Raw genomic sequence first — 57,671 nt, 5'->3', positions numbered from 1 at the left:
CACCGGCGAGGTCGAGTCCTACACCGCGCAGAACGTTGCCCGGACCACCACCGACGACGCCACGCTGGTAGCCCAGTTCCCAAGGGTTGCAGAGGTCAAGACGATTGTGGACGCCGCGCTGGCCGAGGCGGATGTCATCGGCAGCCAGCCGGTGGGATCGGTGACGGCCGACATCACCACCGCATTTGTGAACGGCAACCGTGATGACCGGACCTCCGAGTCGACGCTCGGCAACCTGGTGGCCGACTCGATGAGAGCCTCGCTCTCCGCAGCGGAGCGCGGTGGTGCGGAGATCGGCGTCGTCAATCCGGGCGGTCTGCGTAACGAGCTCTACTACGGCGAGGACGGCGTGATTACCTTTGCCGAGGCCAATGCGGTTCTGCCGTTCGTCAACAACCTCTGGACAATTACCCTCACCGGTGAGCAGTTCAAGACGATGCTCGAGCAGCAGTGGCAACCGGAAGGCAGCTCCAGGTCATTCCTGGCGCTCGGGCTCTCGGACAACGTGACCTACACCTACAACCCGGACCTCGCAGCAGGCTCCCGCATCACGTCGGTCACCATCGACGGCGCACCGCTGGACCCGGCCCGCGACTACCGGATCGGCACGGTCAGCTTCCTTGCCCAGGGCGGCGACAACTTCACCGTCTTCCGGGAGGGCACGGACGTTCGCGACTCAGGTCTTGTGGACCGCGACGCTTGGATCAACTACCTCGAGGAGAACAGCCCACTGTCGCCGAGCTTCGACCGCCGGGGAGTGATCGTCCGGAACGCACCCACAGAGGTAGAGGCGGGCGCCGAGGTTTCGTTCAGCGTTGCCAAGCTTGATCTCACCTCTCTTGGCAGCCCGGCGAACAGCAGCCTGACCGCCACCTACATCAACGACGGCGGGGTCAGCACCGAACTGGGCACCACCCCGGTTTCAGGTGGTGCGGCCGAGGTAACGGTCACAGTGCCGGAGACCGCGGTGGGCGACGGACGGATTGTCCTGGTTGCGGAGGAATCCGGAACCACGGTCACCCTGTACGTCACTGCTGGATCGGCACCCGAACCGCCGAACTGCGTTCCGCCGACCAAGCCCACCCGGTGGTGGGACTTCTTCGGCTGGATCCGCTACGGGTACGAGCTGATCGAGTACCTCAAGTGCCTCATCGGCCGGCCATAGCGGGGTAGCCCGACCAACGGCTGAGCGCGAAAGCGCCGGAAGGCGCTCTTCCCCGATTCGCTGGGGAGGGGCGCCTTTCGCGTTGCGCCTCCCGCATCGACTCTCCAATAGGTGACCGTTTGGGGCTTCTAAGAGTCACCTATTGGAGAGTCAATGCACCAGGAGGGGACTAAGTACAAGCGAGGATTGCGCGGGCGATGTCGTCGGCGTCGCGCAGGGTCCGGCCCCCGGCGTCGAGCGATGCCCCCGCTTCGGCGGCGATCGCCGTTCCCCACTGCACGGATGTGAGTTGCAGCCCAAGCACATACAGTCCCTCCTGAACGAGCCCGTTCGCACCAAGGGCCCGGTAGGGCGGCTTGGTCACGTCCAGCCCCGCCGAGAGCTCCGGCACACCGTCCTCCGACATCATCGCGCGGGCACGCACCAGCCCGTCCTCCAACAGCCGCCGCAGCAACACCGACCGGTTGTGCACCACCCGGTTGGCCGGCATCATCGCTTCCACCAGCACACCGGCGTCGTACGTACCGCCCTCCACCCACGGGGAGGTAACCGTGAACCGGCTTCGTCCGCTGTCGAGTTCGAAGCGCGGCGCCGGCCCGGCGAAACGCACGACGCCGGCCCTCGCCAATGCCGCCAACTGTTCAATGCGCAGCGCCGGCGGCCCACTGGCCAGTCCCTCAACGAGAGGTTCAAACCACCCACGCAACTCCGCGGTCCAGGAGGCCTCCGTGAGCCCGCCATCGGAAACCACCTGCTTGATCACGGACCGCCCGGCGTTCATCGCTCCGATGGCCATTTTCAGCGGATCATCCTCACCACGGTCTGATCCGGCTGCGTCTTCCTCCAGATACCCCAGAACCGTCCGGTTGTACTCCTGCGCAGACGCGAACCGGCGACGCCCGAACGGCCGGGCAAGCGCCTCCAGATCCAGCCGGTCCAAACCGGACACGTGAGCATCAAGGGTCTCTTCAAGCTTGGCTGCCCAGTCGCTGTCCGGTGCATCGAGTGCATCCTGGAGCTTCTCCAGAAAGCCCTCACCCAGTCCGGCAGTCCGGGCCAAAGTGCAGTAGTACGCCCAGACCGCGTCACGGTGAAGCAACGGCCACAGGTCGTGGTCGAACCCGGGTTGGACCCCGTCCGCAGCGAAACTTCCCGCCCGCTCAAGCGTGCAGTATCGAAGGCTGACGTTCCGCGGCACATAACTGTCCAACTTCGCCTTCGCCCGGTACGGGGTACCCCGGCGCGACGCCGCGATGATGAGCGGTTCCCGACCCGACGGTTCATACGTCAGCGCGCAACCCGCAGGCTGTCCGCCCGGCACGAACCGGCCTCCGCGCCCCTCGGTGAGGTGTGTCATGATGTCGAAGAAGTTCAGGCCAAGACCGCGAACCAGCACCGGCTTACGCGGAGGAAGACGGTTCCAGTCCACGTCTGCAGGCACAGCAGGTGGCCAGTACTGCAGCCCAAGCCGCGCGGCGCCATCGCGCAGTGCCTCCTGCTCGCGGTTCAGCTGCGCCGGAAGATGACCCATCGCAAGAACGACGGCGTCCGCCTCCAACGCCTCGTCCTCGCCCAGTTCTACCCGGAATGCCGTTCCCACACGTTGTACGTGGCGCGCCTCGACCTGGTGGACGACGACGTCGAAACCGTCGCCGAGGCAGGACAGGACGGAGACGTAGACCCAGCGCAGGTAGCGACCGTACAGTGCCCTGCTTGGGAAGCCGCTGGAGGTCAGCGCTGCCAACTCGGCGCGATCCTCGTCGCTCAGACTCTCATCGGGCGAGACGAGCATTCGTTGCCGCCAGCCGTCGAAGCACACCGGAACCAGCGATGGCGCGCGCCCGGAAGCAGCCTCGCCAACCGGAACCACCGTGGGAAAAAGCGCCGGCGTATTCATAAGGAAGTGCCTGGACTGATCCGGACGCCAAACGTGTCCCGGCCCCGGCTCGTACGGTTCCACAACATGGACCGTCAGCCTTGGCCGTCCGCCCTCAGGAATGGCAGACCAATTCGCGGCCAACCGCTCAATCACGGAAGTGCCCCGCGGGCCGGCGCCGATGATGGCTACCTGCAGGTCCCGCGAATTGTCCATCCGTCTAGGTTATCGGCCTTCAAACGCGGCCGAAGTCCGTCCGACGTGAAGTCAGCCTCCCACGTATGCGGCCAGATGCTCGCCTGTGAGCGTCGACTTGCCGGCAACCAACTCAGCGGGCGTTCCCTCGAAGACAACCTTGCCGCCGTCGTGACCTGCTCCCGGCCCGAGGTCAATGATCCAGTCCGCGTGCGCCATCACGGCCTGGTGATGCTCGATCACGATTACCGATTTGCCCGAGTCCACAAGCCGGTCGAGCAGGCCCAAGAGCTGCGCAACGTCTGCCAGGTGGAGGCCGGTGGTCGGCTCGTCGAGGATGTAGACATCGCCCTTCTCTCCCATCTGCGTCGCTAGCTTCAGCCGCTGGCGTTCACCACCGGAGAGGGTGGTGAGCGGCTGGCCGAGGCTGAGATAACCAAGCCCGACGTCGGCCAGCCGGTCCAGGACCTTGTGCGCCGCCGGCGTGCGTGCGTCCCCGTCGCTGAAGAAACCTTCCGCTTCAGTCACGGACATCGCGAGCACCTCGGCGATGTTCTTCCCGCCCAACCGGTACTCCAACACGGAGGCCTGGAATCGCTTGCCCTCGCAATCCTCGCAGGGAGACTCCACCGTAGCCATGACGCCGAGCTCGGTGTAGATGACGCCCGCGCCGTTGCAGGTGGGGCAGGCTCCCTCCGAGTTGGAACTGAAGAGGGCAGGCTTCACGCCGTTAGCTTTGGCGAATGCCTTGCGGATCGGCTCAAGCAGTCCCGTGTAGGTGGCAGGATTGCTTCGGCGTGAGCCACGAATAGCACCCTGGTCGATGACCACTACGCCCTCCCTGCCCGCAACCGATCCGTGGATCAGTGAACTCTTACCCGATCCGGCCACGCCCGTGACTACGCAGAGCACACCCAATGGGATATCGACGTCAACATTCCGCAGGTTATGCGTGGACGCATCACGGACCTCAAGCGCACCGGACGACGACCGCACCGTCTCCTTCAAACCCGCCCTGTCATCGAGGTGCCTGCCCGTGATCGTGTCGCTGCTGCGCAGCGCGTCCACCGTTCCCTCGAAGCAGAGCGTTCCACCCGCGGTGCCTGCACCCGGACCCAGGTCAATCACGTGATCGGCAATGGCGATCGTTTCGGGCTTGTGCTCGACCACGAGCACGGTGTTGCCCTTGTCCCGCAGCTGCAGCAGCAGGTTGTTCATCCGCTCGATGTCATGCGGGTGAAGGCCGATTGTGGGCTCGTCGAACACGTACGTGACATCCGTCAGCGAGGATCCGAGATGCCGGATCATCTTGGTGCGCTGCGCTTCGCCGCCGGAGAGCGTGCCTGCCGGCCGATCCAGTGAGAGGTAACCCAGCCCGATTTCCGTGAAGGAATCAAGGAGGTGCTGCAGCCCCTTGAGCAAGGGTGCAACGGAGGGCTCCTGAAGGTCCCGGATCCACCCGGTGAGGTCGCTGATCTGCATCTGGCAGAGCTCGGCGATGTTCTTGCCGTTGATCTTCGATGCGAGGGCTTCCCGGGTGAGCCGCGTCCCCTCGCATTCCGGGCACCTCTGGAAGGTCACCGCCCGCTCGACAAACCGGCGCACGTGCGGCTGCATCGCCTCCGGGTCCTTGGACAGCACCGATTTCTGGATCTTGGGGATGATGCCCTCGAAGGTCAGGTTGATGCCCTCGACCTTGATCTTGGTTGGCTCGGAGTAGAGCATGGTGTCGAGCTGCTTCTTGGTGAACTTGGCGATCGGCTTGTCCATCGGCAGGCCAACACCCTCGAACAACCGGCCAAACCATCCGTCCATCGAGTACCCGGGGACCGTCAGCGCGCCGTCCTCGAGTGTCTTGGTCTCGTCATACAGGGCGGTGAGGTCAATGTCACTGACATTGCCCATGCCCTCGCACCGCGGGCACATGCCGCCCAGATAAACAGCCTGACTGACCACATTCTTCTCGACACGGCCGCCCTTGTCCGTGGACATCACACCGCTGGCCTTACGGGTTGGCACATTGAAGGAGAACGCGGTGGGCGGGCCAATCTGTGGAGAGCCCAGACGGCTGAAGAGGATCCGAAGCATCGCGTTCGCATCCGTGGCGGTGCCCACCGTGGACCGCGGGTTGGAACCCATCCGCTCCTGGTCGACGATGATGGCCGTGGTCAGCCCCTCAAGGCGGTCCACCTCCGGCCGCGCAAGGGAGGGCATGAAGCCCTGCACAAAAGCACTGTAGGTTTCATTGATCATCCGCTGGGACTCTGCGGCGATGGTCGCGAACACCAGCGAACTCTTTCCGGAGCCCGAAACACCGGTGAACACGGTCAACCGACGCTTCGGAATTTCGACGCTGAAGTCCTTGAGGTTGTTCTCCCGTGCGCCCTCCACGCGGATCAGGTCATGGGTGTCCGCAGCGTGCAGCGAAGTTGGTTCTGTACCTGTGGCCGTACTCATCATTTCCCCATCTCCTGGGCGGTTCGGGCGCACCCGGGCCGGCCGTCGTCGTCGTTTGGCTCTATCTAATCAGTTGGCGCCGACATTCGGCAGGCACTATTTGTGGAGCGAACCACCCCAAGTTGCCTAAGATAACGGTATGACGTCCACCACACAGCATGACCCCGCAACCGACGACGAGTTCCTCTGGCTCGAGGACATCTACGGCGAGAAGCCACTGGATTGGGTGCGCGATGAGAACGCGGTCACCGAGTCGAAGCTGATCAATGACGGCTTCCTGGCAACGGAGCAGCGCCTGCTTGAGGTGCTTGATTCCACCGACCGCATTCCCATGGTCGGCAAGCGCGGCGAGCACTACTACAACTTCTGGCGGGACAAGGAGCACCCCAAGGGCCTCTGGCGCCGCACCACCTGGGACAGCTACCTCACGGATGCACCTGATTGGGAGCTCCTCCTCGACGTTGACGCCCTGAGTGCGGCCGAGGGCCAGGACTGGGTGTGGGGCGGCGCAATGTTCCTCCGTCCCGCCGAGGGCGAGCCCTACCGTCTGGCGCTCCTTGCGCTCTCCCCTGACGGCGGTGACGCGCAGCGCTACCGGGAGTACGACGTCGTCGACCGCGTTTTCGTGCCGGGCGGGTTCGACATTCCGGTTGCCAAGAGCCGGATCAGCTGGGCGGGGCCGGATGCCCTGCACGTCGGGACTGACTTCGGGCCGGGTTCCATGACCACGAGCTCCTACCCGCGGACCGTCCGTACACTGCGCCGCGGCGAGTCGCTGGAGTCCTCGGAACTGTACTTCGAGATTCCTGAGAACTCGATGATGGCTGCCGTGGTGCGCGACCAGACGCCGGGGTTCGAGCGCGACATCGCCGCCCACATCGTCGACTTCTACTCCAGCCGCACCTACCTCCGCCGGAACGACGAGTGGGTGCACATCGACGTGCCCGACGACGTCAACGTCTCACTCCACCGCGAATGGCTGCTGCTGCGTCCACGGACGGATTTCGACCTCGACGGCGTCACCTACCCGGCCGGTTCCCTCCAGGTCGCGCGGCTTGAGGACTTCCTCGGCGGCAACCGTGCGCTTACCGCCGTCTTCGAGCCCGATCCGCAGACCGCCCTGCAGTCCTGGAGCTGGACGCGCGACTACCTTCTGCTGAACCTGCTGAAGGACGTTTCCTCCGAGATTCACGTACTGAACCCGGCTGCCCATTGGTCTGCCGATGTGCTGGATGCCTGCCCGCCGCTGCACTCGGTGGACGCCTATGCGGTTGATGACGAGGACGACGACGCTGGCAACGACTACTGGCTTGTCGCCACCGGCTTCCTTACCCCCACCACAGTGGTGCGGGGCACGATCGGTGGGACGCATGACGAAGTGAAGGCATCGCCGTCGTACTTTGACGAAAGCTCCTTCACGGTTGAGCAGCACTTCACCATTTCGAAGGACGGCACCCGGGTTCCCTACTTCCAGGTTGCGTCGAAGGAGTTAAAGCTCGACGGCGGCAACCCAACGCTGCTGTCCGGTTACGGCGGCTTCGAGAACGCAATGACACCGGCGTACAGCGGTGTGATCGGCCGCGGTTGGCTGGAGCGCCGGACGTCCGACGGGCGACACGGTGTGTATGTACTGGCCAACATTCGAGGCGGCGGTGAGTACGGTCCGGGCTGGCATCAGGCGGCACTGCACGCGAACCGGCACCGTGCGTACGAGGACTTCGCGGCGATCGCGCAGGACCTGGCGGATCGCGGTGTGACCAGGCCGGAGCTGCTGGGCTGCACGGGTCGCAGCAACGGCGGGCTGCTCGTGGGAAACATGCTGACCCAGTACCCTGAACTGTTTGGCGCGATCTCGTGCGGTGTACCGCTGCTGGATATGAAGCGGTACACCAAGCTCTCAGCCGGGTACTCGTGGATCGCTGAATACGGAGACCCGGACAAGCCGGAAGAGTGGGAGTACGTGCAGACCTTCTCGCCCTACCACCGGCTCCGCGAGGGTACGCAGTATCCGAAGACGCTGATCTGGACGGCGACGAGCGATGACCGGGTGGGCCCGGTCCAGGCCCGGAAGATGGCTGCCCGCATGAAGGCGCTTGGTGTGGAAAACGTGTGGTTCCACGAGGCGTTGGAAGGCGGCCATGCGGGCGCTTCCGACAACCGCCAGGCCGCCCGGATGCATGCCATGTCGCAGGAGTTCGTGTGGAAGGCGCTCACCGGACAGCTGTAGGGCGCGTATTTTGCTCTTGCCCTTTGGTTCTGGGTAGTCTTGGGTGGCTAGTAATAGCTGCTGGAGACGTGCCAGAGCGGCCGAATGGGCTTCACTGCTAATGAAGTGTGGGTCTAAAGCCTACCGGGGGTTCAAATCCCCCCGTCTCCGCTGAAAATGTGAGGAACCCCGGGCCATCTGGTCCGGGGTTCCTCTGTGTTATCCACCTGTTTCGGCGTTTGCCGGCTGCGGGGCTACGCCTTGAGTGCAAGCGTGAACGGAAGGACCGCCTGCGCTCCCGCATCCCGGAGGGCCTTTCCTGCCACGGTCACACTCCATCGGCTGTCTGCGAGATCGTCGACCAGGAGCACGGGGCCCGGATTGGCAGCAAACCAGGCGCGGCCGTCTGTCGGGACGGCGAATTTGTCCCACACCGCCGCCAACCTGAACGCGCTGTTGCCACCCGACGCGCCGCTCGGCCACCCATTCGGCATTTGTAGCGCGCCGAGGTACGGGATTTTTCCGACCCTCGCGAGCCCTTCGGCAAGGGACTGGATCAGGAGGGGGCGGCGTCGTGATGGCATGCTGACAACGGCAACTGGCCTGGTTTCCCAGCCCCATTCGGACAATACCTTCACGCATGCCTGGGCAGCCAGTGCATCAAGTGGCCGGTCTTCTGATCCCTCGGCCAGGAGTTCCCGTACCCGGTTTCCCCAGCCGAGGTCCGTCAGACGGGCGAGTGCTCGTCCGGGAGACAGGAACTGATCGGCTGGAATCCGACCCTTCACGGGGACACCCAGCTTGTCCATGCCGGAGGGCCACTGACCTCGTGGCTCGAGTTCCACCCCCACTCTGCCGAGGGCGCTTCCTGCACTCTCAGAGGCGTCGTGTGAGACCTCGTCGGAGTACCAGGGGCCGGCACAGTTGTCGCACCGGCCGCAGGGCGCAGCTCCCGGATCATCCAGAGCTGCGGCGAGGAACTCCATCCGGCAGCTTCGGGTGTTCTCGTAGTCCAGCATGGACTTCTGCTCGTGCACGCGGGCTTTGGCGATACGGGCGTAGCGTTCGCTGTCGTACTGCCAGGGCTTGCCGGTGGCCTGCCATCCGCCGGTTACCTTACGCACGGCGCCGTCCACATCCAGCACTTTCAACAGGAGCTCCAACGGCGAGCGCCGCACGTCCACGCGGGTTTCCAAAGCCGGTGTAGACAGTACGCTACCGTCTGCCAGGGCGTCGAGGATGCGCTGCGCTTTGTCTTCGGCGGGCATTGAAGCAGTAGCAAAGTACTCCCAGATGTCCCTGTCCTCCGCCCCGGGAAGAAGCAGCACATCAGCATTGGGAGTCCCGCGGCCGGCCCTGCCCACCTGCTGGTAGTACGCAACAGGCGAGGACGGGGCGCCGAGGTGTAAAACGAACCCTAGATCCGGTTTGTCGAAGCCCATTCCCAGGGCGCTGGTGGCAACCAGGGCCTTCACCTCATTCTTCTTTAGCGCCTGTTCCGCTGACTCGCGATCCGCCGGATCGGTTCGCCCGGTATAGGCCTGCACCCGGTGTCCGCTCTCCCGCAGCAAGCGGGCGGTGTCTTCAGCTGCGGAAACTGTCAGGGCGTAGATGATGCCGCTTCCAGGAAGGTCTTCAAGGTGGGTAAGGAGCCACGCGAGACGCGACCGTGGACTGGGCAGGCGGAGCACGCCGAGCCGAAGCGATTTCCTCGCCAGGTTCCCGCGCAGGGTGTACACAGGCGTGCCGTCTGTACCCAGTTGCTCCTCTACGTCCTTGACCACTCTTGAGTTTGCGGTTGCTGTGGTGGCGAGCACCGGCACACCCTGCGGAAGCGTGGTGATGAGGTCCCGGAGCCGCCGATAATCAGGACGGAAATCATGGCCCCAGTCGGAGATGCAGTGGGCCTCATCAATCACCAACAGTCCTGTTCGGCGGATAAGTTCCGGCAGGTGGTTCTCCCGGAAGGATGGGTTATTCAGCCGCTCAGGGGAGACCAGGAGCACGTCAACCTGATTTGCCTCGAGCTGCGCGGAGATCCCCTGCCACTCCGTCTGATTGGCTGAGTTGATCGCAGCCGCCCGCACTCCGGCCCGCTCAGCCGCAGCTACCTGGTCCCGCATGAGTGCGAGCAGCGGAGAAACGATCAGGGTTGGCCCGGCACCAGCCGTTCGCAGGAGCAGGCTCGCGACGAAGTACACGGCGGATTTCCCCCAGCCGGTGCGCTGTACCACCAGTGCGCGGCGGCCTCCATTGACCAGTGCCTCGATAGCCTCGAACTGGCCCTCGTGGAACGCAGCGTCCTCGCGCCCCACGAGGGTGCGCAGGATCGAGAGTGCCTGGTGGTGCAGCGTGGTGGTTTCAGCCATGCGCCCCAGTATTGCAGCCGGCACCGACGAAAACCCGCGGGTTGGTCCGCTATGTTGACAACCGCCGTCAACCATTCCTCCCCAGCCCACTGGCCCGCCAATCGAACCGGCTAGACTTTCGAGCGTGAACACAACCATCGACCTCTCAGCTTCCTTCAAGGCCTACGACGTACGTGGAATTGTGGGTGAAACCATCACCGCTGAAACAGTGCGGGCGGTAGGTGCCGCCTTCGTTGACGTACTCGGCCTTGCAGGCGAGACGGTGCTGGTGGGCGGGGATATGCGGCCCTCGTCGCCGGAGTTCAGCCACGCTTTCGCTGAGGGAGCTACAGCCCGCGGCGCCGATGTGATCTTCCTGGGTGAGATTTCCACCGATGAGCTGTACTACGCGAGCGGAAAACTGGATGCTGCCGGGGTCACGTTCACCGCCAGCCACAATCCGGCGCAGTACAACGGTATGAAGATGTCACGCCCGGGCGCCGTTCCCGTCTCATCTGAGACTGGCCTGACCGAGATCAGGGAGCGGGCCGAACAGTACCTTTCCGACGGCGCGATCCCCGCCGTCGACGTTCAGGGCGCCACCTCCTCGAGGGACATCCTTGAGGACTACGCGCAGTACTTGCGCTCCCTGGTCGATCTTTCGCGCATCCGCTCACTCAAGGTTGTTGTGGACGCGGGAAACGGTATGGCCGGGCTAACCACTCCCGCTGTTTTGGGTAACCAGTACCTTGACGCTCTACCGCTTGAGATCATTCCCCTCTACTTCGAACTGGATGGCACCTTCCCCAACCACCCCGCAAACCCGCTGGAACCGGAAAACCTCAGGGATCTGCAGCGGGCTGTGCTGAGTAACCATGCCGATATCGGCCTTGCCTTCGACGGGGACGCCGATCGCTGCTTCGTAATCGACGAGCGAGGCGAGCCCGTGTCACCGAGCGCGGTCACGGCCATGGTTGCCCGCCGCGAGATCCGCCGCGCACAGGCCAACGGGGAGCAGGAACCGGTGATCATCCACAATCTGATCACCTCGCGTGCGGTCCCGGAACTGGTACGGGCAGAGGGCGGACGCCCGGTCAGGACGCGCGTGGGCCATTCCTTCATCAAAGCCGTCATGGCAGAGGAAGGCGCGGTGTTCGGCGGCGAACATTCGGCGCACTATTACTTCCGCGAGTTCTGGAACGCAGACACCGGCATGCTTGCGGCGATGCACGTTCTGGCAGCGCTCGGAGAACAGGAGCGGCCGCTCTCCGACCTTGGCCGGGAGTACGAGCCTTACTTCTCCTCCGGAGAGATCAACTCGAAAATCGACGACGCCGCTGCGGCCACCGCGCGTGTGCGACAGGAATTCGAGAATGACGGCGTCACTGTGGATGAGGTGGACGGCCTCACCTTTACGGCGGAGGACGGCTCGTGGTGGTTCAACCTGCGGGCATCGAACACAGAACCCTTCCTCCGCCTCAACGCCGAAGCGGAAGACCCTGCGACTTTGGAGACCCTAACCGCGGCCGTGCTGGAACAGATCCGCCGGTAACGTGGCGGGCGCCGGTAACCTGACGGGACGAGCGGGTCCTCAACGCCAGCACTGGCGCGGAGACCGTATAGCTGCTGCGCACCGTGGAGAGAACCCCATGGTCATGAAGCGGTTGCCGGGCGGCTTCGCCGTCTTCGGCGACGTGCAGTGGCTTCCGGGGTATTGCGTCCTGCTGACCGACGATCCAACCGTCACCAGACTCTCTGACCTAACCCCACCGAAGGCGACCTCGTTCCTGGCGAGCATGACGATTCTGGCCAGTGCGGTGGAGCGGGCCTGCGAGGATGTTGATTCGGCATTCCTCCGCGTGAACATCGAAATCCTCGGCAACACCGACCCTTATCTCCACGCACACCTCTGGCCGCGTTATGCCTGGGAAGAGCCAAATCTCAGACGGAAGCCCGTTTGGCTTTATCCGGAATCGAACTGGTCAGACCCCGGAAATGCGGCTGGCCCGCAGCACGATGTGCTGCGGGCCAGAATCACGGCCTATCTTGAAGAGTTGAGCTAGGCGGCAAACCGCTTCTTCAGGTTCTCAAGTTCGTTGACGAGTTCCTTCGGCAGAGAGTCACCGAATTGCTGGTACCACTGCTCGATTCCCTCAAGCTCGGCGTCCCACTCCTCCGCGTCTACCCGAACCGCCTCTGCAACATCCGCGGGCGTGAGGTCCAGACCAGTCAGGTCAAGGGAATCCGGAGCCGGGACGTAACCGATGGGCGTCTCAACCGCAGCGGCCTTTCCTTCGAGGCGCTCAATGATCCACTTCATCACCCTCGAGTTGTCGCCGAAGCCGGGCCAGGCGAAGCCGCCATCGGCGGTACGGCGGAACCAGTTCACCAGGAAGATCTCCGGCAGGCGCGACTGATCGGCCTGGCCGCTGACCTTCAGCCAGTGGCTGAGGTAATCGCCGGCGTCGTACCCCATGAAGGGAAGCATCGCCATTGGGTCCCGGCGCACCCGACCGACAGCGCCGGCCGCGGCCGCAGTCGTCTCCGAAGAGAGGGTGGATCCCATGAAGATACCGTTGGTCCAATCGCGGGACTGCGTGACCAGAGGCACGGTTGTTTTTCGGCGCCCACCGAACAGGATCGCGGACAGCTCAACGCCCTCGGGATCATTGAACTCATCGGCGAGCATGTCGATCTGGTCGATCGGTGTGCAGAACCGAGCGTTCGGGTGGGCGGCTGGAGCGTCCGACGACGGCGTCCAGTCGTTGCCCTGCCAATCCGTAAGGTGAGCGGGCACTTCCTCGGTCATGCCCTCCCACCAGACTCCGCCGTCGTCGGTCAATGCAACATTGGTGAAAATCGAATTGCCCTTGGCGATAGCGCGCATCGCGTTGGGGTTGGTCTTCCAGCCTGTACCCGGGGCAACACCGAAAAGGCCGGCCTCAGGGTTCACCGCACGCAGCTCGCCCTCCTTGCCGAAGCGCATCCAGGTGATGTCGTCGCCGAGCGTTTCGACCTTCCAGCCCTCGATGGTCGGATCCAGCAGCGCCAGGTTGGTCTTGCCGCAGGCTGAGGGGAACGCGGCCGAAACGTAGTATGTCTTGTTCTCCGGCGAGGTGAGCTTCAGGATGAGCATGTGCTCCGCCAGCCACCCTTCATCCCGCGCCATGACGGAGGCGATACGCAGGGCGTAGCACTTCTTGCCGAGCAGGGCGTTTCCGCCGTAGCCGGAACCGAACGACCAGATTGAGCGCTCTTCCGGGAAGTGGACAATCCACTTCTCGTCATTGCACGGCCAGGAGACGTCCTGCTGCCCTGGCTCCAGGGGTGCGCCAAGCGAGTGCAGCGCGGGGACGAAGTCGGCACTGAGTTCAGTCATCCGGTCAAGCACCGCAGTACCGATGGTCGCCATGATCCGCATAGAGGTCACGACGTACGCGCTGTCTGTGATTTCGACGCCGAACTTCGGCTCCTGTGCATCCAGGTGGCCCATGACGAACGGGATCACGTACATGGTGCGGCCACGCATACATCCGGCGAACAAGCCACGCAGCTTGTCCTTCATGGCACCTGGATCCATCCAGTTGTTCGTGAATCCGGCGTCGCGCTCATTCCGGGAGCAGATGAAGGTCTGCTCCTCGACGCGGGCTACGTCCGCAGGGTCGGAGAATGCTGCGAACGAGTTGGGAAAGAGCTCATGGTTCAAACGCTTCAGCGTGCCGGCAGCAACCAACTCATCCGTGAGCTCGGCGTTCTCCTGTGCGGAACCATTGACCCAATAGATTCGGTCAGGCTGGGTCAGCGCGGCAGTCTCCTCAACCCAGGCCAGCAGAGCTGCGTGAGTTGTTGGGGCAGCGGAAACTGCGGCCTCTTCAGTCGCTCGTTCAGCGAGCAGCGGCTGTCGCACGGAATCGCCCATTTCTCTTCCCTTCGTTGGATGTCGGATGTGTATCGATGCTAGGGGTGAGTTGTTACAGAGAACCGGACAATTCGAGCTCCAGTCGATTGTGCAAAGATGGAGGAACCGCGAGATTGCGCGGAATTCAAGCTTTTGAACATGCAAGTTCTGTGATTAAGGTCACGTAGACCGGTCTAGCCTCAATGGTGCCTTTTCTTGATGCTGAACAGCCGAATTAGCATTAGGTTCTGAATGGCTGTAGAGTTATCTACGGCCAAACGGCCATGCGAAAGCCTTCAAACGGCTTGCAAAATGCGTGCGTAGCTCAACGGATAGAGCATCTGACTACGGATCAGAAGGTTGGGGGTTCGAATCCCTTCGCGCGCACCAGACCAAAACCGCCCCGGCAGCAGCCCGGGGCGGTTTTCGTTTAACGCACGGCCATCCCTTGCCCTGACCTCCGCTCAGGTGGAAGGCTCAGATCCATGACTGAGAAACCCACCGACGTCATCGTCATCGGCGCCGGCGCTGTCGGTGAAAATGCCGCCGCCCGCATTGTGCGGGGCGGGTTGTCTGTCGTCCTTGTGGAATCCGAACTCGTTGGCGGCGAGTGTTCCTATTGGGCCTGCATGCCCTCGAAAGCCCTCCTTCGCCCCGGAACAGCGCTGAACGCAGCCCGCGCCGTCGCCGGCTCCCGGGAAGCCGTCACAGGAACGCTCGACGTCCAGCAGGTCCTCGCCCGGCGCGACGAGTTCACCTCCCACTGGGACGATTCATCGCAGGTCGACTGGGTGAACGACACCGGCATCACCCTCATCCGCGGCATGGCGCGGCTCACCGGTGAACGGCAGGTGGAAGTATCCAACGACGACGGCGCCACGCGCCTTCTCGCGCGCCACGCCGTCGTTCTCGCAACGGGCTCGACGCCCTCCGTGCCGCCCATCGACGGGCTCAGCGAACTCGCCTTCTGGGGCACCCGCGAAGCAACATCGGCGAAAGAAGTGCCCGAAAGCCTCACTGTGCTCGGCGGTGGCGTGGCCGGCGCTGAGCTCGCACAGGCGTACGCGAGGCTCGGTTCCCGGGTCACCCTGATCGCGCGCAGCGGACTGCTCGGCAACTATCCTGGGCAGGCATCGGCGCTTGTGGCAAAGGGCCTCGAGCGCGACGGCGTCACCCTGCGCTTGTTCACCGAGACAAAGTCCGTGCACGACGACGGCGGCCACTTCCGCGTTGTTCTCTCGGGCGGTGAGGTGGTTCAGTCGGAGAAGCTGCTGGTCTCCACGGGCCGGCATCCCGCATTGGTGGGGCTCGGGCTGGAGTCGCTCGATCTCGATCCCAAGGGGCTCGCGACGGACGAGTCGGGGCAGGTTGCCGCCCATCCCTGGCTCTACGCCGTCGGAGATGCCGCGGGGAAGGTACTCCTCACGCATCAGGGCAAGTACGAAGCCCGTATGACCGGGGACGCGATAGTTGCCCGTTCCAAGGGACAGCTCGACGGACCGCCCGAGAGGTGGAGCGCTTTCGCGGCTACAGCCGACAGGTACGCCGTACCGCAGGTGGTGTTCACCGACCCTGAAATTGTGATGGCCGGCAGGACCCTCGAAGCCGCACAAAAAGACGGGCTGGAGGTCAGCGAGACGTCGCTGGAGATCGCAGTCGCGGGTTCTTCGCTGCACGCGGATGCCTACGAGGGCTGGGCGCAGATAGTGGTCGATGAGGAACGCAAGGTGTTGGTCGGCGTTACCTTCGCGGGGCCGGACGTGGCTGAGTTACTGCACGCGGCGACCATCGCGATTGTCGGTGAGGTTCCATTGGACCGCCTCTGGCACGCGGTACCCGCCTACCCGACCATCAACGAGGTCTGGCTCCGACTGCTCGAAAAGTACGGCCTCTAGGCGCGCCGCACCACAAAGTCGGTCACGTCGGCATCGCGTCCGTCCAGTTCAGCCCAGAGCCCGCCGTGCTGGAACACCGTGAGCGCCGCCGACGGATAGTGCGTGGCCAGATCAACCACGGAATCTTCATCTGAGTCCACGGACGCCAAACGCATTGCAAGGTTCTGGAGCCCCGGCAGGTGCGAGATTACGAGCAAGCTCGTTGCGGTCTCCGGCACATGGTTGATGACCGTGAGCATCGAGGTGGCGCTCGCAGCGTACAGCTCCGCTGCCAACCGCGGGGTAGGCGCCTTCTCCCCCAATTCGTCGCACACCCAGGTACACGTCTGGCGTGCCCGCAAGGCTGTGGAGCACAGGATAAGGTCCGGGACGGCGTCGTTCTCCACCATCCAGCGCCCAACCAGGGGCGCATCCCGGTGCCCGCGCGAACTCAGCGGCCGCTCATGATCCGCGACGTCGGAATGCCAATCGGATTTGGCATGACGCAGCAGCATGAGGCGCTTCAGATGGTGGGAGGACACTCCCCTATCCTAGGCGGCTGACACTTTCGGGCGTCTAGATCGAGTACTCGGGGGCCGCCCAGACCACTACTTCAGGGTGCTCGTAGAACCGGTAGCCCTGTCCGCGAACAGTACGCACGGTGTTGGCCAGCCTGCCAAGCTTCGAGCGGAGGCGGCGAATGTGCACGTCGATGGTGCGCTCATTCGGCACCTCGTCGGCGTTGCGCCACAGTCCGCTGAGCAGCTCCTCGCGGCCTACTGTGCGGGACGCGTTCTCAACAAGGTAGTTCAGAAGCTCGAATTCCTTGAACGTCAGGTTCAGGATCTCGCCGTCCAGGTGCACCTCGCGGCGTGAGAGGTCAATCAGAACGCCGGTGGGCCGTGGTGTCGGAGCGGGAGTGGGCTGTTGCTCGGCACGCGGGCGGCGATTGACCGTGGGATCCCCCAGCGCTTGGCGAACGACGTCGATATCGGTCCCGACGGCGTCAGCAGGGGCCAGTGCGACTGCGGCGTGGCTCTGCGCATCCGGAACCAGCGTGCGCACGTATGCACGAACATCCTGTGCCAACTTGCTCAAAGTCGTGTCACTGGCGGCGGCGGTGTCTTCATCCAGCGCGACATACAGGACGAATCCGCGCGCGGTGGTGTCTCCGGTCACCGGCTGGGGGCCGGGGATCCCATTGGGAGTCACCACTGGAACCGGCGCCGTAATGGGCTGCGCATACTCCCCCTGGGTAGGCACGGATTGCAGCGGGCCGTAGCCTGCAGCGTAGGACGGTGCAGCTTGAGAGTACGCGGGGATTCCCGGGCGCTGGCCGTAGGCCTGGCGCTGGGCGTTGGCCCGGCTCTGCGCGTTGCGTAGGGAGATATGGACGTATCCGGAAGAAACGGTCATGTTTAAACAACCTCATGGTGAATCGCCGTCATCACGGCTCGAATGCAGGGGTGTGCCCGGTCGAGATGGAGCTTCTGTGGAGCCCGCCGTTGGGCTAGGAAATGCGTAACGGGATGGGGTAGGCCGCTACGCGCACATTCGACAGCAGCATGTCCCCGACGAGGGCGTGACGCCCCGGGAATAAGCTGCGGCTGCAGATGCTGCTGAGTTGGTGTTCACAATCCGAATTATTGCACGTAACAATCACTTACGCACAAGTAACAATGGTAAAGGGTCCGCATTCTGGACTTTCGAAGTGTTGGACACTCCGTTTCCCCACCCGTATTCAGAGCGAGAACCGGAGACGGATTGGCCACGGGCACTCGTTCGACCCGACAATTCGTCCAGTTTGTGAACCGGTTGCGTTACCGGCTTTCGGTCGCGCGACCGAATGGTGGACAGCCACTTCTAGCCGACGACGCCATACAGTCGATCGCCCGCATCACCGAGGCCCGGAACGATGTAGGCACGGTCGTCGAGCTTCTCGTCGATCGAGGCGAGCACGATTGTGACGTTTGTTCCGTCCAACTCCTGCTTCAGAGCCTCCAGACCCTCGGGTGCGGCGAGCAGGCAGATGCAGGTGACATCAGCTGCTCCTCGCCGGAAAAGGAACTTGATCGCTTCCCGCAGGGTGCCGCCGGTGGCGAGCATCGGGTCCAGAACGAAGACCTGGCGCCCCGTGAGGTCATCCGGCAGACGCTCGGCGTAGGTGATCGCTTCGAGGGTTTCCTCGTTGCGGGCCATTCCAAGGAAGCCGACCTCAGCGGTGGGAACCAGGCGGGTCATCCCCTCCAGCATTCCGAGCCCTGCACGAAGAATGGGCACGACCAGCGGCGTGGGCTTCACCAACCCGGTTCCGATGGTGGACGTCACGGGAGTCTGGATCTCCACCGGTTCAACCCGGACTTCACGCGTTGCCTCATAAGCGAGCAGCGTGACCAGCTCCTCCGTCAGCAACCGGAATACCGGTGACGGGGTGTTTTTATCCCGCAGAACCGTGAGTTTGTGGGACACAAGGGGATGGTCGACAACCAGTACGCGCATGGCTCAAAAGTATCATTGGCCCCATGCCCGCCTACCCTGCCGCCGCAGCACCGAACCACGCCGAATGGATGCAACTGGCTTTGCAGGCGGCCCGCCGCGCACTGGAGACGGAGGATGTGCCGATTGGCGCCGTCGTCGTCGGTCCTGATGGGGTGGTCCTGGGGACGGGCTGGAACGAGCGGGAGGCAACGGGTGACCCGACTGCGCATGCTGAAGTGCTCGCGATCCGCCGCGCTGCGGAGGCTGTGGGATCGTGGCGGCTGGAGGGCTGCACGCTGGTGGTCACCCTTGAGCCGTGCTCGATGTGCGCGGGAGCGAGCGTGCTGGCCCGCATCCCGCGTGTTATTTTCGGCGCGTGGGATGAGAAGGCAGGTGCTGCGGGGTCGGTGTTCGACATTCTCCGTGAACGGCGGCTGAATCACTGGACCGAAGTGTTTCCGGGAGTACTGGAAGCTGAGTGCGGGGCACTGTTGAGGGGCTTCTTCGAGGTTCGGCGCGACTGACGGGCGCCGGTCCCTGCTTTTCCCTCGTCGAGATAGTGCGTAGGCTTACTATTTCCGGTCCCCGATGGAAATGGAGCCAACCATGAACTCGCAAGAGGACGGCATGAAAGAACTGATCAAAATCGTGAAGGACGCGGACATCGCGATCCTGACCACTGTGAACGGGCAGGGCCAGCTGGTGAGCCGGCCGCTCGCGGTGCAGAAAACAGAGTTCGACGGCGACCTTTGGTTCTTCACGGAGGATCCCTCGCCGAAAGCGGACGAGATCCGGTCAAACCCGCAGGTCAACGTCTCCATCAGCAGCGGCAAGGGCTACCTGTCCATCGCCGGTACAGCCACGTTGACGAAGGAACGCGCCAAGGTTGATGAGCTGTGGAGTCCTTCAGTGAAGCCGTGGTTTGACGGCAAGGATGACCCTTCGATCGCGCTGATCAAGGTGGACGCCGACACCGCCGAGTACTGGTCCCTGGATACTCCGCGGGTGGTTGCGGCATTCAAGATCGCCAAGGGTATGGTCACCGGGGATCGCCCGGATCCCGGCAAGAACGACGTCGTCGACCTGTAGCCCGAACCCATTTTGGGTGGAGAGCGCCTCAGCCGGTAAAGTGTCAGCGTTGGTGACGTGTCCGAGCGGCCGAAGGTGCAACACTCGAAATGTTGTTTGGTGTAAAAGCCAACGTGGGTTCAAATCCCACCGTCACCGCCATAAGAGAAGGCGTCCAGTTCGTTGAATTAGCAGCGGTCTGGGCGCCTTTCTTGTTTCTGAGCACCTGATCCCGCGTGCACGGAGCCGGCGGAACCGTTCCGTTGACGCAGCGGTAGGTGGTTCGAGGCGGCCCCCTGTGCGCAGAGTCAGCGGATCCGTTGCATCAGTGCACGCGCGCCGCCGCGAAACTCGCAACGCCGCCCGGGCACTAGCGTTGACCCCATGGCATTACGCGCACTGACCGTCGGCCGGAAACACGAGTCCTGGGTGGCCGAGGGGATCACCCGGTACGAGAAGCGGCTCAAGAAACCGTTCGACCTCTCCTGGCAACTGATTCCACACTCCGCACGCGAGGGCGATGCCGCCCGCGACGAAGAATCCACCCGGCTCCTCGAACGCCTCACCGGGAAGAACGCCACCGACTACGTGATCCTCCTCGATGAACGCGGCAAAGCCGTCGACTCCCCCACCCTCGCGGCAAAACTTCAGCAACCGTTGGATACCTCGCGCAACATCACGCTCATCATCGGCGGAGCATACGGCGTGAACCAGGAAGTACACCAGCGGGCCGACTTCGTTTGGTCCTTGTCGCCGCTGGTTTTCCCGCACCAGCTGGTCCGGCTCATCCTCGCCGAACAGCTCTACCGATCCCAGGAAATTGCAGGGCGCCGCCCCTACCATCATGAGTAACCGGGCGACCGAGCCAAACTGTCGGCAGCAGCGAATACAGTAGGAGTAACGCACCGCTTCTACGCGGTGTAGAAGTTACGTGCAGTGTAGAAAATCCATGGGAGGAGGAGACCGATGAGCAGCTTCGGCACCCACGCGCGTATAGTGCGCGCGGTGGCGACCGCCGTCGTCGTCTTCTTCCTTGCCGCCGGTGCCCACCTTGCCGGCGGTGCCGCCCTTCCCAGCCCGCTGATTCTCGCTGCGCTGGCCGCGGCGACCCTGCTCGGAGTCACCGTCCTCTCACGCAAGAAACTCTCGCTACCTGCGGTGCTCTGCGTTCTCGGCGCCGGCCAGGTGGTGCTGCACCAGGCCTTCACCACCCTTACGACGACGGCGGCGTGCGTCCCGGCCGCACGCGGCCACTTCGGCACGCAGCAGGTGCATTGCGCATCATCGGCCGCGGTGGAGCACTCCCACGCGTTCGCGGTATTCGACAGCCCGTTGATGTTCGCCGCGCACGCAGCCGCCGTGGCAGTCACCGCGCTGATGCTGTATCACGGCGAAACCGCTCTGCTCCTGGCGCTGCGCTGGTTCCGGCCGCTGGCCACCCTCCCCCGCCTCGCAACGTTCCTGCCCCTTGCCGACCTCCCGCTCATCCCTGCGGCACCGGCGGTGAACTACCTCGAACCCCTGCTGAACACAAGACCCCTTCGCGGTCCACCCCTGATTACCTCTCACTAATCCATACCGGCACTCACGCCAGCGCTTATGCCAGCGCATTTTTCACAACCTTTGAGAGGTAACACCATGAAGACTTCAGTTCGTCGTACCCTTACTGCCGCCGTAGCAACCACCGGCCTGATGGGCCTTGGGCTTGCAGGCGCAGCCGCCCACGTGACCGTCAAGGCGGACACCACCGCCGCGGGAGCCTACGCAAACCTGACCGTGGCGTTCTCGCATGGCTGCGACGCCTCGCCCACCAACAAGCTCACCATCTCACTACCCGAACCGCTCGTTGACGCCAAGCCGGAGATCATCCCGGGTTGGAAGGTCGAGAAGGTGACGGAAACCCTTGACGAGCCGTTGACGCTCGACAACGGATCCAGCGTGACCGAGCGCGTCGGCCAGATCGTGTACACAGCCGAAACGCCTGTGGAGGACGGCTACCTGCAGAAGATGGATATCTCCGTCAAACTGCCGGAAGGCGAGGGCGAAACGCTCGCGTTCCCCGTCCTGCAGAGCTGCGTCGAGGGTGAAACCGACTGGGCGCAGATTCCAGCCGAAGGCGAGGATCCGCACAGCCTTGAAGCGCCGGCTCCGACCATCACGCTGACCGGAGCCGAGGAAGGTCACGGCGGGGAGGCCGCTGATGAGGAGACCGCTGAGGCGGCCAACCTTGAGAGCGCGTCCGCCAGCAGCGACACCTCCGGCTCCGCAGCTGCCGGCTACGTGGGCCTTGGCGCAGGCCTGCTTGGGCTCATCGCCGGTGTAACTGCGCTGATTCGCACCCGCAGGGCGAAGGCCTAGCCAGATAACAATCCCTGCGTCAATCCGCCGCGCACCGTCGCGGCTGATTGACGCAGGGAATCTCCCGCATAAGGGTGGAGCCATGACCACCCGCACACACGCGCCCCTCTGGCTGTCCGCCGCCGTCGTCGTTGGATCCCTCACGCTTGCCGGTTGCGCCGGCAGTGACCCTGCGGAAGAGCAGACAAACCCGCCGTCGTCGTCCGCCGCTGAGGAGACCACGGAGGCGACCTCCTCCGCACCGGAGCCCTCGAACTCGGCCTCCACGGAACCCACCGAAACCAGCGAGCCCACGGAGTCCGCCAGCCCGAGCCCGACCGCGACCGTCGCCGACGGCGTCTGCACCGCCGACATGCTGGATGCCGTCCTTGAAACTGAGATGGGCGGGGGTGCGGCCGGAAGCGTCTACCGGCAACTGATCTTCACAAACGTCTCCGACGAGGAGTGCGAAATCACCGGGTACCCGGGTGTGTCTTATGTCGATGCCGACGGCAACCAGGTGGGCGCCCCGGCAGAACGCGCTTCGGGCGAATCCCAGGAGGTCATACTGGCCCCCGGAACATCCGCAATTGCACCCCTGCAGCAGACCCGCGCGGAGAACTACGGTGCCCAGTGCGAGTTGACCGACACCGTTGGGCTACGGGTTTACCCTCCCAATGACACCGCTTCGCTGATTGTCGATCAGACCGCCACAGCCTGCGCATCGACAGACATTGTCCTCATGACGGTGAGCCCCACGCAGCCACTCGCGCCGCAGTAGAAGCTACTTCACCGCACCATCCGGTCCTCCTCCTACCCCTCTGACAGAATGTCAGAGGGGTAGGAGATGATGAAGCGATGACATCGGTGCTGGAGAAATTCACGCCCGCCACTGGCCAGTGGTTCGCGGGCGCTTTCTCTGCGCCCACGCCTGCCCAGGAAGGTGCGTGGAACGCTGTTTCGGCTGGGGCGCACGCCTTGGTGGTGGCGCCCACCGGATCAGGCAAAACGCTCGCCGCTTTCCTGTGGGCACTGGACAGTTTCATCGCCCGGCCGGTTCAGGGCAAGCGTTCCACCAGGGTCCTGTACATCTCGCCATTGAAGGCGCTCGGCGTCGATGTGGAGCGGAACCTACGGGCGCCGCTGATCGGCATCACCCAGACCGCCAAACGGTTGGACCTTCCGGCACCATCGGTCACGGTGGGGGTCCGTTCCGGCGACACCCCGCAGGCCGAGCGCCGTGCCCTCCTGACCCGCCCGCCGGACATCCTGATCACCACCCCTGAGTCGCTGTTCCTCATGCTTACCTCCCGTGCGCGGGAAACCCTGGCAGAGGTGGACACCGTGATCGTCGATGAGGTCCATGCGGTCGCCGGCACCAAACGCGGCGCACACCTGGCAGTCTCGCTGGCTCGTCTGGACGCGCTGCTGGACAGGCCCGTGCAGCGGATCGGTCTCTCCGCGACGGTCGAGCCGAAGGAGACAGTGGCCCGGTTTCTCGCCGGAGATGCGCCGGTGGAGATCGTCGCGCCGCCGTCGAAGAAGTCCTGGGACCTCACGGTTACTGTCCCTGTGGAGGACATGACGGAGCTTGGCGGGGCGCCCGCCACGGACGACGACGACGGCGCCGCCTCCCCCCAGCCAAGCATCTGGCCGCATGTGGAGGAGAAGATCGTTGACCTGATCGAGACCAAGCGGTCCACGATCGTCTTCGCGAACTCCCGCCGCCTCGCCGAGAGGCTGACTGCCCGCCTGAACGAAATTCACGCCGAACGCCAGGAGGCGGCAACCTTCTGGGAGAGCCAAGATGCCGCGGCACCAACGGAAATCCCCAGCACAAGCGAACCTAACCGCACCCCGGCCGAAATGATGGCGCAGGCCGGGCAGACCGAGGGCGCCGAACCCTTGCTCGCGCGGGCCCATCATGGTTCTGTCTCCAAGGATCAGCGGGCGTTGATCGAGGATGATCTGAAGTCGGGGCGGCTGCGGTGTGTGGTCGCGACGTCGTCGTTGGAACTGGGCATCGACATGGGAGCGGTGGACCTGGTGATCCAGGTGGAGTCACCGCACTCGGTGGCGAGCGGGCTGCAGCGGGTGGGCCGCGCGGGTCACCAGGTGGGCGAGGTCTCGGAGGGTGTGCTCTTCCCGAAGCATCGCGGGGACCTGGTGAATACGGCCGTCACCGTTGAGCGGATGCTCGCCGGGCAGATCGAGCCGCTGTACATTCCTACGAATCCGCTGGACATCCTCGCGCAGCAGACCGTGGCCGCAGCAGCCCTGGGGACGATCGATGTGGAGGAGTGGTTTGATGTCGTCCGCAAGTCCGCGCCGTTCGCCACACTTCCGCGTTCCGCATTCGAGGCGACGCTGGACCTGCTCGCCGGCCGGTACCCCTCGGATGAGTTCGCGGAGCTGCGTCCCCGCATCATCTGGGACCGGGTCGAGGGAACCATCACTGGTAGGCCCGGGGCACAGCGGCTCGCGGTGACCTCGGGTGGAACCATCCCGGACCGCGGACTGTTCGGCGTGTATCTCGTCGGCTCGGAGGACGCCGGCAACCGCGGCGGCAGGCGGGTGGGCGAACTCGACGAGGAGATGGTCTACGAGTCGAGGGTCGGCGACATCTTCGCCCTGGGCGCCACCAGCTGGCGGATTGAGGACATCACGCATGACCGGGTGCTTGTCTCCCCTGCCTTCGGTCAACCCGGGAAACTTCCCTTCTGGAAGGGTGATTCGCTGGGCCGGCCGGTGGAACTCGGGAGGGCGCTGGGCGGCTTCGTGCGCGAACTTTCTAACGCTTCCGATGAAGACGCCTTGGCACGGACACGCGCCAGTGGACTGGACGAATGGGCCGCCGGGAATCTTCTGGCGTATCTGCGCGAACAGCAGCAGGCAACCGAGGCGGTCCCGAGTGACCGCACCCTGGTGGTGGAACGGTTCCATGATGAGCTCGGCGACTGGCGGGTAGTCCTCCACAGCCCCTTCGGCATGCCCGTCCACGCGCCGTGGGCGCTGGCTGTCGGCGCCCGGCTTGAACAGCGGTACGGGATGGACGGCTCTGCGATGGCGTCCGACGACGGCATTGTGCTCCGGGTTCCGCTGATGGAGGACGAACCGCCCGGCGCGGAGTTGTTCCTGTTCGACCCTGAGGAACTGGACGGCATAGTGACGGCCCAGGTGGGTGGATCGGCGCTGTTTGCATCGCGGTTCCGTGAGTGCGCGGCGCGTGCCCTCCTCCTGCCGCGGCAGAACCCGTCGAAACGCAGCCCGCTCTGGCAGCAACGGCAGCGCTCCGCCCAACTGTTGGACGTCGCCCGCAAATTTCCAACGTTCCCGATCATCCTCGAGACCGTCCGGGAATGCCTGCAGGACGTCTATGACCTGCCTGCGCTGAAGGACATCGCGGGCCAGATCGAGCGGCGCGAACTCAGGATCGTTGAGACCACTACCCCGCAGCCCTCCCCCTTCGCGCGCACCATGCTGTTCGGCTACGTTGCGTCCTTCCTGTATGAGGGGGATTCGCCGCTCGCTGAACGGCGGGCGGCCGCCCTCTCGCTCGACCCGACCCTCCTGAATGAACTCCTCGGCCGCGCCGAACTGCGCGAACTGCTCGACGCCGGCGTCATCGCCGAAACTGAACAGGAACTCCAGCGGCTCGCACCGGACCGCAAGGCCCGGGGGCTTGAGGGCGTTGCCGACCTGTTGAGGCTGCTGGGCCCCCTCACAGCAGCGGAGATCGGTGAGCGGTCAGAGGAGCCCGAAGGGGTCAATGACTTCGTGGACGCCCTGGTCAAGGCCAATCGCGCCCTCCGCGTGAACATCGCGGGAGAAGAGAGGATCGCTCCTGTCGAGGATGCCGCCCGGCTCCGCGACGCCCTGGGAGTGCCGTTGCCCATGGGCGTTCCACTCGCATTCATCGAACCGGCCCCGGATCCGCTGGGCGACCTCGTCGGCCGCTACGCGCGCACCCACGGCCCCTTCACCGCCCCTGAGGCTGCGGCCCGGCTGGGACTCGGTGTCGCCGTCGTCGTTACCGCCCTGAAGCGCCTCGCTACCGACGGCCGCGTGGTGGAGGGCGAGTTCCGGCCCAGCGAGGCCTCCCCAACTCATGAACCGGCTTCGAGCGAATGGTGCGATGTCGAGGTGCTCCGGCGGCTTCGGCGTCGTTCACTGGCAGCGCTTCGGCACGAGGTTGAACCCGTTGACCCGGCAGCGTACGGGCGGTTCCTGCCCGCGTGGCAGCACGTAGGTTCCGGGCTTCGCGGGCTCGACGGCGTGGCCACCGTGATTGACCAACTCTCCGGCGTGCCCATTCCTGCCTCAGCGTGGGAGCCGTTGATCCTGCGCTCGCGGGTGTCCAATTATGCGCCGGCCATGCTCGATGAGCTCGCGGCGACCGGCGAAGTGATCTGGTCCGGTGCCGGATCGCTGCCCGGCAACGACGGCTGGATTTCGCTGCATCTGGCCGAGAACGCGCCGCTGACGCTGCAGCCCGACCCGGCATTCGAGCCCAGCGCCCTGCAGCAGGAGCTTCTCGACCTGCTCTCGGGCGGCGGTGCCTACTTCTTCCGGCAGCTTGTGCAGGGACTCACCAACACAGGGCAGCCATCCGACCCGGCGGTGACCGCCGCCCTCTGGGACCTCGTGTGGGCAGGCAGGATCGGTAATGACACGTTCACCCCCGTGCGTGCACTGCTCGCCGGCGGCAAAACCGCGCACAAACAGCGCACGCCTACTCCGCGCGCGCGGACCGCGCGCATGGGAAGACTCGGCAGGGCGCCGTCGCTGACCGGCCGCAGCATGCGCGCGGGCGGCCTGTCCGGCGAGAACGACGGCGGCACCTCCGGCTACCAGCGGAGCACTCCTCCACAGGTAGCAGGTCGATGGTCGCTGCTCCCAGCGGCCGAGAAGGACACCACCATCCACGCCCACGCCACCGCGGAACTGCTCATGGACCGCTACGGCGTCCTCACCAGGGGGTCAGTTGCAAGCGAGGGCATCCCCGGCGGATTCGGGCTCATGTACAAGGTGCTTTCCCGGCTGGAGGAGATGGGCCGGTGCCGCCGCGGGTATTTCATCGAGCACCTCGGTGCCGCGCAGTTCGCAGTGCCCTCAACCGTGGACCGGTTACGCTCCTTCAGCGCTGACGCGCGGCCGGACACCGGCATGGATAAGCCGCCCACCGCCGTCGCACTCGCGGCAACTGACCCGGCCAATCCGTTCGGTGCGGCGCTGGGCTGGCCGCAACACGACGGCGGACACCGTCCCGGTCGGAAGGCCGGAGCCCTGGTGGTGTTGGTTGAGGGCATGCTCGCGCTCTACGTGGAGCGCGGCGGCAAGACCATGCTCACCTATACCGAGGACGCCCGCGCACTGGCAGCCGCAGCGGAGGCACTCGTGGCAGCGATCAGACGCGGGGCGGCAGACAAGATGGCCGTCGAGAAGATCAACGGCGAACCGGCCCTGGACTCCGAGCCGGGACGCGCCCTGGCCGCAGCCGGTTTCTACACCACGCCGCGGGGACTGAGGATCCGTGCCTGAGGGAGATACCGTCTGGCGTGCGGCCCGCGACCTGGACAGGGCGTTGAGGGACCAGGAACTGACCCGCTGCGACATCCGCGTCCCCCGCTACGCCACCGTGGACTTCACGGGTAAAACGGTGCGCAACGTCGTCGCGCGCGGAAAACACCTGTTGATCCGTGTGGAGGATGAGTGGACCATCCACTCGCACCTCAAGATGGAAGGCCTGTGGCACGTCTACCCGAAGGGCGGCCGATGGCGCAGGCCCGCGTTCAAGGCACGCTGCGTCCTGGAAACCGCCGCAAAGTCAGTGGTCGGGTTCGAACTGGGCTTCCTCCGGGTGATCGCGCAGCAGGAAGAGGACGACGCCGTCGGCTACCTGGGGCCGGACCTGCTGGGACCGGATTGGGATTCCGAGGAGGCGCTGCGAAGGCTCCGAGCGGACCCTGAGCGGCCGATCGGGCTCGCCCTGCTGGATCAGCGGAACCTCGCGGGAATCGGTAACGTTTACCGGTGCGAGCTGTGCTTCCTGGCCGGCGAGCACCCGCTCACACCGGTCGGCGAGATCAAGAACCTGCCGCGGATGGTGGAACTCGCGCATCGTCTGTTGGAAACGAACAAGGACCGCTTGACGCGGGTGACAACCGGTAACCTGCTCCGCGACCCACTATGGGTGTACGGGCGCACCGACCGCGGTTGCCTGCGCTGCGGAACGCGGATCATCCGCAGCGAACTGGGTGACAACGAGCTGGAACAGCGCGTGCTCTACCACTGCCCGCACTGCCAACCGGCGAAAGTCACCGCGTGAACCGGCCGCCCGTCCCGCCGCCCATAAGAGCCCGCCCGTCCGCCACCATCCGCCCGTCCGCCACTACCCGAGGGAGATCATGAGCTGGTTCAGCATGCTCCCGGGTTTCCTCCTCGCGGTGCTCCTGCTGCTCGGCCCGGGTCTCGTGTGGGGCGGTGTCCTGGGACTGCGCCGCCTCACCCTGCTGGCCCTCGCCGGGCCACTGAGCGTGACCGCCGTCGTCGTCGCCGCCGAAGCCGCTTCGCTGATCGGAGTGCGCTGGTCGCTGGTGCCGGTGATCGGTGTGACGGCTGCGGTTGGATTGGTGCTGTGGCTCGTCCGGCGGCGGTACGGGGCATCGCTGGCCATGGATCCCGGCGGCTCCACGCGGTGGGCGCTGATCGCGTGGGTGGCTGCCGCTGTGCCGGTTGGCGCGATCATGCTCTGGATCTTCGGCGATCCGCAGAACATCGCCCAGTCCCACGACAACATCTTCCACCTGAACGCGCTGCGCTACATCGCCGAAACATCGAACGCCTCCTCCCTTGAACTGGGGTATCTGGGTACCCGGGCGCCAACCTTCTATCCGGCCGGCTGGCACGCTGTCGTGTCAGTGGCAATCACTGCCTCGGGCCTCTCCATTCCGGCGGCCATCAACGTAGTCAACCTGGCGATCATCACGGTCATCTGGAGTACCGGCTGCCTCTTCCTGGTCACCAGGGTCACCGGTGAGCGCCGCACCGCCCTGCTCATCACGGCCGTACTCACCGGCGCCTACAGCAGCTTCCCCTACCTGCTGCTCGAATTCGGTGTTGTCTACCCGTTCATGCTTTCGATCGCACTGCTACCGGCGGTGCTCGGACTTGTAATCCAGCTGATGAGGGTCGGAGCGCCGCTGCGAACGACGACGGCGGGAAACCTCCTCCTGCTTTTCGGCGTACTTCCCGGTCTGGCTTTGGCGCACCCCGCCTCCCTGGTGGGTGCACTCGGGCTGAGTGTTCCGATGGTGATCGCCGCCGCGTATGCCCGGCTGCGCAGGGGAACTGCACCCGCCTGGCGCACCCTGGTACCCACAGCGCTGTTCATCATTGCATTAGCCGTCGCGTGGATGCAGTTGCGTCCCTCCCGGGCAAGTTCGGATAACTGGGATGACCTCGGTGACGCCGGCCGTGCCCTGGTGGATGTCATCTTCCATTCACCGCTCTACCGGCCGGTAGCAGTCCTGGCGACGGTCCTGACCCTGGTGGGCGCCGGCGTCGTTCTCTATCGGAAGCGGCACCGGTGGGCCCTCGCGCTGTACGGTCTGGCGGCAATGCTGTTTGTGGTGGCGAACTGGAGGCAGGCTCCGGATCTTCGCTGGATAATTGCCGGTGTCTGGTACAACGATTTCTTCAGGATCAGTGCCATGCTTCCGGTCGCGGGCATCGTGATCGCGGCAATCGGCGGAGTCGCACTGGTGGATACGGCTTTACGTCAACCGCGTGCGAGGCAATTCCTGCGTGGGGGGAGCGGGCGCCGGCGGCCGGCCGTGGTCGTCGTCGTACTGGTTTTGGCGGGCATTGCGGGGGCCCCGGTCAACGCCGTAGTCATAGGGGCGCAGGAAGCTGCTGCTAAGTACCGGTTCACGCCGGAGTCGGAGCTGCTGACCGATGACGAGCTGGCACTAATCCGGCGCTTGCCGCGATCCGTCGAACCCGGGGCAAAGATGATTGGGGTGCCGCTGACCGGCGCTTCCTTGTCCTACTCGTACACCGGCATCCCCACCCTCCTCCCCTACGGCGCCGATCCCGTCAACGAGGCCGGGAAGGTCCTGTTCGAATCGCTCGATGAGCTCACCACCAACGCCGCCGTGTGCCCGGCCTTGGAAGAGACCGGGGTTGGCTATGTGCTCGATTTCGGTACCGACTCCGTGCACCCTGGCGAGCGCGTCGTTGAGCCCGGGTTGCAGGAGCTGACAGCGGAGAATGGGTTTAAACTGATCGAGAGCGTTGGCGACGCCGCGCTGTACCGGATCACGGGCTGCGCAGGCGCACGTACCCTTAACGGGTGATGCAATCCCCGCTCCCCGTCCGTAACGGCGTGAACGCCACTCGGCTCAGGCTGCCGGCGGAAGGCCCCTGGAGCACCGCGCTTGAGTACATCCTGGACCGCTGGAACCACGTGGACCCAGAAGGAATTGCGGAACGCTTCGACCGGGGCGAGGTAGTTGCACTCGGTGGCGAGCGCCTCACACGCGAGACTCCACTCACTGACCACACGTTTATCTGGTACTACCGTGAACTGCCCATCGAGGAGCGGCTACCGGTCGAAACGAACATCCTGCACCAGGATGAAAACCTGCTGGTGGTGGACAAACCGCACTTCCTTCCGACGACGCCGGGAGGCAGGTACGTCGCGGAGTCGGCACTCGTGAGGCTGCGGGTTCAACTGGACCTGCCGGACCTCATTCCAATGCATCGCCTGGACCGCATGACCGCGGGCATCCTGATGTTCTCCACCAACCCCGCCACCCGCGGCGCCTACCAGCTATTGTTCGAGAACCGGCAGATCCGCAAGGAGTACGAGGCCGCGGCCCCCATAGACCCGTCCCTTCAGCTGGATACCCATCCCCGAACCGTCCATAGCCGCATCATCAAGTCCCGAACCTACCTGCTGGCCCAGGAAGTGGACGGCGAACCGAACGCCGAAACCCGAATAAGCCTCATTGGAGAGCGCGGCCGCGTGGGCCGCTACCGGCTACAGCCGCACACCGGCAAGACGCACCAACTGCGGCTGCACATGGCCGGGCTGGGACTGGGCATCCTGAACGATCCGTTCTACCCGGTACTGCAACCCCAGCAGGAGGACGACTACACCAAACCGCTGCAGCTCCTTGCACGGCACATCGAGTTCACTGATCCGCTGACGGGTAAGCCGGCGTCGTTCACCAGCCGCCTGGAACTCTCAGCGCTGGGATGAAGCTACCCGGAGAAACTGGCCCTGCCCATCGGCACCTCGGCCGCTGTAGATTGGGCTAGGTGGACTTCTCTGCCATCGCCGAGTGGTCGGTGCTGATTCACCCGGTCACCTTGCTCGTGGTGATCGCCGATGTCTTCGCGCCGGTAATGCCGTCGGAATTTCTGGTGATCGCTTCCGGATCGATGGCGTCCGAGGGTTCCGTTCTGCTCCCGGTCTCACTGCTGACGGCCGCTCTAGGCAGCTGGTTGGGTGACCTGATCCTGTTTCTGCTCTTCCGGAACCGGCTCACGCACTGGCTGGATCGCTTCCGTTGGGGCCGCGCCGTGCACCGGGGCATCCGTACCGCCGTCGACAAAGCAGGTAAGTCCCCCACCTACGCCGGGCTTGTTGCGCTCCGTTTCCTGCCAGGCGGGCGGACCGCGGGCGTCGCTGCGGCGGGAATTGCCAACGTGCCGCTTCGTCCTTTCCTGGCATTCGCTGCCGTCGGAGGCGTCCTCTGGTCTTTCTGGCTGGTGGGGCTCGGCTACATCTCCGACGTCACAACCGGCTTCCCGATGTGGGCCAGTGCACTCCTAGGGATGGGTGTAGGTACTCTGGTGGGACTGATCATTGCAGCGTTCTTCGCGCTCAAGCAGCGCCGGGAGGTCCGAAACACACATGAGCATGCCGACTCCGTCCAACCACCGGCTGCCCCAACCTCCACCCACGCCACCGAAGACGGACTCCCCGTCCAGCGACCAGAGCAGCGTCCTTGAACGGTTAAAGGCAGCCAGGCCAAAGGCAGCGGCGCCCATCGACGAAACCGGTTCAACCGGAACGACGACGACGACGCCCGCCAGGCAGGCGAGCCCACCCGCCGAAGCTGCGCCACAGGACGAACCCGCCGACACCACCCGCCAGGGTGATGGGCCCGGCGCTGTCCCTCACGGCGATCATTCGGGTACGCGGGAGTCTTCCGTCGGAAAACCCGGGGCCGGGTCGCTTTCTGCAGCGGAACGGGCAAAGAAGGCGAAGGCGGCGTCAGTTGCGGCGTCATCCTGGGTAGCGAAGTCCGGCAAGCAAACGGCGTCGTGGACTGCTACCACTAGCCGCAGCGCGGCAGCGAACGTGCGTTCCTGGCGGCCTGACCAGGTGCGACGCAACCTGGTGACCCTCGCGGTGATCGGAACTCTCGTTGGCACAGCCTCCGCTGTGGGCCTGTTCGGCGGACCGGAGATCCGTAATTCGGACCTCCTTGCGCCCGGGTTGAGCTTCGTATCCCCCAGCCTGTTCTCCCTGTACCTGTGGGCACTCATCGCGCTGGGAATGGTGGGGTACGCCGTTCACCAGTGGCTGCCCAGCCAGCTGGAGAGCCCCCGCCACCGTCGGCTGGGCTGGGTGGTAATCGCCTCGCTTCTGCTGAACCTTGGTCTCGCACTGTCCATCCAGGCCGATCTCTACGTCTTCAGTCTGGTGCTGCATGCACTGCTGCTCGGTGTGCTCCTGGTGTCGCTGCGCTGGCTCAATCGCTGGTCCGCTGCAACCCGGCTTGAGGGTGCCCTGGTAGACGTTCCGCTGGGGCTGTTCCTCGGGTGGATCGGCTTCACCGCTCTCAGTCACACGGCGGCGGTTCTAGCCCTCAATGACGTCACCTGGCTCACCGATGACGGATTCGTCTGGACCATGGTGGGGCTCGGCGTCGTCGTCATTGCCGGAAGTGCGATCTGCTCGATGGACCGTGGGCGAATCGCCGTCGCGTTGGCCGTGGTCTGGGGCATGGGGTGGATCATTGTGGAACGCCTCATCGGAGAGCCGCAGTCCATGCCCGTCGCCGCGATTACCGCGCTTGCCGTGTTCCTGATCCTTATCTCCGCGGGCTCACGCCGGCACCGCGTGGACCACTCGTACCGGCGTGCGCTTCGTGCACGGCAGACCGCGAACCTGCCGCCGATCGACCTCGCCGACGATGATGAGGACGACGACGAGTACTACGAGGACGAACGCCCGCGCTGACGAGGACCTCCTGGGCAGGATATCGCCCGGTCGATGGAGAGGCGATGCGTCAAAGGATCGCGGAGACTCCTGTGATGGCGCGTCCGGCGATGAGCGAGTTGATCTCGTAGGAGCCTTCGTAGGTATAGATGGCTTCGGCGTCGGCGAAGATCTTGGCCATGCCGAAGTCGGTCACGATTCCGTTCCCACCGAAGATCGACCGGCCGAGTGCCACCGTCTCGCGCATGAGCGACGACGTGTAGGACTTCGCGAGCGCTGCCTGCGCCATATCGGCCCCACCTTCGCTGTTGGGGGCCTCGTGCCGCGTGAGGTGCTCAGCCTCCTGAAGCTGCGCCACACGGGTCATCATGCCAAGGCTCGCGGTTGTATTGCCGAGCATCCGGACCAACTGTTCCTGTATGAGTTGGAAGCTCGCGATGGGCCGGCCGAACTGGTGACGTTCGACGGCGTAGGCTCGGGCGGCGTCGAACGCGGCGAGTTGTTGGCCTACCGCCTGCCACCCGACGAGGATGCGGGAGCCGCGCAGCAGTTGTTTCGTGTCGTTGAAGCTATTGATCCCGGCGAAGCGATCCGCTTCGGAAACCCGGACGTTCTCCAGCACAATGTCGGCGTTCTGCACTGTCCGCAGCGCGATTTTGTTCTCAATGACCGTGCGGGTGACCCCGGGCAGGTTCGCGTCGAGGATGAAGCCGCGTACCGCGCCGTCGTCCTTGTCCCTTGCCCACATCAGCATGTAGTTGCAGAAAGTGCCGTTCCCGATCCAGCGTTTGGCGCCGTTGAGGACCCAGGTGTCGCCGTCGCGGGTTGCCGTTGTTGCCATCCCGCCGGCCACGTCCGAGCCGTGCTGCGGTTCTGTCAGCGCAAAAGCACCCGTGATCGTGAGGTCCATGGCGTCCTGCAGCAGGCGGCTCTTCTGGTCCTCGGTCCCGAACTGATGCAGGGCTTCGACAAACAGATCGTGATGAACCATGAAGAATGTCGCCAGCGACGTGTCCGCACGGGTGAGTTCGGCAATGACCATGCCGCTGAAGAGATGGCTGTAGCCCTGCTGCACGGGAGTGCTGAGGTTGAGGGCTGCGAGTTTGGGCAGCACTTCCAGCGGAAATTCTGCACGGTTCCACCAGTCGGTGGCGTAGGGGATTACTTCCTTCGCCAGGAAATCGCGAACGTCCTGAAGCTTGGCCTGTTCGGCGTCGCTGAGCAGGGACTCGAATCCGTAGAAGTCTGCGGATGGGAGGCCGCTCTCCATTGAGCTGTCCTTTCGATCATTCAAAGTGTCTACTTCGGTGCCATGCGGATGGCACCATCCAGGCGGATGGTTTCGCCGTTCAGCATCTGGTTCTCGACGATGTGCGCGACCAGTGCCGCGTACTCGGTCGCCTTGCCGAGACGCGAGGGGTGCGGAACCTGCTTGCCGAGCGAATCCTGCGCCTCCTGCGGAAGGCCGGCCATCATGGGTGTCTCGAAGATGCCCGGAGCAATGGTCATGACCCGGATGAAGGACCGCGCCAGTTCCCGCGCCACCGGAAGGGTCATTGCCGCGACGGCACCCTTCGACGCCGCGTACGCAGGCTGACCGATCTGCCCGTCGAAGGCCGCAACGGAAGCGGTATTGACGATCACGCCACGCTCCGAGGTGCCGGTTTCCGTCTGTACCGGGTCAGTAGCGGCAATGGCCTCGGCCGCGAGACGAAGCACGTTGAAGGTGCCGATAAGGTTGATGTTCACTACCTTGCTGAACTGCTCAAGCGGCAGCACGCCATCGCGTCCGAGCACCTTCCCCGGAGTCGCCACGCCGGCGCAGTTGACGACAATCCGCAAGGGACCGAGTTCGACGGCGGCGTCCACGGCCGCCTGTACCTCGGCTTCGTTGGTGACGTCGGCAGGAACAAAACGCGCGCGGTCGCCGAGTGCTTGGGCGAACGCCTCCCCGTCCGAATGCGGGAGGTCGAGAATCACCACGGACGCGCCGTCGTCGTACAGCCGCTGCGCCGTAGCGCGACCAAGCCCGGACGCCCCGCCGGTGACCAGGGCTACACTTCCAGCAGACTCCATGACATCTCCTTTGCGTCATTCGATCGTTGTGCCGAGAGGATCAGCATCAGCGGATTCGCTCACTCGAGCCTACTGTGATTCAGCCCACCTGGCATCCTGCAGCGTTTGAACTGTGCACTTTGCTCAGTTCCGGCGGGGACGCCCGCGATTAGGCTTGGCTGTATGTCAACCGCCAAGGACGCTGAAGCCCGCGCGTCCACTGCCGCATGTTCAGTAACCAACGTGTTCGGCCATCGTCTGCTCGGTCTGCCGGGTACGCATCTGGGCGCCGTGCGGGTGCCAAGGCGGCTCGGCGGTCCATGGCACTACTGGTGGCAGGCCCACTACCTCGACTGTCTTCTCGACGCAGCCGAGCGTGAGGGGAACAACGACGACGCCGCCGCGCACCGCACACGTGCGCGGCGCCTCCTGCGCACTATCCGGCTGCGTAACGGCGGACGCTGGACGAACGCCTACTACGACGACATGGCGTGGCTATCCCTCGCGGCACTCCGGTCGGCCGATCTCGCCGGCCACCGGCCACTGAGTAAGCTGACGCGGGTACTGGCCTCTGCACATTCCCCGGATCTCGGCGGCGGACTGTTCTGGAACATGTCCCGCGACTTCAAGAACACCCCGGCGACCGGCCCGGCAGCGCTCTACTTTGCGCGCATCGGACGGCTGGAGGAAGCTCAACGAATGGTCGACTGGCTGTTCGACAGGCTGCTTGACCCGCGTACCGGCCTTCTCTTGGATGGTCAGCGGGTGCGCAGCGAAGAACTCGTCACCGACATCTACACCTATAACCAGGGCCCCGTGCTGGGTGCGTTGCTGTCTCTCGGCGGGGAACGCAACGTTGGCCGTGCGGAGGCGCTGATCGAAGCCGTCTCGCAGAATCTAGTGCAATCCGGCGGAGCGCTGCGCACCCACGGCGGCGGCGACGGCGGCCTGTTCACCGGCATTCTCGCGCGCTATCTCGCGCTTGCCGCGAACTCGCCGCTACTGGCTGAGAGCTCGCGAAGCACAGCACGGACATTGATCACGACGACGGCGGACGGCCTGTGGGAGGGGCGGGGCGAACTCGAACCCGGCGGGCGCCGTCGTCGTACTGTTGTTGTCTTTCCCGAGGCGCCGTACTCTCACGCCGGCACCGGTGCTGCGGAGCTTTCAACGCAACTACAGGCATGGATGGTTTTCGAGGCCGCCTACCGGGTTGGTTAATGCTTGGCCGGGCGTTCCCGCTCGGGCGTGTCCACAAGGTCGAGAGCCAGGTAAAGAACCGCTGCGCCGGCGGCCATCCACCGGCGCGGATGAGCGAGTCCCCGGCCGCTGAGCTGCCGTTCCATCCACGCGTCCAACCGCAGGCCGAGCGCACTCGCACCGCAGGCAGCCGCCCCAAGGCCAAGGGCTATTGCTACACGGGCGGGTACGGGCAGCTTTACCTTGTCCTTTTCCTCCGTGCCGTCTTCCATGGAGCGTGTTGTGTCTCTGGAAAGAACTACAGCAGCCCCGGCCGCGAGAGCGACACTGGGCAGGACTACGATGGCGCGTTGCGTGGCCCGGGACCAGTCCGCGGGACGGGGGAGCGTGAGGGCTCCGCCTATCGCCGCGGTTGTCAGTGACACTGAAAGCTTCTTCATCGCAATAACGCTACCCTCACGCTCTGACCGAGCGCCAAGCGTGCCGAATCTTCCTCTCCCCTCAGCCCTGCTGCGCCACGGCGAGTTCCAGCAGGTCTGCGCTCGCGTGGGCCTCGGACGTGTTCGCGGTGAAGATCTGCGCGAGGACCATGTAGGCGGCTCCCTTCGCCACCGCGTTGTTGTCTGCCGTGGTCGCTTCAAGTTCCGGTGCCGGTGTTTTTTCGTGCCTGTACTGCTCCCGGTAGATTTCCGCGGTCTGCTGAGCGAGCTCCGGCCCGTCCACCTCGGGCGCCGTGGCGAGCACCACCCGTTCCGGGCCGAAAATCTTGGCGACATTGGCCATCGCCGTGCCCAGGTGGAGAGCCGCATCGGCAAGCGCGGCGGACTTGTCCGGGAAGATCCCCTCCGAAAGTTCCTGCTGAATCCCCCACCAGCTAGCCCTCGTCTCCAGACAGTTCGTGGCACCACAGTGGCAGGGCAGTACGCGGGCAGTTGCAGTTGCATCCGAGGTCCGCGAATGGGCGAATCCGCCCGCTGATCCGTTGAATCCGCGATGGATGCGTCCCTGCACAATGACGGACGCACCGAGGCTGGTTCCCACGCTGAAAACAAGCAGGTCACGACCCTCCAGCTTGTCCTCGAAAAGCAGAAGGCCCATCCCGAAGGAGTTCGCATAGCTGTCCACCACCACGGGGATCGCTACCGTGCCCTGCAGTTCCGCCTGAAGCGGGACGTCCTCCCAACCTAGGGAACCGCTGTGGCGCACGTGGCCGCTCTTCTGATCGACCACTCCGGATAGCGCGATCCCCAGGCCCAGAAGCGAAGAAATGCTGCGCGGTCCGGCTACTTTCTGTACCGCGCGCACGACGGCGCTCCGGACGTCCGCGGGGTCCGAAGACTTGAGCTTCTCCCGGTGCGTGCCGACAACGGTTCCGCGCAAATCCACCAGGGCCGCATAGGCTTCGGTGCTGGAAAGGCGCACTCCGGCCGCGAATACGGTTTCCGTTCCGAGTTCCAGGAGCCGGGCAGGCCGGCCCCCAGTGCCGTTCCGGATGTCAGTTTCCACGAGGAAGCCGTTTCGAAGCAGCTTGCCCGTTATGCCGGTCACGGTTGCGGCGCTCAGACCTGTTGCAACAGCGATCTGCGCACGGGCCACCGGGCCCCGGCTTCGGACGATATCGAGAATCAAGGCTTCATTGATCTCGCGAATCAGCGCCTTGCTTCCAGCCCTGGCCTTCAACATTTGCATTCCCTTTCAACAGCGCCTGAGACTCCCGAGAGTTGACCTAAATCACATTCTATATAATTTAGTCATTGACAAAACACCCCAGGCTGAACGTAAGCTGGATCACACTCCACGCCACAGCCCCAAAGCCCCTCATTGCATCCCTCTACACTCCGTTCCCACAGACGTCCCGTTCAACGAGAAGGAAACGTTATGCGCACTTCTGAGATCAGCCGCCGCGATGTGCTTCGAGCCGGCAGCGCCGCCGGCGTAGCCACTGCCTTAGGCCTGGCGGGCGCAGGCTCTGCATCCGCGTTGCCGGCCCTCGCACCCTCCGGACCAAAAGGCACCGAGATAGTCGACCTTGGTCCCGCCGTCGTGCAGTACTCACTGATGAGCGCCAAACTCATTGGCGACACCCTCTACATCGGGTCCCGCAACCTTGAGCCGGCCCGCGTCATCGCCTTCCACCTCCCCACGCAGAAGGTCGTCGCGGAGACCACGCTCGCCGAGGGGCACACCATCCAGGCCCTCGCGGCAGACCCAGATGGCCGCTACCTCTACGCCGGCGTTTTGAAGAAGAGCCTGAACTCAGAGCCCAACCTCTTCCGTTGGGACGTAACGACGCCGCAAACACCAGCGGTGGCGATCGGCAAGACGAGCGAACGCAACGTCCGCGCACTCAGCGTCTCACCCGACGGCCACCTCTTCATCGTTGGTGACACTCCGCAGGGCGCTCCGCCCGCTCTGTGGGAATGGGATCCGGCAACCGGGAACGTCAGTAACCTCGGCGTTCCTGACCCGGGAGCGACCCTCGCCCGTACAGTCGCCGCAACTGATACCACGGTGTTCTTCGGCGCGGGCAGCACCCTTGGCGGCGGGAGCGGGGCCAGCCGCGCCTGCCTGTACGCCTACGATCGGGCGGCGAAGACCTTCACCCTCATCACCCCTGCGGAGATGGAAGTCGATCCGAGCATCCGGGACCTCGCGGTCTTCGGCGACAAGCTCGTCGTCGGTTCGGCGGCATCGACCGAGGAGTCCAAGGTTGCCGCGATTGACCTGAATAACCTGTCCTCCTACTCGGTTGCCACCTCCATCGGCACTACTGCCAAGAACTTCGCGATCGACGGCGACAAGGTGTATTTCGGAAGCACCACCGGCCTGGTTGCGTACTCCCTCACGGAGAACGCGGTCTCCGCCGTGGAATTCGATGGACTGCCTGCACTCGGCGGTATCTGGGGAGTGGAGGTCCACGGCGGCAAGGTGCTCGTGGTCTCGGACTTCGGCTTTGTGGCGTCCATCGATACGGCTGCCGAAACCGCGACTGTGACCGACTTGGCCGACGCCGGCGCAACCGGTGACCCGCAGACCACTATGGGACTTGCTGCAGGAGCCGGCTACGTCTTCATCGGCGGCAACGGCGTCATCGCGAAGCACAGGCTCGGTTCGAATGAGGTGGTCAACATGAGCGTGCCGGGAGAGGCGAAGGACGCCATCATGGTCCGCGGCCGCCTGTACACCGCACAGTACAGCTCCCAGGGCATCTGGACCTACAACCCCCGAAGCGGCGACCCCATGCATCAGGTGGCCGGGTTCCCAACATCCCAGAACAGGCCGCAGGACGTGCACTGGGACGAGGAGAACCGGCTGGTGCTGGCCGGAGTGCAGTCCGACACCGAAGGCGGCGGCGCACTGTGGACCTACAACCCCTACAAGGGCACCTCGGCGTACTTCCTGAATCCGATAGATGACCAGCAGTATGTCCGGGCGGTTGCAACCCACGACGGCGTTGCCTACCTGGGCGGCAGCCTCCAGAACACTGCCGGGCCCGGAACCATCGTCGCGTTCGATCCGCGAAGAGGCAAGGAACTGTGGCGCCTCGAGCCCGGCCTGGGAGGTGGTGTTTCGGCACTGGCCGTGCGCGGGAAGCACCTCTACGGGTTGACCCGCACGGGGGTCGCATTCGTGATCGACCTTCCGAAGCGCCGCCTGATCCACCAGGAGAATGTCAGCGGAATTGCTCGCGGATTCGCGGCGATGGTGACCAACCGCGGCGTGGTCTATGGCGTGTCCGATCACAACGTATTCCGCTTCGATCCGAAGACGTTCGCGGTCACGGTCGTGGTGGCGGACGTCGACGGCGGCTGGTACAGCGGTGCCCACATCACCAACGATGAGCAGGGCTTCCTGTACACCCTTCGCGGCCGCAACCTCGTGCAGATCAACGACCACCCGCGACGCTGAGACCCTGAGCCAAGTTATGAGAATCTGATCCGGAGAGGAGGAGCGAATCGTGAGCTGCTGTAGTCCGTCCCGATCCGGGGAGGTGCCATCTTCAGGTGAAGCGGCCGCCGTCGTCGTCGGCTCTGTCCGTCATGCTGAGGTGACCATTCCGGCCGGCTCCTTCCGGATGGGTGACGCCTTCGGTGAGGGTTACCCGGCAGACGGCGAGACTCCCGTACACGAGGTGCGGCTGGACGCGTTCCGGATGGACACCACGGCTGTGACCAACGAGCAGTTCGCCCGATTCGTCGACGCCACGGGGTATCGGACGGAGGCTGAGCAGTACGGCACATCGGCTGTTTTCCATCTCGTGGTGAATGCCGATCCGGCCGACATTGTCGGGGCAGCCGCCGGCGCGCCGTGGTGGCTCAACGTGCGCGGTGCCTACTGGGCCCATCCGCTGGGCGGGCGCTCGTCGTGGACGGATGTGCGCGACCATCCGGTTGTCCACGTCTCGCATAATGACGCACTTGCCTACTGCCGCTGGGCCGGCCGCCGTCTTCCCACGGAAGCCGAGTGGGAATACGCGGCCCGTGGGGGGCTGGTTGACGCCCGCTACCCCTGGGGTAACAACCTGTACGACGACGACGGCGGCCACCTCTGCAACATCTGGCAGGGAACCTTTCCGGGCTCAAACACGGTCGACGACGGATTCCTCGGCACCGCGCCGGTACGGTCCTTCCCAGCGAACGGCTACGGATTGTACGAAGTCAGCGGGAACGTGTGGGAGTGGTGTGCTGACTGGTTCCTGCCCAGGTACTACAGGAAGTCTCCCGCAGAGAACCCGCCGGGGCCGACCATCGGCTCCGGGCGCGTAATGCGTGGGGGTTCCTACCTGTGCCACGACTCCTACTGCAACCGGTACCGCGTGGCGGCGCGAACCTCAAACTCGCCGGAGTCCTCCAGCAGCAACTGCGGCTTCCGGACTGTCGCAGCCGCTTAGCTCATCACTCACTGTCCCACCCACGATTTCCACCTCAACGAAGAGAGAATGATGACACCGCAACCCATGATTGACCGGCGCCGCGTCCTGCAGTTATCCGGCGTGGCAGGAGCAACCATTGCCGCCGGAGCGCTTTCCTCCGCCCCGGCGGGCGCTAATCCTTTTCGCACCGGCCCTGTTATCGAGGATCTCGGCGCCGCCTCCACCAAGCTCGGCCTCTACCGCGGAGTGGTCGCAGGTGACGTCCTCTACTGCGGATCGCGGAACATGGATCCGCCCGTCGTATTCGGGGTGAACCTCCGCACGGGACAGGCAGTCTCGGAAACCCCGCTCGGGTACATGAACGCGGTGATGGCTATGGCCGTGGATCCCTCCGGTCGATACGTCTATGCGGGCGGTGACCACAATAAGGTTGAGACCACGGGAAATCTCTACCGAATCGATGTGACGGACCCGGAGAAGAAGGCCCAGGACATCGCACGAAGGCCGGAGGAAAACCTTCAGTCGATCGCCGTAGCGCCTGACGGAATGGTGTTCTTCGCAGGCCGGTGGAATCCGACGACTGCCTACCAGTGGGATCCGGCAACCGGTGAAACCACCCTGCTCGGGTCGATGCCGTCGAACCTGGACCGCATCGCCGCCGTCGCAGCCACGGACACCACCGTTTTCGCCGGCGGTGTGATGACACTGACCGGCGGCGGAACCCAGGCACGGCTCTTCGCGATCGACCGCGCCACCGGTGGAACCACCGACATCACGCCCGCAGAGGTCCTCGAAGCCGGCTCCGGCGTGCGGGACATAGCCGTTATCGACGGCAAACTGTATGTGGGCGTCACAGCATTCACCGCACCAACTCCGCTGGTCGTGATGGACGCGTCAAACCCCACCAGCTACATGGTGGTTTCCGTTGCCGCGAAGGAAGTACGCGAATTCTGCAAGGTTGGGGACAAGATCTACTTCCGGGGCGCCGGGTTGATGGCGTATGCCCCGCAGACGCGCAAGGCCGCGACGTTGCGGGTTCCGGGCGCGAATTTGGCCGGAATGGTCAGTGTGCAGGAGTGGGACGGAAAGATAGTCGTCGTCTCGACGCTGCTGCACGCCGTCGTTATCGATCCTGTGACCTTGGAGGCCCGGGAAATCAACTTCCTCGAGGCGGGAGTGCGGCCGGGCCCGCAGATGATCCTCGGAATCGCGGCCGGCGGGGGTTACGCCTACGCATGCGCCAACGCGCAGGTCACCCAGCACAATCTCGCCACCGGTGAGAAGATCGATTTCCCCATGCAGGGCGAGGCCAAAAGCGCCACGTTCTACAACGGGATGGTCTGGTTTGCCCAGTACAACGGAGGCGGCCTGTGGGCCCATGACCCGCGGACAAACACGCCGCCGAGCCTTGTCGCACCATTTCCAGACCTGCAGAACCGGCTCCTGCGGGTTGCAGCGGATCCCGTCAACAACCTGATTCTGGTCGGCGTGCAGTCGGACCGCCTGGGTGGAGGCTCGCTGTGCGTCTACCATCCGGATACCGACTCCGTGGACGTCTACGAGAACCCCATCGCCAAGGAGCAGCTCACCCGCGCGATCACCAGCCATGAAGGCATCGCCTACCTTGGCGGCGAGAACCTGACGTCGCAGGGTTCGCAGGCCACTGTGGTTGCCTTCGATCCTGTCACCGGACGCGAGCTCTGGCGCCTCGAGACCGGCCAGTCACGTGGAATCGGTGAGCTCACTGTTCGTGGACGGCACCTCTACGGAATCTCCCACGGGGGCGGCCTGTTCATCATCGACCTCGAAAGCAGGTCGGTTGTGCATTCGGCTGATATTTCCTTCCACTCCCCCGACCAGGCAACCCTGGTGACCAACCAGGGCGTGGTGTACGGCGTCTCAAGCAAGGGCGTGTTCCGGATCCACCCCACCAACTTCGCGCCGTCCACCCTTGTTCCAGGGCTCGACGGCGGCTGGTACGGCTGGCCGCGGGTGGGCACTGACGAAGAGGGGCGGCTCTACACTCTGCGCGAGCGCAACCTCATCCGCATCACTGATTCCGTGGCCACGCTACGTGCCGACCGCAAGGGCCGCCGTTCAGGCCAGTGACCCGTAGCTAGCTAGACAAAAAGCTGCCGCAGCGTCCACTGAGGACCTGCGGCAGCTTTGCTGTGACGGCCAGTCAGACTGGCAGCTCGATGACCTGCACTTTGCGCCCCTGCCGGGAAACTACTTCGACGTCGGGCTCATCCGTTACAACGACGACGGCGTCCCCGGTTGACCAGCCCCTCCACCACCCGTCGGTTCCATTCGGGAAGGTGACTGCGATGTCGGCTTCCTTGAGCAGCTCCCGTCCCGCCGTAGTCGGCTTCACCCTGGCCATCCAGGGTGCGATGCCCTCCAGCGTGCGCCGTTGGACAGCCGGGATGCGACCGGCAGCATCCGGTCCCACGTTCAGCAGCAGCCGGCCTCCACGGGAAACGATGTCTGCGTACTGGCGTGCCAGTTCACGGGGCTGGAGGGTAGTGGACTCATCCTCCAGCTGGTTGTAACCGAAGGAGAACCCGAGTCCGCGGTTGTGTTCCCAGCCCGTCCCGGTCTCATGGTGGGCGTCGAGGGCGTACTCACTGGTGCGGAAGTCCCAGTCGTCCGTACCCCACCGGTCATTCACAATGCCGTCAGGAACTACTTCGCGGTAGTACGCGAAGAGTTCAGCGAGCGTACCGTTGGATTTCCCGGCGTCGGGCCATTCAATGTCATTCCAGAGCACGGAGGGCTGGTAACGCTCGATCAGGTCGCGGACGTGCGCCGTTGCGTAAGCCGCGTACGCCTCATCGTTCGGGCGCAGGGCCGTGACCGAATCGAAAGTCTCCTGCGGCGGAAGGTCGGTCACAGACCAGTCGAGACCGCCCGAGTAGTACACGCCGAATCGCATGTCCTCAGCGCGGACGGCGTCGGCAAGCGGTTGAAGGAGGTCACGTTTAGGTCCTCGCCGCACGGTGTTGAGCTGCCCGGAACCGGGCGCATCCCAGAGGGTAACGCCGTCGTGGTGCTTCGTCACAGGCACCACGTAGTCCGCGCCCGCAGCCTTGAAGAGCCCCGCCCACTCGGCCGGCTGGTATTGCTCAGCTCGCCACAGGTCGAGGAACCCGCCATATGGCATATCGCCGTAGGTCGAAAAATGATGCTGCGCTGCCGGTGAGCCGTTGATGCGGATGGTGTTGGCATACCACTCGGCGTAGGCGTTATGGGCGAACCATTCCTCTTCCGGGACCGAGCCCGAGACGCCCGAAGGAACCGCCCAGGCCGGCACCGAATACGGGCCCCAATGAATGAAGATGCCCAGGCTCGCCTCAGTTGCCCATGACGGAAGGGAGTGCCCCACGTGCTCGTTCACGGAAATACCTTTCGGTTGGAAAACGTCGCTACCCCTTCCACGATACCGCGACAAGCATTAGATTTGTCAGTGACAAATTAAACGAACGAAAGGTCGATGATGACTCGGTACAGTTCCGACAACAGCCCGCTGACAGAGCTATCCCGACGCGGTCTGCTGCAGTTCGGCGCAGCGGGAGCCCTTGCTGCGGTAACTGCAGGCGCCCTCGCGGACCCTGCTTCTGCTGCTACCCCACGGGAAGTCCTCGTGAGCGACCTGGGACCCGGCGTCGTGCAGTTCGGCTCGAAGAGCGCCTATCAGTTTGAAGACACCATCTATATCGGATCGCGCAATGTCGAACCGATGTTCGTGATCGCCTACCACATCCCCTCTGGGCGGGTGGTTGGGCAGACCTCGATACCGGAGGGGCGCTCCACCCAGGCGCTGGGCGCCGACCCAACCGGCCGGTACCTCTATATCGGCACCGAGAACGCGGCCGGCGGCATCCCGACCCTGTACCGGTGGGATCTCCATAATCCGACGTCACCGGCAGAGGCACTCGGGCGGGCCGGAGAAGTGCGCGTGTGGGCATTGGCGGTAGCACCGGACGGGATGGTGTTCTTTGGCGGACGCGAACCCGGCGGCAATCTTTGGCAGTTTGATCCCGCCACGCGCGAGATCACCGCGCTTGGCATCGCCGAGCCCACCGCCACCGGCGCGCGGGCAATCGCCGCCACCGAGAGCACGGTCTACTTCGGTGCTGGAAACACGCTGGGCGGCGGGGAAGCTAGCAAGGCTGTACTTGCCGCCTATGACCGGGCAACCGGGGAATTCACATCGATCCTCCCCGCAGAACTGGCGGACGACGACACCATACGCGAATTGCGTCTCGAGGGCGATCGGCTTGTCGTAGGCACGGCGAACAACACCGGCTCCCACGTTGCGGTCATCGATATCAACGACCCTTCGTCCTACAAGGTGGTGCGGCACGATGGCATCACGACAAAGGCCATGAAGGTCCACGGCGATAACGTCTTCTTCCTTGCACGGGCAAACAACGCCCGTATCTGCGACCTCTCCACCATGACCGTCAGCCCGCTCCAGGTGGATGGTCTCGAGCTCGGCGAGGTATGGGGCATGGCCTGGGCGCAAGACAAGCTCCACGCGGTGTCCGCCTACGGTTTCGTGGCTCACATCGACCTCCAGGCACTCACCGCCACACGCACCGAGCTGATCGCCGCCGGCGCCCCGGCGGAACCACAGCTGGCCATGAGTGTCACGGCGGGCGGCGGATTTGCCTACGTCGCCGCCAACGGAGCGATCGCCCGGCACTCACTCAGGACCGGCGAGGTGGTCAACCTGATTGCTCCGGGGGAAACCAAGGACGCCATTTGGGCCGATCAACGCCTCTGGATGGGCCAGTACAGCGGCCTCGGGCTGTGGGCGTACACACCGGGCCCGGGCCAGGAGCCCGCCCAGGCGGCGCCGCTGCCCTCCGACTTCAACCGGCCCGAATGCGTCACCTGGGACGAGACCAACAAGCGCGTCCTGGTGGTCTCCCTGTCCGACGCCGCAGGCGGCAGCTGCCTCGGCGTCTACAACCCGGCAACCGATGACATGACGGTTTACGACCGTCCGCTCGGTGCGGGCAAATCCATCCCCGCCGTTGTAGCGCATGAGGGTGTAGCCTACCTTGGCGGAGGCGACACGGGTGCTGGACCGGCAGGTGAGATTGCCGCCGTCAACCCACTGACCGGCAAGGTCCTGTGGAGCCTTGATCCGGAGCACAATGCGCCGGTGACCGGCATGGCTGTGCTGGGCAAGCACCTCTACGTTGTCCTGAACGACGGCGGGTTCCGTGTGGTCGATCTGGCTAAACGAAGCATCGTCCACCGGGCTGATATCAGGGCGCAGGCTGACCGGCGGTCCAATCTCGTGGTGTCCCACGGCCGGGTCTACGGAATCTCGAGCAAGGCGCTCTACAGCATTGACCACCGCACCTTCGCACTCCGCGTACTACTTAGCGATGTTCAGGGCGCCTGGTACGGCGGCCAGCCGCACATTTCGGCCGATGAACGCGGGCGTCTCTACACGCTGAAGGGCCGGAACCTGGTCCGCGTGGAGGTTCCGCGCCGCTTCTAGCTCACGGTTCGTAACGCACGAGAAAGGCGGTGGTGCCCAGGGCACCACCGCCTTTCCCGTTGGTCGGGAATCGGCTCCTCACATGCGGCGACCGGCAGCCTCGACGATCGACACGATGTCGAGAATCTCCTGCTCGGGCACATTGGGTTCGCCGGTTCGGCAGGATTCGATGATCGACGTGAGCAGGCCGACGTGCATACTCCCGGCAGCTTCGATCTCGAATGCGTGCTGCGCGCCGTCCACGTGGACCACACCCCTGGTGTACGGATTCCATTCGGGTTCCCCGCTGAGCAGCGCTTCGCGCCCATCAGGCCAGAGAAGCCGCACCCTGCCCGGCGCCAGCACCTCAACTTCGGAGTATCCCGGCCCCAGTGCCGCAACCGCGAGATCCACCAGATGCACGCCGTACCAGGCAAGCCCCGGGTGGCCGGGCTGCGTGGGCAGGGCACCCTCAAGCTCAATCCGCTCCACCCGCCCATGACCCAGCACGGACCGGAATTCGGGCGTGAACCGCTTTGGGGAACCGGCGAGTGCCAGGCACCCGTGAGTTCGCGCCGTTGTCAGCATGGCCTCGGCGTCGCTTCGTTTGAGGGCGAAGCGGGTGTCCACGTATACGGGTTTGCCAAATGGTGCCAGACTCCCGAACAGCGCGGGGTGAGTACGCGCATCGCTCGCGATGACCAGGAAGGCATCGCACAGGTCCGCAAGGGCAACAGGCGTGTCCACGAATTCGACGCCGAACTCCGCGACCTGCGCGGCCAATACGTCGTTCCGGTCGCGGCTCGGTGGAAAGTCCAACGACGTCGGTGCCTTCCAGGCGGCGACGATGTCACCGCCTGGAACCTGACCTTCCTTGAAGAGTTGCGTGAACTGTGTGGAATGGGCCGAGTCCACCCCGACCAGCCCAAACCGCACTCCCCCGGACGAGGGTAGGCTCATCCCTTCACGCCGGAGGAGGTGATGCTTGAGACGATCTGCCGCTGCAGGAACAGGAAGATCAGCAGGCAGGGGATGAAGCTGATAAGAGCTGCCGCCATGATGTTCGACGTCGAGACAAGCTCCGTGTTCAGCGTGGCGAGGCCAACAGTGAGCGTCCGCGCCTCGTCCGTCTGACCGACGACAAGCGGCCACAGCAGGTCATTCCAGTGCCAGAGGAAAACGAAGATCGCGAGTGTGGCGAGAACCGGCCGAATCAGCGGCAGAACGATTGACACGAACGTTCGCCATTCTCCGGAGCCATCAATGCGGGCGGCGTCAAAGAGTTCCTCCGGCAGGTCCAGGATGAACTGACGGATCAAAAAGACTGCCTGGCCGTTGGCAAGGGTAGGAAGGATGAGCCCCCAGATGGTGTTCACGCCGTCGAGGTTCGCAATCAGGATGAAGGTCGGGATCAGCGTCGCCTGCACGGGAACCATCAGCGTCGCGATGATTGACCACAGGAGGATATTCCGCCCTGGGAAACGCTTGCGGGCAAGGGCGTATGCCGCCATCGAGGCAGTCAGCAGGACCACGACTACCGAAATCACGGAGTACAGGACTGAATTCAAGAGCCAGGTGGGGAACGCGCCGACAGAGAAGATCCGGGTGATGTTCTCAAAGGTCAGCGACGTCGGCAACGCGTACGGGATAGTTGGTTCATCGGCTGGTGAGAAAGCCAGGACGACGACTGCCAGCAGCGGCGCGACGGTGAAGAAAGAGATAACGATGAGCGAAGCGATGGACCATCGCGGGGTGTTCAAGGACTTGCGCTTGCGCTGCCTGCCGCCTGGCCCGGGGTTCCCCGTGTGAGGACGGGACGGGCCCCTGGATGTTCCCGCTGGCTGTGAAGTGGAAGATACGGTAGTCATCATTTACGCCTTTTCATTGAAGAACCGCCGCTGAACCAGCGAGAGCACTAGGACGATGAAGAAGAGCACAATTCCGATTGCTGCGGCGTAGCCGAAATCGAAGAACTCGAAGCCCTGGTCATACAGGAAGTAGATGAGGCTGTGGCTCGCATTGGCCGGCCCGCCTCCGGTCATCACGTAGATCGTGTCGAACACCTGGAAGCCGACAATTGTCTCGATGACGAGCACGAAGAATGTCACCGGCTTCAGCAACGGCAGGGTGATGTGACGGAACGTCTGCCAGCTTGTGGCTCCATCGATCTTCGCCGCCTCGTGGATCTCCCCCGGCTGCGCCTTCAGCCCGGCCAGGAAAATGAGCATGGAGTATCCGAACCCCTTCCACACCGCGACCATTGCCAGGGAGAGAAGAACAATCCACTGGTCCCCGGACAGGAAGGGGATAACACCGAGTCCGGCACCGGCGAGCGCTACGTTGATCGGGCCGTCGTTGGAGAAGATCCATTTGAAGATGATGCCTGCGAGGACGAACGAGCTCAGGTACGGGATGAACAGAAGCGACCGGAACAGGCCGTCATGGCGCTTGAGGTTGTTCAGGAGAACTGCGCCCGCCAGTGAAATGACGATGATGAGGGGAACGAATATCACCACGTAACCGAGTGTGACGCCCAGGCTCTGCCAGAAGTTGGGATCTGCGAACAGGCGCTCATAGTTCTCGGCGCCGAGAAATTCGACGTCCCCGTTCAGCCTGTACTGCGTCAGGCTCATTGCACCGGCGCCGCCGATGGGGAGGAACTTGAACACAGCGAAGATGATGAGGGTTGGCAGGACAAACAGGATGCCGGTGACCGCTTCACGGCGGAGGCGGGCTTGTCCGGGCTGGGACCGCTTCGATGCTAAATGCGTGGACATGAGCTTGGCCAATCGGTAGAAACTGTGTCCCGGAGGCGTTTAGCGCCCCCGGGACAGGAGGGGTCAGGTGCGGCTGAGGATTCCCCGGGCTTCTTCTGCCGCCTGGGTGAGCGCTTCCTCTGCCGTCAGATCACCGCGGAGTGCCGACTGGAGGTAGGGAGCGAGAGCGGCCATCACCTGGCGTGCGGCGGGGTTCGGCTCACCGGGGATCGCGTATTCAAGGGCCGCTTCAAGTGCTTCGTAGTCAGGGCCACTGCCGGGCAGTTCGACGTCTGTGCGGGTTGGGAAGTTCCCGGCGAGCTTGTTGAATTCTGTCTGGAACTCGGCCGTGGACAGGTAGTCGAGCACCGCGTAGGCAGCCTGCCGGTTGTCTTCCTCATTGATTGAGGTCAGGGCCATCAAGCCTGGGTTGCCGAACGTAGCCTGGACCTCACCCTTGAGCGGTTCTCCAAGCACAACGGTTTCTTCGCCGAGCGCTCCGCGCAGTTGGGCGAGTTCGGGAAGGCTGGTGGTCGCCCGGACGGCAACCTGACCGCGTGCCATCGGCGATCCTTCGATTGCGGGGCTGTCCGTTCCTGCACTCTGAACTACGCCTCCCATTTCCTGAAGGTCCAGGATGAACTGCAGTGCCTCGATGCCCTCGGGCGAATCGAAAGCGATGTCGCTTCCGTCCTCGGTGAAGATGCTGCCTCCTGCCTGCCACAGGAACGGGTAGAACGTCAGGTTGAGGGTCTGCTCCGGGGAGCCGACGTACTCAAGGACCGAAATGTCCTTCTCTGCAAGGATGGGGGCGGCTTCCCTGATCTCATCCCAGGTTTTGGGGAGCTCAAGCCCGGCTTCCTCGAAGATCTCCTTGTTGTAGGCCGTGGTGCTGATGTTCTGGAACATCGGCACGCCGTACACCTCGTCTTCGATGGTTGCAGCTTCGATACCGGACGGGTAGAAAGCATCCTGCTCGTCGGCGATGGCCTCGCCGACCGGCAGCAGCCCTCCGACTGTGTGGTAGGTGGACGCCTGGTCCGGTGTGATCATCACGATGTCCGGGCCGGAGTTGGCGGCAAGTGCCGCGGAGATCTGGGTGTCCCGCTTGTCAAAGGTCTGTAGTTCGACGTTGAAGTCGACGTCGGGGTTCTCCGCTTCGAAGGCCTTCTCGGTCTTCTCCCAGAACTCCCGGTTCTTGGTTTCGTCCTTGATGACCGGGTACATCCACATGGTTACTTCTCCGCTCACTTCGCCGTCAGTCTGTGCGACGGGAGCTGAGCTGGAGTTGCCGCACGCGGTCATGGTGAGCGCGGTGGCCGCAGCGAGGGCAGTGATACCCAAGAGTCGGTGCGTCATTGCTGGTTCTCTTTCTCTAGATTTCGCCGAATAGCTTCGGCTTGCGGCAGTGCTGGTTGGACGGATGGATAAATGGGCTAGACGGGTTCCTGGGCCAGAGTTCCCTGGTTCAGGTTGCCGATGGGCACCTCAGGCACGGATGAATCCGCTGCATGCCTGAGGAGATCAAGGGTGATGCGTTGCCGCCGGTGTTCCGGACGGGGTGTGAGGAGCGGATCGGTAGTCGATTGCATCCATCCGAGCAGTGCTGTGGCAAGTTCGCCGAGTGCCGGCCGAGCTGCTGGATCGTCCGCGAGATTGACTGTCTCATTGGGATCCTCTGCCAGGTGGTACAACTCGATCGCGGCGCTGGTACCGATGGTCGCCCCGGACAGATCCACCGGAATGCTTCGGTGAATCCATGACTGTGTGGAGTCCATAGCCCTGGGTGCATTGGAGAAGTTCGCAATGAGTTTGTGGGTTTTTGATCGCACCGACCGCTTGGGGTCGAAGTACGTGTGATACGTCAGCTGTCCGTAGGCGTACGTGCGGGCCGGCTGATCTTCCTCAACCAACTCCACGAGGCTTTCTCCGGTTACATCTATTGTGCCGGACAGTCCCAGCACCTCAAAGAGCGTGGGCACCACGTCCACATGGCTGACGATGTCGGCAACCCGACGGCCGCTCCAACTAGCCCGCCCTGGAACGCGCATGATGAGGGCGACTTCAACGCCGGCGTCGTACAACGTGCACTTCGCGCGGGGAAGAGCGAGTCCGTGATCCGTGGTGAAGACTACAACCGTCTCCTCGTCCAGGCCGAGTTGCTCAACGCGGGCAAGGATCTCACCGACACCCGAATCCATGTGGCGCACCGCACCCTGGAGTTCGGCGATCTCCTCGCGGGCGTCGTCGTCGTCGTGCAGGTAGGGCGGAACCGTGTGCCCGCGCGAGGTATCCGGCTCAACGGCAGCACCCAGGAAGCCCATGACGCCGGTGCGGTCACGGTCCGACGGCGAGCGGTGCGGTTCATGGAACCCGACCTGGAGATAGAACGGTGAGCCAGCCGCTGATGCGTCCTCGAGGGCTTCCAGCGTGCGTTCGACGACGACGTCACGGTCCCCGCCGGTGCGTACCCGGTCAAAACCCAGGCGGATTGCAACCTGGTCGTCGGGAAGCACACGGGATTCGTGATGCACCCCCACAAGCTCCGTCCGGTAGCCGACCGAGCGCAGCCTGTGTGCCAGGTGCGAGCTTGGGTCGTTCAAGTCCCAGCCGAAGGGTTCATGCGTTAGGCCCAGAACGCCGTTCGTCTGCGGATACGTACCCGTGAACAGTGACGCCCGCGCCGGGCTGCAGTGCGGAGACGTGGCGAACGCCGCCTCGAAGACGGTGGACTCCGACGCGAAGGCATCCAGATACGGCGTTGAAACGGTCTCCACCCCGTAAGTGCCGAGGAAGCGCCCGAGGTCGTGGCAGTGGATGATCAGAATATTGTGCGCCATGGTCAGCCCATCACCTTCAAGCGGTCCGGAGTGAGGGCGTGTTGCAGCGGCTCACCCTGGAGAAAGCGGCGGATTTCGCTGACGACGATCCGCCCCGCACGATGGCGGGAATCAACGGTTGCACCACCCAGATGCGGGGTGACGAGGACGTTGGGGAGGTTTCGCCAGCGATCCCCTGCCGGGAGCGGCTCATTCCCGAAAACATCGAGTGCAGCGTCCAGCCGGCCCGAGGAAACCTCCCGGTACAGGGCATCCTCGTCCACCAGCGCCGGGCGGGCAGTGTTCACCAGCAGCCCGCCGTCCTTGATGGCAGCCAACTCGGCAGCTCCGAGCAGGCCGCGTGTCTCCGGAGTCTCCGGTGCGTGGATGGCAATCACGTCGCAGGACGAGAGCACTTCGGGGAGATCGGCTGCGTAGGCCCGGAGCTCATCTGCTTCCTGGATATAGGGGTCATAAACGGCGATTTCGGCGCCGAGGGCGCGACACATGTCGATGTAGCGACGCCCGGTACGGGAGGCCCCGATCACACCGATGCGCGCTCCACTGATCTCGCGCGGCCTGGACGCTGCAGTCCGGGCATCGGACCAGTCAGCACCCGAGCGGAGCGCATGATCAAACCGGGGTGTTCGCCGCAGGAGTGCAAGCGTGAAGGTCAGCGACAGCTCGGCCACCGAAGGAGCCATGGCATCGCCTGCCTGGGCAATCGGGATGCCTGCTGCCCAGAACTCCTCGATGACAAGGGTCTGAATGGAGGAGGCTGCGTGCATGACGAACCGCAGGTCTGGCGCCTGTTCCAGCCGCTCTGAGTCCAACCGTGGGAAACCCCATGCCGTGATGAAAATACTGGTCCCCTGAGCGACGTCACGAAAGCGCCCCAGGTCCTGGAGCGCGTCCGGACGGGCTTCAACCACGTCGCACAGCTCGTTGAGCTCAGCCCAGCTCTCGGCGGTGAAGAACGCGTCCGCTTCATGTTCCGGAATGCTCAGCAGAGTCCGTGGCCGAGGACTGTCGGAGATGTTGTGCGGAGCCGGTGTAGCGGCGTTATCGGTGTGACCCATGCAACAAGCGTACGGACTAGCGAGGGCTTTTGTCAATGACCGAATAAACTCATTTGCTGTGTTGCAATGATCCGAGGGGCAGCAATTACGCAACTGATACATGCCGTAATGTTTGTCAATTCACTAAGGATCGCCTTACCTTAGTGGGGTGACTCTCACTGACTCCGCCTTCCGTACGGCGCTCCAGGGCCTCGATGTTTCCGACATGAGCATTTCCTACGGCCGCCAGCCCGCAGTCAGCGACGTGTCCTTCGGACTTCAACCTGGAACCGTGACAGCACTCATCGGCCCCAACGGCAGCGGTAAGTCAACACTCCTGCGGACCATTGCCCGGCTGCACAATGCCGATTCCGGCACCGTGACGACCACCGACGGCGACAATGTCTTTGCGCTCTCCCCCAAGGATTTTGCACGGAAGATCACCCTCCTCGCACAGAGCCGTCCGGTTCCAGCAGGCATCACGGTAAGGGAAGTCGTCGAGTTCGGACGCCACCCGCACCGCACCCGCTGGACGGGGAATGACCCCCGGGGCATCGCCGTCGTCGAGCACGCCATGGCGCTGACCCGCACTGCGGAACTGTCCGATCGACCGGTCGCAGCTCTCTCCGGCGGTCAATTGCAGCGTGTCTGGCTTGCGAGCTGCCTGGCCCAGGACACCGGTGTTCTCCTCCTCGACGAGCCCACCACGTACCTGGACCTGCGCTACCAGGTGGAGATTCTCGACGTCGTACGTGATCTTGCGACCGAGCATGGGGTGACGGTCGGTGTTGTCCTTCATGACCTGGACCAGGCCGCTGCCATCGCCGATCACGTGGTGCTGCTGGAGAGTGGCTCGGTGCTCGCGCAGGGAACGCCTGTCGACGTGCTGACCGCGGAGAACCTGACCAGCGCGTACGGCGTCCGCGTTGACGTCACGGTCGACGGCGGGACAGTGCACACCCGGGCGGTGGGGCGGCACAACGCCGTCGGCAACCACTCCGCCACCATTCTTCGAGCTTCCTGAACCAACCTTCCCAACCATTCGCGCCGTCCGCGCCCGATAGAAAAGAACCCCATGAAACAACCGAAGATCCTTGCTGCCCTCGCGGCGGTCACCATGCTCGCACTCTCGGCCTGCGGCACCACCGAGGAAGCTGCAGGCGATACCGAAACCTCAGCAGCCGCATCGGGTGAAACCATCACCATCACGGACCACCGGGGCAAGGAAGTGGTCCTCGACGGGCCCGCCGTGCGTGTTGCCGGAACCGAATGGAACGTCATCGAAAACCTGGTCTCGCTCGGGGTCATGCCGGTGGGCGTTTCGGACATCGAGGGCTACAACACCTGGGTGAGCTCCGCACCACTGGATGACACCGTGACTGATATTGGCCTGCGCGGTGAGCCCAGCATCGACACGCTCGTCTCACTGGAGCCGGACCTGGTGCTCGTGACTGACCAGTTGGTTGACGGCGCAATCGAGCAGATCGAGGAAACCGTTCCCGTCATCGTGGTTCCGGGCGGTGATTCCTCCGACAACATCGGCCAGATGTTCGAGAACCTCGACATGATAGCCAAGGCCACCGGGGCCGAAGAGCAGGCTTCCGAGTTGAAGGCCAACTTCGATGCCAAGGTTGAAGAGGGACGCGCAGCCATCGAAGAGGCCGGTGCTGCAGGCACCAAGGTGGCGTTCTCCGATGCCTACGTTGACGCCGGCAGCGTCTCCATCCGTCCGTTCGCGCCGGGTTCGCTGGTATCGGACGTATTCGCTGAGCTCGGCCTCGAGAATGCGTGGGAGCTCGAAGGCGATCCCGCTTACGGACTCGCGCAGACCGACGTCGAGGGTCTCACCGCCCTCCCCGAAGACACGCACTTCTGGTACATGGCCAACGACGCCTTCGGCGACCCCTACCAGGATGAGCTGAAGGACAACGCCGTCTGGAAGGGACTCCCCTTCGTCGAGGAAGGCAACGTGCACCGCTTCCCCGACTCCATCTGGGTCTTCGGTGGCCCCACGTCGATGGAGCAAATCATCGACGCAGCAGTCGCAGCAGCAACCGAGAAATAAAACCACACCATGACCCCGGAAACCCTGACCCGCGCGCAGCCCTCAGCAATTCAGGGAGCTGACGCGCGGCCAGGGTTCCGGCTCGCCGTGTTCGGGCTGCTGCTCGTCGCCGCGACCGCCGTGCTCGCCCTGGTCCACATCACGCAGGGCACTTCCACCGTGAACGCCGCGGACATCATCGGGCTCATTCTGGGGAACGACGACGCCGACACCGCCGCCGTCGTCGCCGCCAGCCGGGTGCCGCGCCTGGTGGCAGGCGTCCTGGTGGGTGTTGCGCTCGGTGTTGCCGGCGTCATCATGCAGTCCGTTTCCCGCAATGCACTTGCCTCCCCGGATACGCTCGCGGTCAACGCCGGCGCGCACCTCGCGATCGTTGCCGTGGCCGCCTTCGGGATTCAGGTTCCACTGCTCGGCGCAGTGGGTGTCGCGTTCCTTGGCGGCATCGCTGCGGCGAGCCTGGTGCTGGCACTTTCCGGTGCCGGTCAGTCCGGCAGCGTGCGGCTGGTCCTCGCCGGCTCGGCTATCGCCCTGGCCTTCAGCGCATTAACGCACGCCCTCCTGCTTCTCTTCGCACAGGAAACCCGCAACCTCTTCGCGTGGGGGTCCGGCTCGCTTGCCCAGAGCGGCATGGAGAAGTTCGTACTGCTCGCGCCGCTGATCGGCGTGGTCGTGGCAGTTCTTCTCATCAAGTCCCGCTCCCTGGACCTGCTCACCCTCGGCGATGACCAGGCGAGGGTGCTGGGCATCAACGTCCGCAGCACCCAGGTGCTGGCGATTGTGCTCGCAGTCCTGCTCGCAGCGGCCGCCGTCACCATCTCCGGGCCGATCGGGTTCGTGGGACTCGCCGCTCCGGCAGTGGTCCGGTTGGCTGCAGCGAAAATTCCCGGTCTTCACCGGCACGTGGCGCTGATTTTCGCGTCCGCTTTGATGGGTATCTTCCTGGTGCTCGGGGCTGACGTTCTGCTTCGTGCGATCATCGGTGCGCAAACCGCCGTCGAGGTGCCCACCGGTGTGGTCACCACCATCTTCGGCGCGATCTTCCTCGTCATCCTTGCGCACCGGATGCGCACGTCCGGCCCCACGCGCGAGGCCCGTTCCGTGTCGCTGCGCCCCACGCGCCCGGGTGCGGGCGCCGTCGTCGTCGTGCTTTTGGTTCTTCTGGTGCTGGCTGGCATCGCAGCCGGGCTGCTGCTCGGGGACGCGAAGCTGCTCCTTGGCGACCTTGCGAACTGGGTGACCGGGCAGGCGGGGCCGGTGGTGTCGAGCGTCATGGACGCCCGCTTCCCGCGGGTTGCTGCCTCGCTGCTGGCCGGGGCGTCGCTGGCTTTGGCCGGCACGGTGATCCAGGCTGTGACCCGGAACCCGCTGGCTGAGCCTTCGATCATCGGTGTCTCGGGCGGGGCTGGTCTCGGCGCGATCCTCGTGATCACGCTTGTCCCCCTCGCGGGCTTCTGGACCGTGAGCGCCGGGGCGGGGATCGGCGCAGCGGTGACGGCAGCCGTCGTGTTTGGGCTGGCGTTCCGGGGTGGGCTGCAGACGGACCGGTTTGTGCTGGTCGGTATCGGTGTTTCGGCGGCGGCGATGGCCGGCATCACGCTGCTGATCGTGATGACCGATCCGTTCAACGAAGCGAAGGCGCTCACCTGGCTTTCCGGATCGACGTATGGCCGCTCGATGGAGAACCTGATTCCGATGAGCATTGCGCTGCTCATCACCGTGCCCGTCATCGCGTCGCTGCACCGCACGCAGGATCTACTTTCCCTTGACGAGGACACACCGAAGCTGCTCGGCATTTCAGTGCCGCGATCCCGGATGATCCTGTTGGTTTCCGCGGTGGTGCTGACGGGTTCGGCTGTCGCGGGAATCGGCGTCATCGGGTTCGTAGGCCTTGTTGCGCCGCATGCGGCCCGGGCACTGGTCGGCGCGCGGCACAAGCTCGCCATTCCGACGGCGGTTCTGCTGGGAGCGTTGCTGGTCTGCGTAGGCGACATGATCGGGCGGACCGCCATCGCCCCACAGCAGCTGCCGGCCGGCCTGCTGACGGCGCTGCTCGGCGCACCGTACTTCGTGTGGCTGCTGTTCCGAAGCCGGTTGGCGCGCTAGGTGCGTGGGTCAGTAATGGCGGGCGCTGTTTTTAAAACGCCGACGTATTAGCGGTGCCCTGGCGGTGTTGGCTGGGAGAATTGGGGGTATGGATTCCGGTGGCGATG

General features: G+C 64.3%; 43 protein-coding genes and 3 tRNA genes (1 of these 46 running past the window's edge). 28 read left to right on the top strand and 18 right to left on the bottom strand.

What is annotated here, in order from left to right:
- Positions 1-1,165: the end of an ExeM/NucH family extracellular endonuclease gene (locus ACX80C_RS10055; protein ID WP_459326329.1), read on the top strand. The gene continues 3,308 nt to the left of window position 1, outside the view; only the last 1,165 of its 4,473 coding nucleotides appear in the window; the start codon falls outside the window, past its left edge; the stop codon is at positions 1,163-1,165.
- 169 nt (positions 1,166-1,334) lie between these two features.
- Here ACX80C_RS10055 and ACX80C_RS10050 read toward each other — a convergent pair whose 3' ends face one another.
- Complete coding sequence (locus tag ACX80C_RS10050; protein WP_459326328.1) at positions 1,335-3,257, bottom strand: FAD/NAD(P)-binding protein; 1,923 nt, start codon at positions 3,255-3,257, stop codon at positions 1,335-1,337.
- A 51-nt stretch (positions 3,258-3,308) separates the two neighbouring features.
- Positions 3,309-5,693, bottom strand: a complete 2,385-nt coding sequence (locus ACX80C_RS10045; RefSeq protein WP_459326408.1) for an ATP-binding cassette domain-containing protein — start codon at positions 5,691-5,693, stop codon at positions 3,309-3,311.
- 139 nt (positions 5,694-5,832) lie between these two features.
- Here ACX80C_RS10045 and ACX80C_RS10040 point away from each other — a divergent pair, with 139 nt between their 5' ends.
- Together ACX80C_RS10040 and ACX80C_RS10035 are read left to right on the top strand one after the other, a co-directional pair.
- The gene (locus ACX80C_RS10040; protein WP_459326327.1) at positions 5,833-7,920 is read left to right on the top strand and encodes a prolyl oligopeptidase family serine peptidase; all 2,088 of its coding nucleotides are present in this window, start codon (positions 5,833-5,835) and stop codon (positions 7,918-7,920) included.
- A gap of 62 nt (positions 7,921-7,982) precedes the next feature.
- Positions 7,983-8,070: transfer RNA gene (locus tag ACX80C_RS10035), tRNA-Ser, on the top strand.
- Between the two features lie 83 nt (positions 8,071-8,153).
- Here the strand turns inward: ACX80C_RS10035 and ACX80C_RS10030 are convergent.
- The gene (locus tag ACX80C_RS10030; RefSeq protein ID WP_459326326.1) at positions 8,154-10,268 is read right to left on the bottom strand and encodes a RecQ family ATP-dependent DNA helicase; all 2,115 of its coding nucleotides are present in this window, start codon (positions 10,266-10,268) and stop codon (positions 8,154-8,156) included.
- A gap of 124 nt (positions 10,269-10,392) precedes the next feature.
- Between ACX80C_RS10030 and ACX80C_RS10025 the strand changes: the two genes are divergently transcribed.
- Positions 10,393-11,799 (top strand): phosphomannomutase/phosphoglucomutase, encoded by a 1,407-nt coding sequence (locus ACX80C_RS10025; RefSeq protein ID WP_459326325.1) that lies wholly within the window; start codon positions 10,393-10,395, stop codon positions 11,797-11,799.
- Between the two features lie 97 nt (positions 11,800-11,896).
- Positions 11,897-12,310: an HIT family protein gene (locus ACX80C_RS10020; protein ID WP_459326324.1), complete on the top strand. Its 414-nt coding sequence runs from the start codon at positions 11,897-11,899 to the stop codon at positions 12,308-12,310.
- On the opposite strand, the gene ACX80C_RS10015 is transcribed toward ACX80C_RS10020, so the two are convergent.
- On the bottom strand, positions 12,307-14,166 hold the full coding sequence (locus ACX80C_RS10015) for a phosphoenolpyruvate carboxykinase (GTP) (protein ID WP_459326323.1): 1,860 nt from the start codon (positions 14,164-14,166) through the stop codon (positions 12,307-12,309). The two genes, ACX80C_RS10020 and ACX80C_RS10015, sit on opposite strands and share 4 nt — an antisense overlap.
- A 293-nt stretch (positions 14,167-14,459) precedes the next feature.
- Between ACX80C_RS10015 and ACX80C_RS10010 the strand changes: the two genes are divergently transcribed.
- Together ACX80C_RS10010 and ACX80C_RS10005 are read left to right on the top strand one after the other, a co-directional pair.
- Positions 14,460-14,535 (top strand) — tRNA-Arg (locus ACX80C_RS10010).
- A gap of 95 nt (positions 14,536-14,630) precedes the next feature.
- On the top strand, positions 14,631-16,040 hold the full coding sequence (locus tag ACX80C_RS10005; protein WP_459326322.1) for a dihydrolipoyl dehydrogenase family protein: 1,410 nt from the start codon (positions 14,631-14,633) through the stop codon (positions 16,038-16,040).
- On the opposite strand, the gene ACX80C_RS10000 is transcribed toward ACX80C_RS10005, so the two are convergent.
- From ACX80C_RS10000 to upp, 3 genes are all read right to left on the bottom strand, one after another.
- Positions 16,037-16,561 carry a SixA phosphatase family protein gene (locus tag ACX80C_RS10000; protein WP_459326321.1) on the bottom strand — a complete coding sequence of 175 codons (525 nt, stop codon included), beginning with the start codon at positions 16,559-16,561 and terminating at the stop codon, positions 16,037-16,039. The two genes, ACX80C_RS10005 and ACX80C_RS10000, sit on opposite strands and share 4 nt — an antisense overlap.
- Before the next feature lie 34 nt (positions 16,562-16,595).
- Positions 16,596-17,435, bottom strand: a complete 840-nt coding sequence (locus tag ACX80C_RS09995; protein WP_459326320.1) for a winged helix-turn-helix domain-containing protein — start codon at positions 17,433-17,435, stop codon at positions 16,596-16,598.
- A gap of 447 nt (positions 17,436-17,882) precedes the next feature.
- Positions 17,883-18,518: a uracil phosphoribosyltransferase gene (upp, locus tag ACX80C_RS09990; protein ID WP_167990596.1), complete on the bottom strand. Its 636-nt coding sequence runs from the start codon at positions 18,516-18,518 to the stop codon at positions 17,883-17,885.
- A gap of 23 nt (positions 18,519-18,541) precedes the next feature.
- Between upp and tadA the strand changes: the two genes are divergently transcribed.
- From tadA to ACX80C_RS09925, 13 genes are all read left to right on the top strand, one after another.
- The gene (gene tadA / locus ACX80C_RS09985) at positions 18,542-19,021 is read left to right on the top strand and encodes a tRNA adenosine(34) deaminase TadA (RefSeq protein ID WP_459326319.1); all 480 of its coding nucleotides are present in this window, start codon (positions 18,542-18,544) and stop codon (positions 19,019-19,021) included.
- Positions 19,022-19,103: 82 nt separating this feature from the next.
- Positions 19,104-19,586, top strand: coding sequence for a pyridoxamine 5'-phosphate oxidase family protein (locus ACX80C_RS09980; protein WP_459326318.1), 483 nt, complete (start codon positions 19,104-19,106; stop codon positions 19,584-19,586).
- A 51-nt stretch (positions 19,587-19,637) separates the two neighbouring features.
- Positions 19,638-19,727, top strand: a tRNA-Ser gene (locus ACX80C_RS09975).
- Between the two features lie 222 nt (positions 19,728-19,949).
- Entirely contained in the window at positions 19,950-20,417 is a 468-nt protein-coding gene (locus ACX80C_RS09970; protein WP_459326317.1) for a 23S rRNA (pseudouridine(1915)-N(3))-methyltransferase RlmH, read from the top strand.
- Between the two features lie 114 nt (positions 20,418-20,531).
- A complete protein-coding gene (locus ACX80C_RS09965) occupies positions 20,532-21,137 on the top strand; it encodes a hypothetical protein (RefSeq protein WP_459326316.1) in 606 nt (201 codons plus the stop codon).
- A gap of 66 nt (positions 21,138-21,203) precedes the next feature.
- Positions 21,204-21,923: a YcnI family copper-binding membrane protein gene (locus tag ACX80C_RS09960; protein ID WP_459326315.1), complete on the top strand. Its 720-nt coding sequence runs from the start codon at positions 21,204-21,206 to the stop codon at positions 21,921-21,923.
- A gap of 82 nt (positions 21,924-22,005) precedes the next feature.
- Positions 22,006-22,683: a DUF4232 domain-containing protein gene (locus ACX80C_RS09955; RefSeq protein WP_459326314.1), complete on the top strand. Its 678-nt coding sequence runs from the start codon at positions 22,006-22,008 to the stop codon at positions 22,681-22,683.
- A 77-nt stretch (positions 22,684-22,760) separates the two neighbouring features.
- On the top strand, positions 22,761-27,443 hold the full coding sequence (locus ACX80C_RS09950; protein WP_459326313.1) for an ATP-dependent helicase: 4,683 nt from the start codon (positions 22,761-22,763) through the stop codon (positions 27,441-27,443).
- Entirely contained in the window at positions 27,436-28,230 is a 795-nt protein-coding gene (locus ACX80C_RS09945) for a DNA-formamidopyrimidine glycosylase family protein (RefSeq protein WP_459326312.1), read from the top strand. Before ACX80C_RS09950 ends, ACX80C_RS09945 begins: the two co-directional genes overlap by 8 nt.
- A gap of 79 nt (positions 28,231-28,309) precedes the next feature.
- On the top strand, positions 28,310-30,259 hold the full coding sequence (locus ACX80C_RS09940) for a DUF6541 family protein (protein ID WP_459326311.1): 1,950 nt from the start codon (positions 28,310-28,312) through the stop codon (positions 30,257-30,259).
- On the top strand, positions 30,259-31,167 hold the full coding sequence (locus ACX80C_RS09935; protein WP_459326407.1) for an RluA family pseudouridine synthase: 909 nt from the start codon (positions 30,259-30,261) through the stop codon (positions 31,165-31,167). The genes ACX80C_RS09940 and ACX80C_RS09935 overlap by 1 nt, the downstream gene beginning before the upstream one ends.
- 59 nt (positions 31,168-31,226) lie before the next feature.
- Positions 31,227-31,922, top strand: a complete 696-nt coding sequence (locus ACX80C_RS09930; protein ID WP_459326310.1) for a DedA family protein — start codon at positions 31,227-31,229, stop codon at positions 31,920-31,922.
- Positions 31,825-33,159 carry a hypothetical protein gene (locus ACX80C_RS09925; RefSeq protein WP_459326309.1) on the top strand — a complete coding sequence of 445 codons (1,335 nt, stop codon included), beginning with the start codon at positions 31,825-31,827 and terminating at the stop codon, positions 33,157-33,159. Before ACX80C_RS09930 ends, ACX80C_RS09925 begins: the two co-directional genes overlap by 98 nt.
- Positions 33,160-33,208: 49 nt before the next feature.
- Here ACX80C_RS09925 and ACX80C_RS09920 read toward each other — a convergent pair whose 3' ends face one another.
- Both ACX80C_RS09920 and ACX80C_RS09915 read right to left on the bottom strand, forming a co-directional pair.
- Entirely contained in the window at positions 33,209-34,408 is a 1,200-nt protein-coding gene (locus tag ACX80C_RS09920; protein WP_459326308.1) for an acyl-CoA dehydrogenase family protein, read from the bottom strand.
- A gap of 29 nt (positions 34,409-34,437) precedes the next feature.
- A complete protein-coding gene (locus ACX80C_RS09915) occupies positions 34,438-35,214 on the bottom strand; it encodes a 3-hydroxyacyl-CoA dehydrogenase (RefSeq protein WP_459326307.1) in 777 nt (258 codons plus the stop codon).
- Between the two features lie 162 nt (positions 35,215-35,376).
- Between ACX80C_RS09915 and ACX80C_RS09910 the strand changes: the two genes are divergently transcribed.
- On the top strand, positions 35,377-36,414 hold the full coding sequence (locus tag ACX80C_RS09910) for a glycoside hydrolase family 76 protein (protein WP_459326306.1): 1,038 nt from the start codon (positions 35,377-35,379) through the stop codon (positions 36,412-36,414).
- On the opposite strand, the gene ACX80C_RS09905 is transcribed toward ACX80C_RS09910, so the two are convergent.
- A complete protein-coding gene (locus ACX80C_RS09905; RefSeq protein ID WP_459326305.1) occupies positions 36,411-36,833 on the bottom strand; it encodes a hypothetical protein in 423 nt (140 codons plus the stop codon). The genes ACX80C_RS09910 and ACX80C_RS09905 overlap by 4 nt on opposite strands.
- Before the next feature lie 61 nt (positions 36,834-36,894).
- Positions 36,895-38,076, bottom strand: a complete 1,182-nt coding sequence (locus ACX80C_RS09900; protein WP_459326304.1) for an ROK family protein — start codon at positions 38,074-38,076, stop codon at positions 36,895-36,897.
- 195 nt (positions 38,077-38,271) lie between these two features.
- Here ACX80C_RS09900 and ACX80C_RS09895 point away from each other — a divergent pair, with 195 nt between their 5' ends.
- From ACX80C_RS09895 to ACX80C_RS09885, 3 genes are read left to right on the top strand one after another with little or no spacing between them, the layout of a single operon-like run.
- Complete coding sequence (locus tag ACX80C_RS09895; RefSeq protein ID WP_459326303.1) at positions 38,272-40,302, top strand: outer membrane protein assembly factor BamB family protein; 2,031 nt, start codon at positions 38,272-38,274, stop codon at positions 40,300-40,302.
- A gap of 49 nt (positions 40,303-40,351) precedes the next feature.
- Complete coding sequence (locus ACX80C_RS09890; RefSeq protein ID WP_459326302.1) at positions 40,352-41,284, top strand: formylglycine-generating enzyme family protein; 933 nt, start codon at positions 40,352-40,354, stop codon at positions 41,282-41,284.
- Between the two features lie 48 nt (positions 41,285-41,332).
- Positions 41,333-43,375 carry an outer membrane protein assembly factor BamB family protein gene (locus tag ACX80C_RS09885; RefSeq protein ID WP_459326301.1) on the top strand — a complete coding sequence of 681 codons (2,043 nt, stop codon included), beginning with the start codon at positions 41,333-41,335 and terminating at the stop codon, positions 43,373-43,375.
- A gap of 73 nt (positions 43,376-43,448) precedes the next feature.
- Here ACX80C_RS09885 and ACX80C_RS09880 read toward each other — a convergent pair whose 3' ends face one another.
- On the bottom strand, positions 43,449-44,663 hold the full coding sequence (locus tag ACX80C_RS09880) for an alpha-L-fucosidase (protein WP_459326300.1): 1,215 nt from the start codon (positions 44,661-44,663) through the stop codon (positions 43,449-43,451).
- A gap of 96 nt (positions 44,664-44,759) precedes the next feature.
- Between ACX80C_RS09880 and ACX80C_RS09875 the strand changes: the two genes are divergently transcribed.
- Entirely contained in the window at positions 44,760-46,784 is a 2,025-nt protein-coding gene (locus tag ACX80C_RS09875) for an NHL repeat-containing protein (protein WP_459326299.1), read from the top strand.
- Positions 46,785-46,862: 78 nt separating this feature from the next.
- Here ACX80C_RS09875 and ACX80C_RS09870 read toward each other — a convergent pair whose 3' ends face one another.
- The 6 genes from ACX80C_RS09870 to ACX80C_RS09845 form a co-directional block, all read right to left on the bottom strand.
- Entirely contained in the window at positions 46,863-47,723 is an 861-nt protein-coding gene (locus ACX80C_RS09870; protein WP_459326298.1) for a Gfo/Idh/MocA family oxidoreductase, read from the bottom strand.
- Positions 47,720-48,523, bottom strand: coding sequence for a carbohydrate ABC transporter permease (locus ACX80C_RS09865; protein WP_459326297.1), 804 nt, complete (start codon positions 48,521-48,523; stop codon positions 47,720-47,722). The genes ACX80C_RS09870 and ACX80C_RS09865 overlap by 4 nt, the downstream gene beginning before the upstream one ends.
- Before the next feature lie 111 nt (positions 48,524-48,634).
- A complete protein-coding gene (locus ACX80C_RS09860) occupies positions 48,635-49,540 on the bottom strand; it encodes a carbohydrate ABC transporter permease (RefSeq protein WP_459326296.1) in 906 nt (301 codons plus the stop codon).
- Between the two features lie 63 nt (positions 49,541-49,603).
- A complete protein-coding gene (locus ACX80C_RS09855; protein WP_459326295.1) occupies positions 49,604-50,878 on the bottom strand; it encodes an extracellular solute-binding protein in 1,275 nt (424 codons plus the stop codon).
- Positions 50,879-50,955: 77 nt separating this feature from the next.
- Entirely contained in the window at positions 50,956-52,359 is a 1,404-nt protein-coding gene (locus tag ACX80C_RS09850) for a sulfatase family protein (RefSeq protein WP_459326294.1), read from the bottom strand.
- A 2-nt stretch (positions 52,360-52,361) separates the two neighbouring features.
- On the bottom strand, positions 52,362-53,417 hold the full coding sequence (locus tag ACX80C_RS09845) for a hydroxyacid dehydrogenase (protein WP_459326293.1): 1,056 nt from the start codon (positions 53,415-53,417) through the stop codon (positions 52,362-52,364).
- A 148-nt stretch (positions 53,418-53,565) separates the two neighbouring features.
- Between ACX80C_RS09845 and ACX80C_RS09840 the strand changes: the two genes are divergently transcribed.
- The 3 genes from ACX80C_RS09840 to ACX80C_RS09830 are packed head-to-tail and all read left to right on the top strand — an operon-like array spanning position 53,566 to position 57,564.
- On the top strand, positions 53,566-54,420 hold the full coding sequence (locus tag ACX80C_RS09840; RefSeq protein ID WP_459326292.1) for an ABC transporter ATP-binding protein: 855 nt from the start codon (positions 53,566-53,568) through the stop codon (positions 54,418-54,420).
- Positions 54,421-54,471: 51 nt separating this feature from the next.
- Positions 54,472-55,461 carry an ABC transporter substrate-binding protein gene (locus ACX80C_RS09835; RefSeq protein ID WP_459326291.1) on the top strand — a complete coding sequence of 330 codons (990 nt, stop codon included), beginning with the start codon at positions 54,472-54,474 and terminating at the stop codon, positions 55,459-55,461.
- Positions 55,462-55,470: 9 nt separating this feature from the next.
- Positions 55,471-57,564, top strand: a complete 2,094-nt coding sequence (locus tag ACX80C_RS09830; protein WP_459326290.1) for an iron ABC transporter permease — start codon at positions 55,471-55,473, stop codon at positions 57,562-57,564.
- Positions 57,565-57,671: the final 107 nt, after the last annotated feature.

It is taken from the genome of Arthrobacter tecti, from assembly GCF_054511355.1.
This window is presented reverse-complemented; position numbering and strand designations above follow the sequence as displayed.

What these genes read in the sequence shown, in the direction of transcription:
- ACX80C_RS10050 (WP_459326328.1), bottom strand. Translation starts at nt 3,257, where the DNA reads ATGGACAATTCGCGGGACCTGCAGGTAGCCATCATCGGCGCCGGCCCG.
- ACX80C_RS10045 (WP_459326408.1), bottom strand. Translation starts at nt 5,693, where the DNA reads ATGAGTACGGCCACAGGTACAGAACCAACTTCGCTGCACGCTGCGGAC.
- ACX80C_RS10040 (WP_459326327.1), top strand. Translation starts at nt 5,833, where the DNA reads ATGACGTCCACCACACAGCATGACCCCGCAACCGACGACGAGTTCCTC.
- ACX80C_RS10030 (WP_459326326.1), bottom strand. Translation starts at nt 10,268, where the DNA reads ATGGCTGAAACCACCACGCTGCACCACCAGGCACTCTCGATCCTGCGC.
- ACX80C_RS10020 (WP_459326324.1), top strand. Translation starts at nt 11,897, where the DNA reads ATGGTCATGAAGCGGTTGCCGGGCGGCTTCGCCGTCTTCGGCGACGTG.
- ACX80C_RS10015 (WP_459326323.1), bottom strand. Translation starts at nt 14,166, where the DNA reads ATGGGCGATTCCGTGCGACAGCCGCTGCTCGCTGAACGAGCGACTGAA.
- ACX80C_RS10005 (WP_459326322.1), top strand. Translation starts at nt 14,631, where the DNA reads ATGACTGAGAAACCCACCGACGTCATCGTCATCGGCGCCGGCGCTGTC.
- ACX80C_RS09995 (WP_459326320.1), bottom strand. Translation starts at nt 17,435, where the DNA reads ATGACCGTTTCTTCCGGATACGTCCATATCTCCCTACGCAACGCGCAG.
- upp (WP_167990596.1), bottom strand. Translation starts at nt 18,518, where the DNA reads ATGCGCGTACTGGTTGTCGACCATCCCCTTGTGTCCCACAAACTCACG.
- tadA (WP_459326319.1), top strand. Translation starts at nt 18,542, where the DNA reads ATGCCCGCCTACCCTGCCGCCGCAGCACCGAACCACGCCGAATGGATG.
- ACX80C_RS09980 (WP_459326318.1), top strand. Translation starts at nt 19,104, where the DNA reads ATGAACTCGCAAGAGGACGGCATGAAAGAACTGATCAAAATCGTGAAG.
- ACX80C_RS09970 (WP_459326317.1), top strand. Translation starts at nt 19,950, where the DNA reads ATGGCATTACGCGCACTGACCGTCGGCCGGAAACACGAGTCCTGGGTG.
- ACX80C_RS09965 (WP_459326316.1), top strand. Translation starts at nt 20,532, where the DNA reads ATGAGCAGCTTCGGCACCCACGCGCGTATAGTGCGCGCGGTGGCGACC.
- ACX80C_RS09960 (WP_459326315.1), top strand. Translation starts at nt 21,204, where the DNA reads ATGAAGACTTCAGTTCGTCGTACCCTTACTGCCGCCGTAGCAACCACC.
- ACX80C_RS09955 (WP_459326314.1), top strand. Translation starts at nt 22,006, where the DNA reads ATGACCACCCGCACACACGCGCCCCTCTGGCTGTCCGCCGCCGTCGTC.
- ACX80C_RS09950 (WP_459326313.1), top strand. Translation starts at nt 22,761, where the DNA reads ATGACATCGGTGCTGGAGAAATTCACGCCCGCCACTGGCCAGTGGTTC.
- ACX80C_RS09940 (WP_459326311.1), top strand. Translation starts at nt 28,310, where the DNA reads ATGAGCTGGTTCAGCATGCTCCCGGGTTTCCTCCTCGCGGTGCTCCTG.
- ACX80C_RS09935 (WP_459326407.1), top strand. Translation starts at nt 30,259, where the DNA reads ATGCAATCCCCGCTCCCCGTCCGTAACGGCGTGAACGCCACTCGGCTC.
- ACX80C_RS09925 (WP_459326309.1), top strand. Translation starts at nt 31,825, where the DNA reads ATGAGCATGCCGACTCCGTCCAACCACCGGCTGCCCCAACCTCCACCC.
- ACX80C_RS09920 (WP_459326308.1), bottom strand. Translation starts at nt 34,408, where the DNA reads ATGGAGAGCGGCCTCCCATCCGCAGACTTCTACGGATTCGAGTCCCTG.
- ACX80C_RS09915 (WP_459326307.1), bottom strand. Translation starts at nt 35,214, where the DNA reads ATGGAGTCTGCTGGAAGTGTAGCCCTGGTCACCGGCGGGGCGTCCGGG.
- ACX80C_RS09910 (WP_459326306.1), top strand. Translation starts at nt 35,377, where the DNA reads ATGTCAACCGCCAAGGACGCTGAAGCCCGCGCGTCCACTGCCGCATGT.
- ACX80C_RS09905 (WP_459326305.1), bottom strand. Translation starts at nt 36,833, where the DNA reads ATGAAGAAGCTTTCAGTGTCACTGACAACCGCGGCGATAGGCGGAGCC.
- ACX80C_RS09900 (WP_459326304.1), bottom strand. Translation starts at nt 38,076, where the DNA reads ATGTTGAAGGCCAGGGCTGGAAGCAAGGCGCTGATTCGCGAGATCAAT.
- ACX80C_RS09895 (WP_459326303.1), top strand. Translation starts at nt 38,272, where the DNA reads ATGCGCACTTCTGAGATCAGCCGCCGCGATGTGCTTCGAGCCGGCAGC.
- ACX80C_RS09885 (WP_459326301.1), top strand. Translation starts at nt 41,333, where the DNA reads ATGATGACACCGCAACCCATGATTGACCGGCGCCGCGTCCTGCAGTTA.
- ACX80C_RS09875 (WP_459326299.1), top strand. Translation starts at nt 44,760, where the DNA reads ATGATGACTCGGTACAGTTCCGACAACAGCCCGCTGACAGAGCTATCC.
- ACX80C_RS09870 (WP_459326298.1), bottom strand. Translation starts at nt 47,723, where the DNA reads ATGAGCCTACCCTCGTCCGGGGGAGTGCGGTTTGGGCTGGTCGGGGTG.
- ACX80C_RS09860 (WP_459326296.1), bottom strand. Translation starts at nt 49,540, where the DNA reads ATGTCCACGCATTTAGCATCGAAGCGGTCCCAGCCCGGACAAGCCCGC.
- ACX80C_RS09855 (WP_459326295.1), bottom strand. Translation starts at nt 50,878, where the DNA reads ATGACGCACCGACTCTTGGGTATCACTGCCCTCGCTGCGGCCACCGCG.
- ACX80C_RS09850 (WP_459326294.1), bottom strand. Translation starts at nt 52,359, where the DNA reads ATGGCGCACAATATTCTGATCATCCACTGCCACGACCTCGGGCGCTTC.
- ACX80C_RS09845 (WP_459326293.1), bottom strand. Translation starts at nt 53,417, where the DNA reads ATGGGTCACACCGATAACGCCGCTACACCGGCTCCGCACAACATCTCC.
- ACX80C_RS09835 (WP_459326291.1), top strand. Translation starts at nt 54,472, where the DNA reads ATGAAACAACCGAAGATCCTTGCTGCCCTCGCGGCGGTCACCATGCTC.
- ACX80C_RS09830 (WP_459326290.1), top strand. Translation starts at nt 55,471, where the DNA reads ATGACCCCGGAAACCCTGACCCGCGCGCAGCCCTCAGCAATTCAGGGA.